The 55499-nt window shown below is 67.2% G+C and carries 62 protein-coding genes and 1 pseudogene (1 of these 63 running past the window's edge); 30 read left to right on the top strand and 33 right to left on the bottom strand.

Annotation, left to right across the window (positions count from 1 at the left end):
• From NBRGI_RS02705 to NBRGI_RS02695, 3 genes are all read left to right on the top strand, one after another.
• Positions 1-307: the 3' portion of a Fur family transcriptional regulator gene (locus NBRGI_RS02705; protein WP_029892652.1), read on the top strand. Its footprint begins 140 nt before the window's first position; only the last 307 of its 447 coding nucleotides appear in the window; its start codon lies off the left edge, out of view; the stop codon is at positions 305-307.
• A gap of 136 nt (positions 308-443) precedes the next feature.
• Positions 444-1409 (top strand): hypothetical protein, encoded by a 966-nt coding sequence (locus NBRGI_RS48600; protein ID WP_029892651.1) that lies wholly within the window; start codon positions 444-446, stop codon positions 1407-1409.
• A 172-nt stretch (positions 1410-1581) separates the two neighbouring features.
• On the top strand, positions 1582-2346 hold the full coding sequence (locus NBRGI_RS02695; protein ID WP_029892650.1) for a hypothetical protein: 765 nt from the start codon (positions 1582-1584) through the stop codon (positions 2344-2346).
• Between the two features lie 57 nt (positions 2347-2403).
• Here NBRGI_RS02695 and NBRGI_RS02690 read toward each other — a convergent pair whose 3' ends face one another.
• On the bottom strand, positions 2404-3378 hold the full coding sequence (locus NBRGI_RS02690; RefSeq protein ID WP_029892649.1) for a hypothetical protein: 975 nt from the start codon (positions 3376-3378) through the stop codon (positions 2404-2406).
• Between the two features lie 102 nt (positions 3379-3480).
• Between NBRGI_RS02690 and NBRGI_RS02685 the strand changes: the two genes are divergently transcribed.
• Positions 3481-4098 (top strand): TetR/AcrR family transcriptional regulator, encoded by a 618-nt coding sequence (locus NBRGI_RS02685; protein WP_029892648.1) that lies wholly within the window; start codon positions 3481-3483, stop codon positions 4096-4098.
• 42 nt (positions 4099-4140) lie between these two features.
• On the opposite strand, the gene NBRGI_RS02680 is transcribed toward NBRGI_RS02685, so the two are convergent.
• Positions 4141-4416: a YggT family protein gene (locus NBRGI_RS02680; protein WP_029892647.1), complete on the bottom strand. Its 276-nt coding sequence runs from the start codon at positions 4414-4416 to the stop codon at positions 4141-4143.
• Positions 4417-4669: 253 nt separating this feature from the next.
• On the opposite strand from NBRGI_RS02680, the gene NBRGI_RS02675 reads away from it, so the two are divergent.
• Positions 4670-5101 carry a hypothetical protein gene (locus tag NBRGI_RS02675; RefSeq protein WP_029892646.1) on the top strand — a complete coding sequence of 144 codons (432 nt, stop codon included), beginning with the start codon at positions 4670-4672 and terminating at the stop codon, positions 5099-5101.
• Between the two features lie 34 nt (positions 5102-5135).
• On the opposite strand, the gene NBRGI_RS02670 is transcribed toward NBRGI_RS02675, so the two are convergent.
• The 7 genes from NBRGI_RS02670 to recO form a co-directional block, all read right to left on the bottom strand.
• Entirely contained in the window at positions 5136-5741 is a 606-nt protein-coding gene (locus tag NBRGI_RS02670) for a response regulator transcription factor (RefSeq protein WP_029892645.1), read from the bottom strand.
• A gap of 72 nt (positions 5742-5813) precedes the next feature.
• Positions 5814-6995 carry a sensor histidine kinase gene (locus NBRGI_RS02665; protein ID WP_051727449.1) on the bottom strand — a complete coding sequence of 394 codons (1182 nt, stop codon included), beginning with the start codon at positions 6993-6995 and terminating at the stop codon, positions 5814-5816.
• Positions 6996-7184: 189 nt separating this feature from the next.
• Positions 7185-7970 carry an ABC transporter permease gene (locus tag NBRGI_RS02660; protein WP_029892643.1) on the bottom strand — a complete coding sequence of 262 codons (786 nt, stop codon included), beginning with the start codon at positions 7968-7970 and terminating at the stop codon, positions 7185-7187.
• A gap of 1 nt (position 7971) precedes the next feature.
• Positions 7972-8937 carry an ABC transporter ATP-binding protein gene (locus tag NBRGI_RS02655; protein WP_235210831.1) on the bottom strand — a complete coding sequence of 322 codons (966 nt, stop codon included), beginning with the start codon at positions 8935-8937 and terminating at the stop codon, positions 7972-7974.
• A gap of 115 nt (positions 8938-9052) precedes the next feature.
• Entirely contained in the window at positions 9053-9463 is a 411-nt protein-coding gene (locus NBRGI_RS02650; RefSeq protein WP_029892641.1) for a hypothetical protein, read from the bottom strand.
• Positions 9464-9477: 14 nt separating this feature from the next.
• Positions 9478-10296, bottom strand: a complete 819-nt coding sequence (locus NBRGI_RS02645; RefSeq protein ID WP_370466237.1) for an isoprenyl transferase — start codon at positions 10294-10296, stop codon at positions 9478-9480.
• Between the two features lie 66 nt (positions 10297-10362).
• Positions 10363-11115 (bottom strand): DNA repair protein RecO, encoded by a 753-nt coding sequence (gene recO, locus NBRGI_RS02640; protein ID WP_014982761.1) that lies wholly within the window; start codon positions 11113-11115, stop codon positions 10363-10365.
• Positions 11116-11282: 167 nt separating this feature from the next.
• Here recO and NBRGI_RS43325 point away from each other — a divergent pair, with 167 nt between their 5' ends.
• A complete protein-coding gene (locus NBRGI_RS43325; protein ID WP_014982760.1) occupies positions 11283-11663 on the top strand; it encodes an Aca2/YdiL-like domain-containing protein in 381 nt (126 codons plus the stop codon).
• A 33-nt stretch (positions 11664-11696) separates the two neighbouring features.
• Here NBRGI_RS43325 and NBRGI_RS02630 read toward each other — a convergent pair whose 3' ends face one another.
• A complete protein-coding gene (locus tag NBRGI_RS02630) occupies positions 11697-12296 on the bottom strand; it encodes a TetR/AcrR family transcriptional regulator (RefSeq protein ID WP_029892638.1) in 600 nt (199 codons plus the stop codon).
• Entirely contained in the window at positions 12283-13146 is an 864-nt protein-coding gene (locus tag NBRGI_RS47145) for an alpha/beta fold hydrolase (RefSeq protein WP_029892637.1), read from the bottom strand. Before NBRGI_RS47145 ends, NBRGI_RS02630 begins: the two co-directional genes overlap by 14 nt.
• Here NBRGI_RS47145 and NBRGI_RS46045 point away from each other — a divergent pair.
• Positions 13108-13619: pseudogene (locus NBRGI_RS46045) on the top strand (amidase family protein); the annotation flags it as partial. The gene NBRGI_RS47145 and the pseudogene NBRGI_RS46045 overlap by 39 nt on opposite strands.
• 250 nt (positions 13620-13869) lie before the next feature.
• Here the strand turns inward: NBRGI_RS46045 and NBRGI_RS44890 are convergent.
• A complete protein-coding gene (locus NBRGI_RS44890; RefSeq protein WP_051727448.1) occupies positions 13870-14355 on the bottom strand; it encodes a phospholipase A2 in 486 nt (161 codons plus the stop codon).
• Positions 14356-14672: 317 nt separating this feature from the next.
• Between NBRGI_RS44890 and NBRGI_RS02605 the strand changes: the two genes are divergently transcribed.
• A complete protein-coding gene (locus NBRGI_RS02605; protein WP_235210829.1) occupies positions 14673-15488 on the top strand; it encodes a lysozyme in 816 nt (271 codons plus the stop codon).
• Positions 15489-15494: 6 nt separating this feature from the next.
• Here the strand turns inward: NBRGI_RS02605 and era are convergent, their stop codons facing one another.
• The 6 genes from era to NBRGI_RS02575 all read right to left on the bottom strand — a co-directional run bounded on the left by era (position 15495) and on the right by NBRGI_RS02575 (position 20925).
• Positions 15495-16412 (bottom strand): GTPase Era, encoded by a 918-nt coding sequence (era, locus tag NBRGI_RS02600; protein ID WP_029892633.1) that lies wholly within the window; start codon positions 16410-16412, stop codon positions 15495-15497.
• The gene (locus NBRGI_RS02595; protein ID WP_029892632.1) at positions 16405-16785 is read right to left on the bottom strand and encodes a hypothetical protein; all 381 of its coding nucleotides are present in this window, start codon (positions 16783-16785) and stop codon (positions 16405-16407) included. Before NBRGI_RS02595 ends, era begins: the two co-directional genes overlap by 8 nt.
• On the bottom strand, positions 16782-18143 hold the full coding sequence (locus NBRGI_RS02590) for a hemolysin family protein (RefSeq protein WP_029892631.1): 1362 nt from the start codon (positions 18141-18143) through the stop codon (positions 16782-16784). Before NBRGI_RS02590 ends, NBRGI_RS02595 begins: the two co-directional genes overlap by 4 nt.
• Entirely contained in the window at positions 18140-18694 is a 555-nt protein-coding gene (ybeY, locus tag NBRGI_RS02585) for an rRNA maturation RNase YbeY (RefSeq protein ID WP_014982750.1), read from the bottom strand. The genes NBRGI_RS02590 and ybeY overlap by 4 nt, the downstream gene beginning before the upstream one ends.
• Before the next feature lie 74 nt (positions 18695-18768).
• Complete coding sequence (locus NBRGI_RS02580; RefSeq protein ID WP_029892630.1) at positions 18769-19830, bottom strand: PhoH family protein; 1062 nt, start codon at positions 19828-19830, stop codon at positions 18769-18771.
• A 159-nt stretch (positions 19831-19989) separates the two neighbouring features.
• On the bottom strand, positions 19990-20925 hold the full coding sequence (locus NBRGI_RS02575) for a LysR family transcriptional regulator (protein WP_029892629.1): 936 nt from the start codon (positions 20923-20925) through the stop codon (positions 19990-19992).
• Between the two features lie 149 nt (positions 20926-21074).
• On the opposite strand from NBRGI_RS02575, the gene NBRGI_RS02570 reads away from it, so the two are divergent.
• A complete protein-coding gene (locus NBRGI_RS02570; protein WP_029892628.1) occupies positions 21075-22316 on the top strand; it encodes an MFS transporter in 1242 nt (413 codons plus the stop codon).
• Between the two features lie 7 nt (positions 22317-22323).
• Here NBRGI_RS02570 and NBRGI_RS02565 read toward each other — a convergent pair whose 3' ends face one another.
• The 3 genes from NBRGI_RS02565 to hrcA form a co-directional block, all read right to left on the bottom strand.
• Positions 22324-23073 (bottom strand): 16S rRNA (uracil(1498)-N(3))-methyltransferase, encoded by a 750-nt coding sequence (locus tag NBRGI_RS02565; RefSeq protein WP_029892627.1) that lies wholly within the window; start codon positions 23071-23073, stop codon positions 22324-22326.
• Positions 23074-24228: a molecular chaperone DnaJ gene (gene dnaJ / locus NBRGI_RS02560; protein ID WP_029892626.1), complete on the bottom strand. Its 1155-nt coding sequence runs from the start codon at positions 24226-24228 to the stop codon at positions 23074-23076.
• 137 nt (positions 24229-24365) lie between these two features.
• Positions 24366-25397 (bottom strand): heat-inducible transcriptional repressor HrcA, encoded by a 1032-nt coding sequence (hrcA, locus tag NBRGI_RS02555; protein WP_029892625.1) that lies wholly within the window; start codon positions 25395-25397, stop codon positions 24366-24368.
• A gap of 356 nt (positions 25398-25753) precedes the next feature.
• Here hrcA and NBRGI_RS02550 point away from each other — a divergent pair, with 356 nt between their 5' ends.
• The 4 genes from NBRGI_RS02550 (at position 25754) to NBRGI_RS02535 (ending at position 28349) form a co-directional block, all read left to right on the top strand.
• Positions 25754-26218, top strand: coding sequence for a YbaB/EbfC family nucleoid-associated protein (locus NBRGI_RS02550; protein ID WP_158439753.1), 465 nt, complete (start codon positions 25754-25756; stop codon positions 26216-26218).
• 2 nt (positions 26219-26220) lie between these two features.
• Positions 26221-26562, top strand: coding sequence for a type VII secretion target (locus NBRGI_RS02545; protein WP_029892623.1), 342 nt, complete (start codon positions 26221-26223; stop codon positions 26560-26562).
• Positions 26562-27458, top strand: coding sequence for a hypothetical protein (locus tag NBRGI_RS44885; protein ID WP_051727445.1), 897 nt, complete (start codon positions 26562-26564; stop codon positions 27456-27458). Before NBRGI_RS02545 ends, NBRGI_RS44885 begins: the two co-directional genes overlap by 1 nt.
• 708 nt (positions 27459-28166) lie before the next feature.
• Complete coding sequence (locus NBRGI_RS02535; RefSeq protein ID WP_029892621.1) at positions 28167-28349, top strand: hypothetical protein; 183 nt, start codon at positions 28167-28169, stop codon at positions 28347-28349.
• 141 nt (positions 28350-28490) lie between these two features.
• Here NBRGI_RS02535 and NBRGI_RS49805 read toward each other — a convergent pair whose 3' ends face one another.
• Entirely contained in the window at positions 28491-28937 is a 447-nt protein-coding gene (locus tag NBRGI_RS49805; protein WP_441918994.1) for a DUF6301 family protein, read from the bottom strand.
• On the opposite strand from NBRGI_RS49805, the gene NBRGI_RS02530 reads away from it, so the two are divergent.
• On the top strand, positions 28928-29458 hold the full coding sequence (locus NBRGI_RS02530) for a DUF6301 family protein (RefSeq protein ID WP_051727444.1): 531 nt from the start codon (positions 28928-28930) through the stop codon (positions 29456-29458). The two genes, NBRGI_RS49805 and NBRGI_RS02530, sit on opposite strands and share 10 nt — an antisense overlap.
• Before the next feature lie 44 nt (positions 29459-29502).
• Complete coding sequence (locus NBRGI_RS02525) at positions 29503-29733, top strand: hypothetical protein (RefSeq protein ID WP_029892619.1); 231 nt, start codon at positions 29503-29505, stop codon at positions 29731-29733.
• Positions 29734-29751: 18 nt separating this feature from the next.
• Here NBRGI_RS02525 and NBRGI_RS02520 read toward each other — a convergent pair whose 3' ends face one another.
• Together NBRGI_RS02520 and NBRGI_RS02515 are read right to left on the bottom strand one after the other, a co-directional pair.
• Complete coding sequence (locus tag NBRGI_RS02520; RefSeq protein ID WP_148310653.1) at positions 29752-30729, bottom strand: hypothetical protein; 978 nt, start codon at positions 30727-30729, stop codon at positions 29752-29754.
• Between the two features lie 329 nt (positions 30730-31058).
• A complete protein-coding gene (locus NBRGI_RS02515) occupies positions 31059-31598 on the bottom strand; it encodes a DUF4254 domain-containing protein (protein WP_235210835.1) in 540 nt (179 codons plus the stop codon).
• Positions 31599-31850: 252 nt separating this feature from the next.
• Here NBRGI_RS02515 and NBRGI_RS02510 point away from each other — a divergent pair, with 252 nt between their 5' ends.
• The 5 genes from NBRGI_RS02510 to NBRGI_RS02495 all read left to right on the top strand — a co-directional run bounded on the left by NBRGI_RS02510 (position 31851) and on the right by NBRGI_RS02495 (position 36134).
• On the top strand, positions 31851-32741 hold the full coding sequence (locus NBRGI_RS02510) for a helix-turn-helix domain-containing protein (protein WP_029892616.1): 891 nt from the start codon (positions 31851-31853) through the stop codon (positions 32739-32741).
• Between the two features lie 230 nt (positions 32742-32971).
• The gene (locus tag NBRGI_RS46040; RefSeq protein ID WP_081877891.1) at positions 32972-33541 is read left to right on the top strand and encodes a DUF3558 domain-containing protein; all 570 of its coding nucleotides are present in this window, start codon (positions 32972-32974) and stop codon (positions 33539-33541) included.
• A gap of 42 nt (positions 33542-33583) precedes the next feature.
• Positions 33584-34063 (top strand): hypothetical protein, encoded by a 480-nt coding sequence (locus tag NBRGI_RS02505; protein ID WP_036557147.1) that lies wholly within the window; start codon positions 33584-33586, stop codon positions 34061-34063.
• Complete coding sequence (locus tag NBRGI_RS02500; RefSeq protein WP_029892614.1) at positions 34060-35277, top strand: WXG100 family type VII secretion target; 1218 nt, start codon at positions 34060-34062, stop codon at positions 35275-35277. Before NBRGI_RS02505 ends, NBRGI_RS02500 begins: the two co-directional genes overlap by 4 nt.
• Before the next feature lie 83 nt (positions 35278-35360).
• On the top strand, positions 35361-36134 hold the full coding sequence (locus NBRGI_RS02495; protein WP_029892613.1) for an ESX secretion-associated protein EspG: 774 nt from the start codon (positions 35361-35363) through the stop codon (positions 36132-36134).
• A 5-nt stretch (positions 36135-36139) separates the two neighbouring features.
• On the opposite strand, the gene NBRGI_RS02490 is transcribed toward NBRGI_RS02495, so the two are convergent.
• Positions 36140-37186, bottom strand: coding sequence for a DMT family transporter (locus NBRGI_RS02490; protein ID WP_029892612.1), 1047 nt, complete (start codon positions 37184-37186; stop codon positions 36140-36142).
• 721 nt (positions 37187-37907) lie between these two features.
• Between NBRGI_RS02490 and NBRGI_RS02485 the strand changes: the two genes are divergently transcribed.
• The gene (locus NBRGI_RS02485) at positions 37908-39077 is read left to right on the top strand and encodes a helix-turn-helix domain-containing protein (RefSeq protein WP_029892611.1); all 1170 of its coding nucleotides are present in this window, start codon (positions 37908-37910) and stop codon (positions 39075-39077) included.
• Between the two features lie 20 nt (positions 39078-39097).
• Here NBRGI_RS02485 and NBRGI_RS02480 read toward each other — a convergent pair whose 3' ends face one another.
• The 4 genes from NBRGI_RS02480 to NBRGI_RS02470 all read right to left on the bottom strand — a co-directional run bounded on the left by NBRGI_RS02480 (position 39098) and on the right by NBRGI_RS02470 (position 42151).
• Positions 39098-39748, bottom strand: coding sequence for a histidine phosphatase family protein (locus tag NBRGI_RS02480; protein ID WP_158439751.1), 651 nt, complete (start codon positions 39746-39748; stop codon positions 39098-39100).
• 421 nt (positions 39749-40169) lie between these two features.
• Entirely contained in the window at positions 40170-40379 is a 210-nt protein-coding gene (locus NBRGI_RS46035) for a hypothetical protein (RefSeq protein ID WP_081868749.1), read from the bottom strand.
• A gap of 109 nt (positions 40380-40488) precedes the next feature.
• Positions 40489-41652 carry a radical SAM family heme chaperone HemW gene (hemW, locus tag NBRGI_RS02475; RefSeq protein WP_029892609.1) on the bottom strand — a complete coding sequence of 388 codons (1164 nt, stop codon included), beginning with the start codon at positions 41650-41652 and terminating at the stop codon, positions 40489-40491.
• Between the two features lie 106 nt (positions 41653-41758).
• Entirely contained in the window at positions 41759-42151 is a 393-nt protein-coding gene (locus NBRGI_RS02470) for an SgcJ/EcaC family oxidoreductase (RefSeq protein WP_029892608.1), read from the bottom strand.
• A gap of 230 nt (positions 42152-42381) precedes the next feature.
• Between NBRGI_RS02470 and NBRGI_RS49800 the strand changes: the two genes are divergently transcribed.
• The 6 genes from NBRGI_RS49800 to NBRGI_RS02445 all read left to right on the top strand — a co-directional run bounded on the left by NBRGI_RS49800 (position 42382) and on the right by NBRGI_RS02445 (position 48246).
• Positions 42382-42474, top strand: coding sequence for an Ms4527A family Cys-rich leader peptide (locus tag NBRGI_RS49800; RefSeq protein ID WP_357874310.1), 93 nt, complete (start codon positions 42382-42384; stop codon positions 42472-42474).
• A 131-nt stretch (positions 42475-42605) separates the two neighbouring features.
• A complete protein-coding gene (locus NBRGI_RS02465) occupies positions 42606-44417 on the top strand; it encodes a nitrite/sulfite reductase (RefSeq protein ID WP_029892607.1) in 1812 nt (603 codons plus the stop codon).
• A gap of 37 nt (positions 44418-44454) precedes the next feature.
• Entirely contained in the window at positions 44455-45174 is a 720-nt protein-coding gene (locus NBRGI_RS02460) for a phosphoadenylyl-sulfate reductase (protein WP_029892606.1), read from the top strand.
• Positions 45175-45247: 73 nt separating this feature from the next.
• Positions 45248-46198, top strand: a complete 951-nt coding sequence (gene cysD, locus NBRGI_RS02455) for a sulfate adenylyltransferase subunit CysD (protein WP_029892605.1) — start codon at positions 45248-45250, stop codon at positions 46196-46198.
• A 1-nt stretch (position 46199) separates the two neighbouring features.
• Positions 46200-47495, top strand: coding sequence for a sulfate adenylyltransferase subunit 1 (locus NBRGI_RS02450; RefSeq protein ID WP_029892604.1), 1296 nt, complete (start codon positions 46200-46202; stop codon positions 47493-47495).
• A 1-nt stretch (position 47496) separates the two neighbouring features.
• A complete protein-coding gene (locus NBRGI_RS02445; protein WP_051727443.1) occupies positions 47497-48246 on the top strand; it encodes a sirohydrochlorin chelatase in 750 nt (249 codons plus the stop codon).
• Positions 48247-48259: 13 nt separating this feature from the next.
• On the opposite strand, the gene NBRGI_RS02440 is transcribed toward NBRGI_RS02445, so the two are convergent.
• The gene (locus NBRGI_RS02440) at positions 48260-48886 is read right to left on the bottom strand and encodes a TetR/AcrR family transcriptional regulator (RefSeq protein WP_029892602.1); all 627 of its coding nucleotides are present in this window, start codon (positions 48884-48886) and stop codon (positions 48260-48262) included.
• A 95-nt stretch (positions 48887-48981) separates the two neighbouring features.
• Entirely contained in the window at positions 48982-49926 is a 945-nt protein-coding gene (locus tag NBRGI_RS02435; RefSeq protein WP_029892601.1) for a helix-turn-helix transcriptional regulator, read from the bottom strand.
• A 97-nt stretch (positions 49927-50023) separates the two neighbouring features.
• On the opposite strand from NBRGI_RS02435, the gene NBRGI_RS02430 reads away from it, so the two are divergent.
• The 3 genes from NBRGI_RS02430 to NBRGI_RS02420 all read left to right on the top strand — a co-directional run bounded on the left by NBRGI_RS02430 (position 50024) and on the right by NBRGI_RS02420 (position 52015).
• On the top strand, positions 50024-50434 hold the full coding sequence (locus NBRGI_RS02430; protein WP_029892600.1) for a VOC family protein: 411 nt from the start codon (positions 50024-50026) through the stop codon (positions 50432-50434).
• Positions 50435-50648: 214 nt separating this feature from the next.
• Positions 50649-51224 (top strand): sigma-70 family RNA polymerase sigma factor, encoded by a 576-nt coding sequence (locus tag NBRGI_RS02425; protein WP_051727442.1) that lies wholly within the window; start codon positions 50649-50651, stop codon positions 51222-51224.
• Positions 51221-52015 (top strand): anti-sigma factor, encoded by a 795-nt coding sequence (locus NBRGI_RS02420; protein WP_051727441.1) that lies wholly within the window; start codon positions 51221-51223, stop codon positions 52013-52015. Before NBRGI_RS02425 ends, NBRGI_RS02420 begins: the two co-directional genes overlap by 4 nt.
• 39 nt (positions 52016-52054) lie before the next feature.
• On the opposite strand, the gene NBRGI_RS02415 is transcribed toward NBRGI_RS02420, so the two are convergent.
• Together NBRGI_RS02415 and NBRGI_RS44880 are read right to left on the bottom strand one after the other, a co-directional pair.
• Positions 52055-52849 (bottom strand): HAD family hydrolase, encoded by a 795-nt coding sequence (locus tag NBRGI_RS02415; RefSeq protein WP_029892597.1) that lies wholly within the window; start codon positions 52847-52849, stop codon positions 52055-52057.
• 676 nt (positions 52850-53525) lie between these two features.
• Positions 53526-55499: Hsp70 family protein (locus tag NBRGI_RS44880; RefSeq protein ID WP_148310652.1), on the bottom strand; the 1974-nt coding region annotated here is incomplete at its 5' end.

Below are 55499 nucleotides of genomic sequence, written 5' to 3'. Positions count from 1 at the left end.
CGAGGGCATCGGCCTGACGACGGTGTACCGCACCCTGCAATCGCTGGCCGACGCGGGCATGGTCGACGTATTGCGTACCGACACCGGCGAATCCGTCTACCGGCAGTGTTCCACCGGCCACCACCATCATCTGGTCTGCCGGCACTGCGGGCGCACCGTCGAGGTGAAGGGCCCGACCGTGGAATCGTGGGCCGACGCGATCGCGAGCGAACACGGCTTCACCGAAGTCAGCCACACCATGGAGGTCTTCGGCACCTGCCGCTCCTGCAAGTCGGCGGGCAACGGCGACGGCTCGGCCACGCACTGATCGGGCCCGCGGTCCGTTGAGCGGACCGGTCTCTGGTTAACACCGCGCTTGCACCGGCAGATTTCAACGCGAACCCAGCAACGCCCGGCCGACCCGGGCATCGCGCTCTGGGTTTCGCCCATCTTCTGGAGGCAGCGTGCGCTCGACCCCGATCTCATCCGTAGTTCCCGCGCGGCTGCGTACCACCGCAGCGGCGGCCGCGTTGCTCAGCGCCGCCGCGCTCGCGCTGACGGCGTGCAACGACAAAAACGGGACGGCCACACCGGCTTCCGGCACGCCGCCCACCAGCGTGGCCGCGACCGGTTCGCCGGGTAGCGCGGCCCAGGCGACGGTGCGCACCGTCGGCAAGACCGGCTGGTTCGAGGGCTTCGACATCACCGTCGACAAGGCCACGGTCGTGCCGGACGAGTTCGGCGGCGCGAAGGTGCTGATCGACATCACCTACAAGAACACCACGCTGGACAACAAGACGATGAGCAACAACACCTCGCTGCTGGTCGGCACCGAGGTCGACGGCGGGGCGAGCTGGGACAACCCGACGGTGCCCGGCAACGGATCGGCCAAGGGCTCGGTGACCACGCCGGTCAAGTCCGCTGAGGACGCCGAGCATCTGCTCGACACGATGACCGTGGTCTACGGCCAGGCCTCGGACAACCAGACCAAGATTCCGCTCAGTGCCGCGGGCAAGGTCGAGAGCGTGCAACCGAAGACGCTGCCCGTCACCGGAACGCTGGTGCAGGACCAGACCACGATCGAGGTGACCGGAGGCAAGCTCGCCCCCAGTTACGCCAAGAACGAGCACGGCAAGAACGAACTCGCGCTGCGCGTCAAAATCAGCGGCGGCCCGGGGATCGCCGCGGGCGGCACGAATATCTTCACCGAGTATTTCTCCTTGCAGACCCCGGACGGCAAAACCGTCGTCGCCGACGACCGTGGGCAGATCAACGAACTACTCGACGCGGGCAAGACCATCGACAACCCGAAGAACTACGTCGTCTTCGTCGTCCCCGCCCCCGCGACCGGCAACTACGTCCTCACCTACAACAACCAGAAGGCCGAAGGCGCGGCCACCGCACCGACTTTACCTTTTACCGTCGACTGAATCGCGCCTGTCGCTGCGCTGTTTCCACCGAGAACTTTCCTAGACTGACACGGATCCGAGTAGCTGGATCGATGAGCTGATAACCCGTTCCATTCCCAGATGACACGGCGAGGCCTCGAGTACGGCTACGGTCGACGGCTCGATGTCCCGCGGACCACCGAGGAGGACATCGATGTCGTTGCTCAGGTTCTGGCAATCCGTCTGCACGATCGGAGTTTCGGCGGCATTGATCATCGGCGGCGGAGTGGGATCAGCCCATGCCTTCACCGACGAACAAGAACTCGAGATCGCGAAGTTCATTCTCGCCTTCGCCTGTCAGGACGACGGCAAGGCCGAGCGCAGCCGGGCGTGGTACGCGGAGTACACGAAGATCCAGGACGAGGCACCCTACACGACCAGCGGCAACATCAAACTGTTCTCGACCGCGGTGCACATGGTCGACGGTGGCCGACTAGACCACCAGGTCTACTTCGGGGTCTACGACAACGATAATTCGGTGTTCAACCCGCGAACCCGGCAGAAGGTGTGCGAGGACCAGGACTACTTCGCCAAGGCGATGAAAAGGGTTGTCGTGGACAACAAAGGCGTAGTCAAATCGTGCTGCGCGACCGAGGACGGCATGGCCGATTTCTTCACCCGGAAACTGCAGAACAATGTGGACCTCAGCCTGCGTGAGTCGCCGGAGGACGTCGAGCGGATCATTGCCGAACTGGCCAAAGCTGCGGCCGAGGAGGACGCTGGGCGAAAGTATGCGGAGATGGACGCCGACGACAGGGCGGACGCCGACGAGTTCGCCAAGGACTATGCCGAAAACTTCCGGAGTTGGGTCGGCTTGACGCCGGAGAAGATCGCGGAGGCGAAGCAGTCGCAGCCGGAGAAGTATCAGGACAAGTGGGCGTGCAACGCCGATTCGAACGGCGAATGCAAATCCTACTAGCACCTGCAAACGGGATATGAGGGCGCATCCTTGCGCCCTCATATCCCGTTTCGGACTTCAGCCCACGGCGGCAGGAACGGGCGCCGGGCCTGCCGGTTCAGCCGCGGAGCGCGGGCGAAGGGCGGCCAGGGCGAGCAGTGCCAGACCGGCGGCGGCCCAGATCAGCAGGACCGCAAGGGGTCCCGTGGCGGCGGCGCCGTCGAAGTAGGCGACCGAGCGGAACAGGGAGGCGGCGGCACCGGGCGGGAGGAGCTGGCCGATCGCGCCCCACGGCTGCGGTAGGAGTTCGGGGGCCGAGGTGGCCGCGGAGAACGGGTTGCCGATGAGCAGCAGGGTGAGGGCGGCGATCCCGATGCCCGCCCGGCCGATGACGGCGGCGAGCCCGACGACAGCGCCCGCCACCGCGAACGAGGCGAGCCCGGCGACCGCGGACAGCACCAGGTAGGAACCGGGGATCACCGACATCCACCCGTGCACGATCTCCATGCTGAGCAGGCCGCCGACCACACCGAAGGTGCCCAGTCCCAACGCTTTTGCGCCGAAGGCGGGGATCAGCAGGCTGAGCAGGACACCCGCCGCGAGGCCGGACATCACCAGCGGCAGCACCATCGCGCCGAACGCGGCGCCGCGCGGATCGTCGGCGTCGGCGGCCACCACATCCTCCACCGGCGCCGCCGTACCGGCGGACATCTGCTGGCCGATCTGCGTGAGCTGTTGCGCCACAGCGGGACTCGCGGCGGAGGCGACCAGCACCCGGGGCGGGCCGTCGCCGGTGACGATCGCGCCGTACACGTCGCGGTTCTCGATCGCGGCACGGGCCGCGGCCGCGTCGTCGGGCCGGGAGATCTCGAACGCGTCCGGACTGTGCGCGGTGAGCTTGCCGATCACAAGGTCGGCCTGGGGGCCGGTGACGGCGATCGGCACGTCACGCGGTGCGATGTTGGCCGCAGGCCAGGCGAAGGCGACCAGCATCAGCGCTTGGAGCAGAGCGGCGCCGACACCGATGGCGAGCGCTCGCTGGTTGATGTTCATGACGTTCTCCCGTAAATCGAATGACCGTTCTTTTTCGATGGATCGAGCGTCGCACGCGCCCCCGGGCTTGTCAAGAACGGATATTCGTTTTACTTTGGACCCATGCCCAAGGTCAGCGAAGAACACCTGGAACGCCGCAGGCAGCAGATCCTGGACGCGGCGCGGCTATGTTTCGCGCGCAAAGGTTTCCACGAGACCTCCATGCAGGACGTCTTCACGGAATCGGGGCTCTCGGCCGGTGCCGTCTACCGCTATTTCAAGAGCAAGGACGAGCTCATCGCGGCGCTGGCCGGGCAGACCTCGGTCGGCCTGCGCGCGGTGATGGGCGAGCTGATCCACGCCGATCCCCTGCCGACGCCGGACCGTCTGGTCGGCGCGATCGCCGAGAACATGATCGCGCAGAGCGGCCCCGACGGACCACTACGTCTGGCCCCGCAGGCGTGGGCGCTGGCCCTCGTGCACCCCGAGGCCGCGGTGTACGTCAGGGAGGCGATCATGGGCATCCGTGACCGCATGTACGAGTACACCGAGTTGATGCGCGACGCGGGCTGGCTGCCCGACGATGCCGACCTGCACGCGGTGGCCGTAGCCATCATGGGGATTCTCCCCGGATTCATGTTGCAGCACTTGATCATCGGCGATGTCGACCCGGAGACGCTGGCGCGCGGCGTGCGTACACTGCTCCCCTACGGCAGCACCACGAGCCCGGCGCGGGCTTGATCACGTTGAGCCACACCAGCATCAGGGTGGCGGCAACGCCGATCAGAGGCTGAACGCGACCGCGCGCAGAATCAGGGCGACGATGAACACCGCGGTGAAGGCCAGGTCGATCGACAAGCCGCCCGCGCGGATCGGCTGCAACACCTTGCGCACCGGAGCGATCACCGGTTCGGTCGCCGCGTGCGTGACGTCGCGCGCCTTGCTCGCCCACGCCGGGCTGTTGCCGAGCACGCCGATCCAGTCCAGTACGAGGCGGGCCAGCATCAGCAGAATGAACACCGTCAAGACGATTCCGAGCAGCGTCCCGATGAAACTCATACCGAACTCCTTCGTGGTGGCCAGGTCGGCCGTCTACCCGTGTCAACGCCGCGAGTCCGGAAAAAGTGTCCGCTTTGCCGGATTCTCAGAGGACTATCAGGCGAGCATAGTTCCGAAGTTCGCTGGTCACCGGTAGCGGCGACGCGTCGCGCCGAGATATCAGCCGCTCGGCCCATTGATCTCGGCCAGCGCCTGTGCAAGTGTCGGGCGTGCCCCAGCCAGGGGAATTCGTTGTCGGAAGGAAGAATTTGTCGTGATCTTCTCGACCAAAACCGCCGCCGCCGTCACGGCGTTCGGTGCGGTGACCGCCGCGCTCGCGCTCGCCGCACCCAGCGCGGGCGCCTCGGTGTCCCGGATCGAGGTCTCGCCCGGGCTGAGCTTCGGTAGCTCGGGCGCATCGCTAGGCGCCGGCTGCTCCTACACGGTCACCGCCACCGCGAAGCCGGGCGCCACGGTCGTGTTCCTCGACGAGGTCGACGGTGCGCGCACCGACACCACGTTCAAGCCGGTCGGTCCGGTCGCGGACGCGTCGGGCAAGGCCAGCACCGTGTGGACGCCGGCCAAGAAGGGCGAGCACAAGATCTGGGCCGCCGAGTACGTGCAGGGCGAGGCCTACACCCTCACCACGGTGACGGTCGCGGGCTCCGGTATCGGCGCGGGCCCCGCCTGCGTCGTGCTGGGATAGTCGACTGCACCCGCGGCGAAGCCGTCCAATTCACTCAGAGCCAGCCGAGACGCTCGGCGGCACGGACGGCTTCGGCGCGGGTGGTGCTGCCGGTCTTGCCGATGGCAGCCGAAAGATGGTTGCGGACAGTGCCTTCGGACAGATGCAGCTTTTTCGCGATGGTCCCCGCGGTGGCCCCGTCGGCCGCGGCGGCGAGGACTTCGCGCTCGCGTTCGGTGAGCGGCGACGTACCCGCGGTGAGCGTTTCGGCCGCGAGAGCCGGATCCACCACCCGCAGCCCCAGCTGCACCCGGCGCACAGCATCGGCGAGTTCCCTTGCCGGAGTGTCCTTCACGACGAAGCCATCGGCGCCGGCATCGATCGCGCGACGCAGGTAACCGGGCCTGCCGAAGGTCGTCACCATGAGAATGCGCACGCCGGGGTGTGCGGCATGGATCTGCGCGGCGACGGCGATCCCGTCCAGGCCCGGCATCTCCACATCCAGCAGCACCACATCGGGATTCGTGCGGCCGATGGCCTCGAGCACCTCGTCGCCGCGTCCCACTTCACCGACCACCTCCAGGTCGGACTCGAGCCCGAGCAGCGCGGCGAGTGCGCCGCGAACCAGCGCCTGGTCGTCGGCCAGTAACAGCCGGATCATCGTTCCCACTTCCTGTTTCGCGCGGGCGCGCGGCGAACCGCACTCGAATCTCTCGTCGGCCGGGGTGCAGCCTCAGCCGGGCACGCTGGCGCAGACACGCAAACCGCCTCCTTCCGGGGTGGTGAGGGTCAGCGTGCCGCCCGCCGCCCGCACCCGTTCACGCAGGCCGGTCAGCCCCGAACCGGAACCCGTGACCGCGTCGAGGCCGCGGCCGTCGTCGACCACCTCGATGCTGGTGGCGCTCACCCGCACCGTGCAGTGCCGGGCGGCGCTGTGCCGGATCACATTGGTCACCGCCTCGCGCAGCACCCAGCCGAACAACTCGCCGTGCGCCGGATCGGGCACCTCGTCGGGGAGTTCCGCGACAATGTCGGCGGCGGCCAATGCCGTTCTCGCATTGGCCAGTTCGCCGCGCAGCGACACCTCACGCAACCCGCCGACGGTCTCGCGCACGCCGGCCAGCGCCTCGCGCGCGAGCCGCTCGATATCGGCCATCTCGGTCCGTGCCCGCCCCAGATCGACATCGAGAAGGCGCTGTGCCAGTTCGGTTTTCACCGTGATCACGGTCAGCGAATGGCCCAGGATGTCGTGCACGTCGCGGGCCACCCGGTTGCGTTCCTCCACCAGTTCGAGTTCGGCACGCTGCCTGCGGTTCAGCTCGGCCAATTGCTCCCCGCGCAGGCCCAGCTGACGGGCCAGCCAGATCCCCACCGGAATGAAGGCCAGGTAGAACGGCACGTCGGCCAGTTGCGACCGGGGCGCGACGACCGGAACGAGCAGCAGCCCGACCATCACCGCGAGCACCACGTAACCGGATTCCCGCAGCGGCAGATGGAAGATCGCGACCACCGCGACGTACAGCGCGGTCGGCAGGGCGGCCCCGCCGAGGGTCGCCACCAAGGCGACGTGCAAGCCGACCAGCAGGGCGAGCACCACCCATATGCGCTGATCGATCGGCTGATCCGCCATGAGGTCGCGCGGACCGGTACGCCGGAACATCAGGAACGAGCCGACGATGAGCGCGGCGAAGCCGAACAGGAACAGCGCCGCCAGCGCTGCGTCCCCCTGCTCGCCGCTCGACCAGCGCCGCACGATCGGCGGCACCAGCCAGACCAGCCAGACCACGGCGAGGAACACCCCGAACCAGCCGCGGCGCCTGCCGCTCACCGAGGACGACCGCTCCTCCAGGGCGCGGTCGATGAGCCCGGACAGGCCCACCGCCCACACAGCGCGCAGCCGGGTGTTCAGTCCCATGCCACGCCTCCGGCCCACGCCGGGGAGCGAAGTGCGCTGCGGAAATGATGGGCGATCACGAGGACTGACGGTACCGAACCCGCACCCGCCCACTGCACACGCCGAATGTCAGGTGGTGTCATCTCGACCTTTCCTTGCGGCCGACTGCGCCGCGGTCGCCCACCCCTCGAACGGGCGACCGCGGGCAGCTCAACGCGCAGTGTCGCGGCGGAACAGGAACGCCGACCCGCCGATGAACAGCGCCGCCCACACCACCACGTTCAGCACGCCCAACGCGATCGAGCCGGCACCGCTGTCGCCGAAGGGAATTCGAGACAGTGTCGCGACGCCATTGGTCGGGAACACCCGGGATACGGTGTCGAACCACCCGTGCAGCGGGATGAACAGCCCGCCTGCGAAGGACAGCACGGCGAGCACCGGGCCGAGCAACTGCATCACGTTCTCAGAAGGCAGCAGATAGCCGACGAACAGCCCGAATGCCGCGAAGACCAGCGAGGTGAGCCAGGCGATCAGGAAACAGCTCACCCAGGCGACCGGGGTGAGGTGCGCGCCGAGCGCGGCGCCGACCACGAAGACCGCGGTCACCGACACCAGCCCGAGCACCATCGCGACCGCGACCTTGGTGGCGATGTAGGCGACGGGACGCAATGGTGTGAGCCGCAATTGGCGACTCCACCCCTGGGCGCGTTCGATCGCCACCATGGCTCCGCCGCTGGTGGTGGCGAGCATCGCGCCGTACACGGCCATCGACACCATCACGTAGCCGGTCACGTTGCCCGAGCCGTAGGACTGCGTCCGGAAGTCGGATTGCAGGCCGAAGATGACGAAGAACAGCGGCGGGATGAGCAGGGTGAAGATCATCGTGCGCCGGTTGCGCAGCATGCGGCGCAGTTCCACCCGCAGGAAGCCGAGGCTGAACCCGCCCAGCGGGGTCGGTCGGCGGTCGGAAACCGGCTCGGCGGCAAGAGTTGTCATCTCAGTTCTCTCCGGTGGTCAGCGCGAGAAAGGCGGATTCGAGGTTGTGCGAGGTGATTTCGAGATCGACGGCCGCGGTCTCGGTGAGCAGGTACCGCGCCACCGCGTCGGAATCGCTGGTGCGCACCACGATTCGGTCACCGCGCTGCTCCACGTCGTCGACACCGGGCAGCGCGAGCAGATCCGGCGGCACGGCACCGGGGAGGGTGGCACGCACCGCGCGACCCGAAGCCAGATTCTTGATCTCGGCCGCGCTGCCGTCGGCGACCACCTTGCCCGCCCGGACGAGCACGATCCGATCGGCGTAGGCGTCGGCCTCGTCCAGGTAGTGGGTGGCGAACACAACGGTGCGGCCGCGCTCGGAATCCGCCCGCATCGCGTTCCAGAAGTCCCGGCGCCCTTCGACATCCATTCCGGTGGTGGGTTCGTCGAGCACGATCAGATCAGGGTTCGGCAGTAGCGCCAGCGCGAACCGCAGCCGCTGCCGTTGCCCGCCCGAGCATTTGCCGACCAGCCGGCCCGCGATCTCGGTGATGCCCGCCCGTGCGAGCACCTCGTCGACCGGTCGCGCGCCCGCGTACAGGGTTGCGACCAGCCGCACCGTCTCGGCGACGGTGAGATCGGGCAGCAATCCCCCGGATTGCAGCACCGCCGAAATCCGGCCCACCGCAAGCGCTTCCGCCGGCATTCCGCCGAACACCGCGACGCTGCCCGCGTCCGGGGACGCCAGGCCGAGCACCATGTCGAGGGTGGTGGTCTTACCCGCCCCGTTCGGCCCGAGGAAGGCGACGATCTCGCCGGGTTCGATCACGAGATCCAGCCCGTCCACGGCCTGCACCGCGCCGCCGCCGGGTAGCGCGAAGCTCTTACGCAGATCACGCAGTTCGAGCGCGGGCGCGGCCGAGCGCGGTTTCGTGGAACCGCCGGCCGTCGGGCGGACGGCCCCGGTCGTCAGTGCTGATGTCATGACTCAACACTCGCGCACCGAGCCGCGCACAGCCCCACATGACTGTCACGTGTCGCGCATGACAGTTGTCATGGGTGCGCCGATTGCTCACATACCGGACGGACCGGGCACGAACTCAGGGCACCAGACCCTGGCGGGCCTTGCCCGCGCCGGAGAGCACGAGTACCAGCATGGTGGCGAGAGCCTGATCTTCCAGGCCCGCGGCCGGGAAGGTGTAGCGCAGGATGACGTCGGCGAGCTTGTCGTGACCGATCACGGTGAGCGAACCGAACTGCAGCGCATTGTTGCGCTCGGCGACCCGCTTGTGCAGCTGCGCGTTCAGCGGCCGATCCCAGGCCAGCACGCAGGTCAAGGTCAGCACATCGAGGCCGGGCGCCAGGTTGACCGCCCGTAACGAGCACAGCGCGCCCTCATATTCGAAACCGATCGAGCCCTCGGGATCGACGCGCACGTCGATGTCGTAGTACGACAGGGAGGCGCCCGCGCGCGCCTGCAGTTCCTGTTCCGGAGTCACCGATGATTCCATGCCTGTGCCGCCGTTCACTTGGTGCCGCCGAAGCGCCGATCACGCGAAGCGTACTCGAGGCAGGCGGCCCACAGGTTGCGCCGGTCGAAATCGGGGAAAAGGGTGTCCTGATAGACGAATTCGGCGTAAGCGGACTGCCAGATGAGGAAGTTCGAACTGCGGAACTCCCCGGAGGGGCGCAGGAACAGGTCGACGTCGGGCATGTCCGGTTCGTCCAGGAACCGCGCCACCGTCGCCTCGGTGACCTTCTCCGGATCGATCTCCCCCGCCGCCACCCGGCGGGCGATTTCCCTTGCCGCGTCGGCGATTTCGGCGCGACCACCGTAGTTGACGCACATCGTGAGGGTCATCACCGTGTTGTGCTTGGTCATCTCTTCGGCGATCTCGAGCTCGTTGATCACGCTGCGCCACAGCCGGGGCCGCCGGCCCGCCCAGCGCACCCGCACGCCCATCTCGTTCATCTCGTCCCGCCGACGCCGGATCACGTCCCGGTTGAAGCCCATCAGAAAGCGCACCTCGTCGGGACTGCGCCGCCAGTTCTCGGTGGAGAAGGCATAGGCCGAAAGCCACTTCACGCCCATTTCGATACAACCCTCGACGGTGTCCATCAGCACCGCCTCGCCGCGCTCGTGCCCCGCGGTGCGCGGCAGCCCGCGCTCCTGGGCCCAGCGACCGTTGCCGTCCATCACCAGCGCGACGTGGTTCGGTACCAGCTCAGCCGGAATAGCAGGCGGACGCGCCCCCGAGGGATGCTGCGAGGGCGGGCGAACGGTACTGGTCGCGACCGACCCCGCGGGGTTCGGCCGGGTCGCGGTGGAGGAGTCTCGGCGCAGGATCACGGACCCTATCCTGCCTGATGGTTGTGGAGACCCTGTGCCGGTCTCCGTCCAGGCCCCTGATCAGGCGGGCGAACCCACCGCCCTGGACCGCTCGATCAGCGGCAACGTGCGCAACTGCCGCTCGAGATGCCATTGCAGATGCGCGGCGACCAAGCCGCTGGCCTGCCTGCGCACGCCCTCGGGCACCGCCTCGACGTACTCCCACTCCCCGCGCAGCAACGCCACCAGCAGGTCGAGCACACCCTGCGCCGGGGTCGCCGCGCCGGGCGGACGGCAGTGCACGCACACCGCGCCGCCGGCCGCGACGTGGAAGGCTCGATGCGGGCCGGGGGTCGCGCATTTGGCGCACTCGTCCAGCGCGGGCGCCCAGCCCGCGAAACCCATGGCGCGCAACAGGTACGCGTCCAGGATCAGCTCGTGCGGTCGCTGTTTGGCCGCGATGGCGCGCAGCGCGCTCGCGGTGAGCGCGTGCAGCCGCGGCGCGGGCGCGCGCTCCTCGCCGGCCAGCCGTTCCGCGGTCTCCAGCACCGCGCAGGCCGTGGTGTAGCGCCCGTAGTCGTCGATGATGTCGGCGGCGAACGCCTCCACGGTGTGGACCTGGGTCACCACGTCCAGCGTGCGGCCGGGATGCAACTGCACGTCGATGTAGGCGAACGGCTCCAGCCTGGCCCCGAACTTCGATTTGGTCCGGCGCACCCCCTTGGCCACGGCACGCACCAAACCGTGCTGGCGCGTCAGCAACGTGACGATGCGGTCCGCCTCGCCCAGCTTGTGCTGGCGTACCACCACCGCCACATCCCGATACAAACGCACGCCTCATCCTCCCATGAACACCCGACAGCCCTCGGCAGGCGCGCACCCCTATACCGGTCCGGCGCCAGTAGGGGTTGATCGACCAGTCCCGGCGAATCCGCCATTGCCGCTCGTTGCGCTGACCTATTCTTTTCCTCTACCGCACTGTTGGGGAGGGGTTTTCACAGTTGGACGACCTACTTGGCACCGGAACCGCCGCTGGTTTCCGGGCCACTCGAGAATTACTCGGCCTGCCGGTGCCATGGTGCGCCCGGCTCTTCGCCGTGGCCGAGCGCACCGTGGAGCGCTGGGAGAAGGGCGCGTTCCAGATCCCGGACACGGTGGCGCGTGAGCTCGCCGAAATCGCCGACGAGACCGAGCAGGTCGTCGACGCGATGGTCGACGCCATCGGGGCGGGCGAGATCTCGCCGCGCCTGCACACCTACCGGACCAACGACGACTACTGCAGGCACGAGCCGGGCACCCGCTACCCCGCCACCTGGCATCGCGCCGTCTGCGCCCGGGTGATGGCGGAGTTGCCGCAGGTCGAGCTGCAGTTCGTGGAGTAGCTCAGCGATAGCGCGTTGCGCTCGGCCGATTCGTCAATTCCGCAGCAGACCGGAGATCAGCAGCAGCACCGACTGCTGCGCTTCGATGCGGGCGGTGTCCGGGTCTTCCGCGTGCGCGACGATCAACGCCGCCTCGCTCAGCGCGCTGAGCACGAGTTGGCTCAGCACCTGCACGGGCGCGTCCGCGATCAACCCGGCGGCACGGGCGCGCTCCAACTGCGTGGTGATCAGGCCGAGGCCGTGCCTGCTCTCGAATTCGCGCCAGGCCTGCCAGCCCAGCACCGCGGGTGCGTCGGTGAGCGCGATCCGCAGCATCGGCGGGCGTTGGCAGATCTCCAGGAAAAGACCGAGGCCGACCGCCATCGCGGCCATCACATCGCCGGAATCGACTGCGCCGATAGCGGATTCGATCTCCGCGGTGCTCTCGATCTCGATCTGCTCCAGCACCGCAAGGAACAGACCGCGTTTGTCGCCGTAGTGGTGATGCAGCGCACCGCGGGTGACTCCGGCCTCGGTGACGAGCTCTTCCGCCGAGGTCGCCGCGAAGCCGCGCTCGGTGAACAGGCGACGTCCGGCCTGTTCGAGCGCGGCCCTGGTGGTGCGGGAGCGATCCTCCTGGCTACGGCGTGGCATGCAGCCGAGTGAACTCCAGGATCGCTGCGGTGAGCAACTCGGGCTGGTCCTCCGGCAGGAGCGTGTAGGAGTCGTCGACCACCTGCAGCGTCGCGTGCGGCAGATCGCGGGCCAGGCGTTCGGCGAACGAGAGCGGAAAGACCCGGTCCTCGCGCGCCCACACCAGCAGCACCGGAACCTCGACGCCCGCGAAATGTTTCGCGGCTTCCAGCGTGTACTTCCGGCGCGCGGTCTTCAGGAATCGCCGGAGGTCTCGCCGCACCCCGCCGGACCGGCGGCTCGGCAGCACGTACGAATCGACGATCTCCCGCGGCGGCAGCCGCTTGACCACCAGGCCGAAGGCCAGCGGCGTGCGATGCAGTGCCCGGATCCGCAGCGCCTCCAGCAGCGGCCGCAGCGAACCCGGCACCCACCCCAGCCAGCCCAGCGCGGTGAACGGCGCGGGTAGGAAGCCCTCGTAGCTGTCGACCGCGGCCAGCACCACCCGTCCGATCCGAGCTGGATGCCGGGTCATCAGCACCTGGGTGATCGCCCCGCCGGTGTCGTTGGCGACGATCGTGACGTCGGTCAGGTCGAGCCGTTCCAGGAAGGCGGCGATGAGGTCGGCCACCCCGGTGGGCGTCAGATCCGCGTCGGGCACCGGAATCGAGTGCGCGCCGAGCGGCCAATCGGGGGCCAGGCAGCGGTAGCCGGCCGCGGCGATGCCCGGCACCACGTTGCGCCACAGATCCGCGTTGACGAGCAGGCCGTGCACGAACACGACGGGTGGCCCCTCCCCCGTCTCGTGGTACCGGATGCGGCCGCCGGGCAGATCGACCTCGTGCGTCCGGCCGAGTGTGGTGGTTGCCATCGTCTTCCTCCATCGAGTCGCGGTGCCAACACCTTTACATACATACTGTATGTATGTCTAGAGCGGGCAGGTTACGACACCCGAGCGCCGGCCGAGGCCGCCACGGCCGACGCCCGGCTCGCGGCAGATGAGCGACTGCCGCTGCTGGGTGTGCCGGTCGCGGCGAGGAACGACACCGATATCGCAGGCGAGCCTACCGTTTTCGGTCGCGGCGGCACTTTTCCGCCGAAAACCGAAGACGCCGAATCGGTTCGGCGGCTGCGCGCGGCGGGTGCGGTGATCGTCGGCAAGACCGACACCTGCGGACTCGGCCAACTGCCGTTCACCAGCGCCGCCGCCTTCAGCCACACCCACAACCCGTGGGCCGTCGATCGCACGCCCGGCGGTTCCCTGGTGGTTCGGCGGCCGCCGTCGCGGCCGGATTGGTGCCCGCCGCACTGGGTTCCGACGGCGCGGGCTCCATCCGCATCCCCCTGCCGCGTTCCATGGCAGGTATCCGCGCCCCTACACCTGGCCGTGGAACGTCCTCGGCTGGCCGAGCGTGAACGTCTCCGCCGCTTCACTGGCGCGGGCCTCCCCGTCGGCGCACAACTGATGGGCACCGCCGACACCGAGCCCCTCCTGATTTCTGTTGCCACACAACTGGAATCAGAATTGCACTGGGACGCCACCGTCCCGGGCCATGGCGGACGGCCGCCGGAGCATCGGCTCGATGCGTCGCACTCAGTCCAGGTGAGTGACGGTTACTGCGGCCCAGTAGATTTCGGCGGTGGCTTTGCAGGTTTGCAGGGCGGTGCCGGAGGTGCCGTAGGCGTAGCTGCAGTTGGTGATCATGTCGGTGCGCAGGGCGGAGTTGCAGGCGGTGTAGTCGGTGCCTGCGGCGTCGGCGCGGTCGTAGCACATGTCGTGGCGGGCGCAGGGACCGCGGAAGTCGGCGGCGAAGTAGCTGTCGGGGGCGGAGGTGCAGTAGTCGTGCCGGGCGACGGGTTTCAGCTTCGTGTTGTACACGTAGTCGCTGGGCACGCCGACGAACGCCGTGGCCATCGAACGTGACTGCGGGACAGGTTCGCCCGGGTACACCTTGGAGGCGGCTTCGGCGGCGGGGTCGAGCGGGTACTCCGGGGTCGGGGTCGCGGCCGCGTAGCCGGAGGTCAGGAGCAGCGCGGCGGGAAAGGTCAGACAGACGAGAGCCACATCACGGATCCTCATGCCGAGTACCTGACACCGCGCGCATTGCCGGAGCCGACCGATTCGACCAATAGCGTGTTAACCGCGCCTTAAATACCTTTCACGCGACGGTACATTTCGCGGAGTCGCCGATATCCGAAACCGGGCCCCGCGCACGACAATTCACCGATTACGGGCAATTCGGAGAAATTTCGCTCCGCCCCAGATTCGTTCCAGTGGCTCTCTATCGGCCCGGCTTAGCGTCACGACCGCCTCCGCGATTGCGGCCCACCGCAAACATATTCGGGCGAGGCCGCGCCACCTCCATGTCGAATCGGTGAACTACAGAGGGGATATCGGTGAATCTCAACAGAAGACGCACACTGTCGGCAGCCTTGTTCGCGGGTTTGGCCACCCTGCTCGTGACCGTCCCGGCCACCGCGGACCCGGCGCCCACCGAACAGGGCGACGACCACACGCTGGGCTCGCAGATCGTGGTGCACGAAGGCGCGGGCGCCGGGGATCCCAGCCAGGAGCGTTCCCTGTCCGCCGGATCGGTGGAGGGCATCGACGTGTCCCGCTACCAAGGCGACGTGGACTGGAAGAGCTATTGGGACAACGGGATTCGCTTCGCTTATATCAAGGCGAGCGAATCCACCAACGTCACCAACCCGTACTTCGCCTCCCAGTACAACGGATCGTACAAGCAGGGTTTGATCCGCGGCGCATACCATTTCGCCATCCCGAGCAGCTCGAGCGGAGCGAGCCAGGCGGACTACTTCATCGCGCACGGCGGCGGCTGGTCGCGCGACGGCAAGACGCTGCCGGGCGCGCTCGACCTCGAATACAACCCGTACGACAAGAACAACCAGTGCTACAGCAAGTCGCAGAGCGCCATGGCGTCCTGGATCCACGACTTCAGCAACCGCTATCACGGCAGCACCGGACGCTGGCCGGTGATCTACACCTCCACCAGTTGGTGGAGCCTTTGTGTCGGCACCGCAGGCGATTTCAGCGCGGACAGCCCGCTGTGGGTTGCCCGCTACAACTCGACCGTGGGCGCCCTGCCGTTCAATTGGCGGGTGTACAGCTTCTGGCAGTACACCTCGACCCCGCTGGACAAGAACCGATTCAACGGCGATCTGTCCCAGTTACAGGCGATCGCCAACGGCTGATCAGGCCTAGAATCCCAGCCGGCCCAGCTGTTTCGGGTCGCGCTGCCAGTCCTTGGCGACCTTGACATGCAGGTTGAGATAGATCCGGGTGCCGAGGATGTGCTCGATCTGCTTGCGCGCGTTGGTGCCGACTTCCTTGAGCCGAGCCCCGCCCTTACCGATGATGATCGACTTCTGGCTGGGGCGTTCGACATAGAGGATCGCGTGCACGTCGAGCATGTCCTCGCGCTCCTCGTACGGCAGGACCTCCTCGATCACCACGGCGAGCGAGTGCGGCAGCTCGTCGCGGACGCCCTCGAGCGCCGCCTCGCGGATGAGCTCGGCCATCAGGGTTTCCTCCGGCTCGTCGGTGAGCTCACCGTCGGGGTAGAACGCCGGCCCCTCCGGCATTTTCGCGGCGATGACGTCGACGAGCACCTCTATCTGCTCGTTCTTCACCGCCGACACGGGCACCACATCGGCGTCCGGGCCGAGCAGCTGCGAGAGCGCGAGCAGTTGCTCGGCGATCTGGTCCCGGCTCACCTTGTCGATCTTGGTGACGACGCCGAGCACGGTCGTCTTCGGTGCCATCTGCTTGATCTGCTGCACGATCCAGCGGTCGCCCGGGCCGATCTTCTCGTCCGCGGGCACACAGAGCGCGATCACGTCGACTTCCGAATACGTATCGCGCACAAGGTCGTTCAACCGCTGACCGAGCAGGGTGCGGGGCCGGTGCAAGCCCGGCGTGTCGACCAGGATCAGTTGCGTGTGCTCCCGGTGCACGATGCCGCGAATGGTGTGCCGGGTGGTCTGCGGGCGCGACGAGGTGATCGCGATCTTCTGCCCGACCAGCGCATTGGTCAGGGTCGACTTGCCGGTATTCGGCCTGCCGACGAAACACACGAATCCGGAACGGAATTCGCCCGCGCCCTTGGCGTCAGCCACCGCGCACCTCGCCGGCGGGCTGGCCGTCGACCGCGAGTTCCGCGTCGTCGACGATCTCGAAGACGGCGCCGTCCCGGTCGGTGAAGATGATCTTGGCGTCCGGCGACACCTCACGCACCGCGGTGACGCCGTAGTCGGACAGCCGCCCGCTGACCACCACGGCCGCCTCGAAACCCTCTGCGCCGCTGGAGATCGCGGCCGCCACCGCGGCCTGGAGCGCGGTCAGGCGCAACGCGGCCAGGCCCACCTCGCCCGCCGCGTAGGTGCGGCCGTCGGTGTCCCGGATCGCCGCGCCGCTGGCGCCGCCGGTGCGTCCCATCGCACCGCGCGCCAGGACGAGCAGCTTGTTGTCCTCGGGATCCAGTTCGGTCATTCGGAATCTCCGTCCTCATGTCGACCGGCCGGGGTGTCCCGATCCGATCCGTTGCCCTTGCGTTTGCCGTTCGACTTCTCGTCGCCGTCCGCGTTCTGCGATTTGTCCGTCGCCTTGCGCACCACCACGGTGTGCACCCGCACCCGCCCGCGGGTGTCGGCGCCGCCCTCGCCGCGCAGCACCAATCCGTGCACCACGACCTCGGAGCCGGGCAACGGCACGCGGCCCAGCTCGTGTGCCAGCAAGCCGCCGACGGTGTCGACGTCCTCGTCCTCGATATCGAGCCCGTACAGCTCGCCGAGGTCCTCGACGGGCAGCCGCGCGGACACGCGATAGCGGCCGTCCCCCAGGTCTTCGATGGGCGGCGTCTCGTCGGTGTCGTATTCGTCGGCGATCTCGCCGACGATCTCCTCGAGCACGTCCTCGATCGTCACCAAACCGGCGATGCCGCCGTATTCGTCCACCAGCAGCGCCATATGGTTACGCCTGCGCTGCATTTCGTCGAGCAGGCTGTCCAGCGGCTTGGAGTCCGGCATGAACACCGCGGGCCGCATCACCTCGCGCACCAGCACCTTGCGGCCCCGTTCCGCGTACGGCACAAGGTCTTTCAAGTAGACGACGCCGAGAATGTCATCGACGTTCTCGCCGATCACCGGGATCCGGGAGTGGCCCGAGCGCACCGCGAGCGACATCGCCTGCGCCGCAGTCTTGTCCGCCTCGATCCAGACCATCTCGGTGCGCGGCACCATCACCGCGCGGGCCGCGGTGTCGCCGAGCTCGAAGACCGACTGGATCATTCGGCGTTCGTCGTCGGCCACCACACCGCGCTCGCCGGCCATCTCGACCACTTCGCGCAGTTCGATCTCGGAGGCGAAGGGGCCGTTGCGGAATCCCTTACCGGGGGTGATCGCGTTACCGAGCAGGATGAGCAGCCGGCTGAGCGGGCCGAGCAACGCGCCGATGAACTGCAGCGGCAGCGCCGCGGCCAACGCGATCGAATAGGCGTGCTGGCGGCCGAGGGTACGCGGGCCCACCCCGATCACCACGTACGACACCAGCACCATGACGATCGCGGTGACGAGCAGCGCCCAGTCGTCGGCCCAGACGACGAGCAGCCCGGCGGCGAGCAGCACGGTGGCGCCGATTTCGCACAGAATGCGCAGCAGCACCATGAGATTCACGTAGCGGGCGCGGTCGGCGACGATCCGGCTGAGCCGCACCGCGCCGGGCCGATCCGCCCGCACCATATCGTCGACCCGCGCCGGCGAGATGGTATTCAATGCCGAATCGACGCCCGCGAACACGCCGCCCACCGGGACGAGCAGGACGGCGAGCAGGATCAGGGTCAGCGAATTCACGCGGGTCCCAGTGCGTCACCCGGTGTGGTGAAGCCCGCCTTCCCCAGCAACCTGGCGTCCCGGGCGGCGAGTTCGGCACGCCGCTGCGCTTCACGCAGGCTCTCGTACCACTCCTCGAGCAGCCGGGCCTGCAGGGCGAACATTTCCTTCTCCTCTTCCGGCTCGGCGTGGTCATAGCCGAGCAGATGGAGTACGCCGTGCACCGTGAGCAATGCGAGTTCGTGGTCCAGCGAGTGTCCGGCCTTGCGGGCCTGGCCCGCCGCGAACTCGGGGCACAGCACGATGTCGCCGAGCATGGACGGACCGGGCTCGGGGCTGTCCGGGCGCCCGCCCGGCTCGAGCTCGTCCATCGGGAAGGACATCACGTCGGTGGGACCGGGCAGGTCCATCCAGCGCATGTGCAGGTCGGCCATGGTGTCGAGATCGACGAGCACCATGGACAGTTCCGCGGCCGGGTGCACGTCCATCCGGGTGATCACGAAGCGCGCGACACTGACCAGATCTTCTTCGGGTACGTCGATACCCGACTCGTTGGCGATCTCGATGCTCACCCGGTCAGCCTAATGCCGCAGGTCGACACCCGATGCCGTCGGGTGTCGACCGAACGACCGACATGCGGCGCATATCAGCGCCGATCGCCTCGACTCGCCGCTCTGCGCTGTGCCCGGTTGCCCGGATAGTGCGGGCCGACCTGCGGCCTGGCCTCCGCCTCGGCCCGGTCGTAGGCATCGACGATATCCGCGACCAGCCGGTGCCGGACCACGTCGCTGCTGGTGAGTTGCGCGAAGTGGATATCCTCGATATCGGTCAGGATCTCGCTGGCCGCCCGCAGCCCGGAGCGGGCGCCGGTGGGCAGGTCGACCTGGCTGACGTCACCGGTCACCACGATCTTCGAGCCGAACCCGAGCCGGGTGAGGAACATCTTCATCTGCTCGGCCGTGGTGTTCTGCGCCTCGTCGAGCACGATGAACGAGTCGTTCAACGTGCGACCACGCATGTACGCCAGCGGCGCGACCTCGATCACCCCGGCCGCCATCAGCTTCGGAATGGCCTCGGGATCCATCATGTCGTGCAGCGCGTCGTAGAGCGGGCGCAGGTACGGATCGATCTTCTCGTTCAGCGTGCCCGGCAGGAAGCCGAGCCGCTCCCCCGCTTCCACCGCGGGGCGGGTGAGGATGATCCGGGTGACCTGCTTGGTCTGCAGCGCCTGCACGGCCTTGGCCATCGCCAGATACGTCTTGCCGGTACCGGCCGGACCGATGCCGAACACGATGGTGTTGGCGTCGATCGCGTCGACGTAGCGCTTCTGGTTCAGGGTCTTGGGCCGGACGGTCTTGCCGCGCCGGGACAGGATGTCCAAGCTGAGCACCTCGGCCGGGGACTCCGAAGAGCCTTCCGTGAGCATCGAAACGGTGTGTCGCACCGCCTCCGGGGTCACCACTCGGTTCCGACCCGTGAGCGCGACGAGCTGTTCGATCACTCGCTCGGCGAGCGCGACATCGGCCGCTTTGCCGGTCAGGGTGACGGAATTGCCACGGACATGGATGTCCGCGTCGAGCAACTCTTCGAGTTCACGCAGATTCTGGTCGGCCGAACCGAGGAACGGGAACACGGATTCGGGAGCGAGTTCGATACTGGAACGCACGGTACGTGCTGCGGGCCCCGAGCCGCTGTCTTCGGCACCGATTCCGGCTGCGGAGGTTGTCGGGTCGCCGATCTCGCCTTGTGTTCTCAAAAGTGGCTATAGCCTGCTTTCCGGTCTCGACGTGCTGCTGTGTTGAAGAAAGTTTAACGCGCCCCACCGACACCGCCCAGTGAATAAGCCGCTAACGGAAGGACCAGGTGATCACGGGATTCCCCGCCGCCGCTGCGCCCAATCCTCGGTGAAATCACGAAACCGTCGCGCCGCCCCCGAGGCCGGTGTCGCGGCCGACCACACCAACCCGACCTCCCTGGTCGCGCCGGCGTCCGCGAGCGGGATCAGCACCGGCCCGGCCAGGCGCGCGTCCGCCTTCGCACCGGCCACCCGCGGCGAGGTCGCCGGACCCGGGTCCTCCTCGGGCAGCACCCCGACCCCGAGACCTGCGGCGACCAGACCCGCGACGGTGACCAGGTCGCTGGCCTCGAACGAGATCCGCGGACGCAGGTCGGCGGCGGCGCTCAACTGATCGACGATGCGGCGCATGCCGAAACCGGGATGCATGGTGATGAAGTCCTCGTCCGAGACCTCGTCGAGGCGCACCTGCCTGCGGCCGACGAGCCGGTGGTCGGCGGGCACGGCCAGCGCGAGCCGCTGACGCAGCAGCCCGCGCCAGCCGATGCCGGACATGGTCGGGCGGGGCGAGACGATGCCGAGATCCGAAGTCCCGCTGAGGACATCGTCGTTCACCATTTCCGCAGGGCCCTGTCGCAGCGCGAAAGTGATGCGGGCCGAGCCGCGCCGGAATTCGCCGACCAGTTGCGGCACCAGCCAGCCGCCGAAGGAATGCAGAAAAGACAGGCGCACAACACCATTGGCGGGACTGTTCAAATCGGCGATGGACTTGGCCGCGGTGTCGAGTTCGGATTGCGCGCGCCGGGCCTGCTCGTAATAGATGCGGCCGAACTCGTTGAGCACGATGCGTTTGCCCCGGCGATCGAAGAGTTCGACGCCGAGCCGGCGTTCCAGCCGGCCGAGCATGCGAGACAGGGTCGGTTGTGTGAGGTGCAGGCGTTCGGCCGCCGCCCCGACCCGTTCCAGTTCGGCGAGCGTGATGAACCACTCCAGATCCTCGCCCAGCATCTGCCACACCTTTCCCGGGTGACGAGTGTCACATCCCGTCGCAGGACCGCTACCTGCACAAAGAGCCCTCGCTATATGCACTGAGCGCATGAACCCCATCATTATTATTCATTTCCCTTCGGAAAGGTCGAGGGGCGATCCTGAAACCCATGACCCTGACGAAGACCCGGCCCGCCGCCGGGGGCCGCACCACGCATGAACGCCGGATCGCCGCCGCGCTGTTCGCGGCGGGGCTGGCCACCTTCGCGACCATGTACAGCGCGCAGGCCCTGCTGCCCAGCCTCTCCGAGGCGTTCGACGCCACGCCCGCCCATGCGGCGCTTGCGGTTTCGCTCACCACCGGGATGCTCGCGCTGGCCATCATCCCGGTGAGCGCGCTGTCCTCCCGGATCGGCCGCACCAGGGTGATGACCGTCTCCGCGGTGACCTCGGCGGTGATCGGGCTGCTGCTGCCGTTCAGTCCGTCGCTGGAGGTGCTGCTGACCGGGCGGGCGCTGCAAGGCCTGACCCTGGCCGGGGTGCCTGCCGTGGCGATGGCCTACCTGGCCGAGGAGATCGGTGCCGCGGGGCTCGGTGCGGCGATGGGCGTCTATATCGCGGGCACCAGCATGGGCGGGCTGGCCGGTCGGGTGATTCCGGCGTTCACACTGGGCCTGGGTTCGTGGCGCTGGGCCGAGGCCACCATCTCGGTCGCGGCAGCGCTGTGCACCGTGTGGTTCGTCCGCAGTCTGCCGCCCTCCCGCGGTTTCGTCGCCCGACCGGCCGGAATCCGCACGGTGCTGGGCGATCTCGCCGTCCAGCTGCGCCACCGCGGACTACTCGCGCTGTTCGGGCTGGCCCTGGTGCTCGTCGGCACCTTCGTCTCGCTCTACAACTTCCTCGGCTATCGGCTGACCCAGCCGCCCTTCGAATTGCCCGACGCGGTAGCGGGTTTGGTGTTTCTGCTCTATCTGGCGGGCACCGCGGTCGCGACCGTCGCCGGGCGGCTCGCCGATCGCGTCGGCCGGCACCGCGTGCTCGCGGGCACGGTGATGCTCATGGGACTCGGATTGGCGCTGACCATTCCGGACAACCTCATTGTGCTCATTCTCGGGATGTCCCTGTGCACCGCAGGATTTTTCGGGGCGCACACTGTCGCCAGCGCCTGGGTGGGCGCCATGGCATCGGGTAATCGCGGTGCCGCGTCGTCGCTGTACCTGTTCTCGTTCTACGTGGGCAGCGCCGTCGTCGGCGGCGCGGGCGGGGTCGCCTACACCCACTACGGCTGGGCCGGTCTCACCGTGGGCGTCGCCGTGCTGCTGCTCATCGCGTTGATCCTGGTGGGCGCCTTGGCGATCCACAGTTCGGCGCGAGTGCCCGCACGGCCGGCCGAAGCCGAACCGGCCGCATGACATCTCCCTAGCTCGCGTCCCAGCGAGGGGTCAACGCGCCGAGCGCGCCGAGCGCAACCGCAGCGGCGGTCGACGTACGCAGCACCGTGGGGCCGAGCAGCACGATATCCGCACCCGCCGCGGTGCAGGCGGTGAGTTCGACCTCGTCGAGACCGCCTTCGGGCCCGACGATCAGCACCACTTCGGGGACACCGTCGAACGGCAGCGCGGTGAAACGGGCGGTGCCCGATTCGTGCAGCGCCGCGACGATCGCGCCGTCCGCCTTGGCCTTCCGGATCAGCTCGAGCACATCGCGGGTGCGATGCAGATCGGCGACCTCGGGGATGTAGGCGCGGCGGGACTGTCGCGCGGCCGAGCGCGCGGCGGCCCGCCACTTCTCGACAGCCTTGCCCGCCTTGCCTTCCCAGTTCGCGATGCAGCGCGCGGCCTGCCACGGCACGATCGCGTCGGCACCGGCCTCGGTCATCAATTCGACCGCCAGTTCCGACCGATCGGACTTCGGCAACGCCTGCACCACCGTCACCCGCGGCGTCACCGGCGCCGCCAGCGCACGGTTCAGCACCCGCAGTTCCAGCCGGTCACGTTGGGCCGCAACCACTTCCGATTCGGCGAGCACACCGCGCCCGTCCGACAGCGTGATCGGCTCGCCGACCCGGATGCGGCGCACCGTCGCGGCGTGCCTGCCCTCCGGGCCGTCGAGCACGGCGAGGGCGCCCGGCTCGGGCACCTCGTCGAGGTAGAAGACCGTCGCAGCCAATCAGCGCCCGCTGAACGAAGCCCGCAGCCGGGCGAACAACCCGCTGTTGTGCTCGGACTGCGTCGACATGACCTCGGCGCGTTCGTTCGGGCGGGTGCCCTTGTACTTGCGCAGCAGGTCGGTCTGCTTGCTGTCCAGCTTGCTCGGGATGACGATGTCCAGGTGCGCGAGCAGGTCGCCGCGCGCACCGGAACGCAGCCGCGGCATGCCGTGGCCGCGCAGCACCGAGACCTCGCCGGGCTGAGTGCCGGGCGCGATGGTGAGTTCGGTCGGGCCGTCGAGGATGGTGTCGATCACCACGGTGGTGCCCAGCGTGGCGTCGACCATCGGCACGCGGATCGTGCAGTGCAGGTCGTCACCGTCACGGACGAACACATCGTGCGGCTGCTCGACGATCTCCACGTACAGGTCGCCCGCGTGCCCGCCGCCGGGACCGACCTCGCCCTGCGCGGCCAAGCGCACCCGCATACCGTTCGCGACACCCGCGGGGATCGGCGCCGCGATCTCCCGCCGCGCGCGCACCCTGCCGTCGCCGCCGCACTTGTGGCACGGATCAGGAATGGTCTCGCCGGCGCCACGGCAGGTCGGGCACGGGCGCGAGGTGAGCACCTGCCCCAGGAACGAGCGCTGCACGGACTGCACCTCGCCTGCGCCACCGCAGGTTTCGCAGCGCACCGGCTTCGACTTGCCGTGGGTGCCCGCGCCGGTACACACGTCGCAGAGGATCGCGGTGTCGACGGTCAGGTGCTTGGTCACGCCCACCGCGCACTCGGCCAGGCTCAACCGGGTCCGCAGCAGCGAATCCGCGCCCGGCTGCACCCGCCCGCGCGGCTTGCGGGTGCCACCCGAGGCGCCGCTCATGCCACCGAAGAACGCCTCGAACACGTCGCCGAGCCCGCCGAAACCGGCGCCCGAGAAGCCCGCGCCGCCACCACCGGATTCCAGCGGGTCGCCGCCCATGTCGACGACGCGCCGCTTCTCCGGATCCGACAGCACCTCGTAGGCGGCCGACACTTCCTTGAACCTGGCCTGCGCCACCTCGTCGGGGTTGACGTCGGGGTGGAGCTCGCGAGCCAGCTTGCGATAGGCGCGCTTGATCTCCTGGTCGGTCGCGTTCTTCGCGACGCCGAGCAGTCCGTAGTAGTCCCGTGCCACTTGAGTTCTCTAGTCCTTGGTCGTTCTCGACAGTGCCCGACGGTGCCTTCACCGTTCCAACCGCATGCCCAGCATTAGTCGGATGCACTCAACTTTATCCGGCCGGAGGTTCGAGGGTAGCAGCGGCATCGGAGCCGTCAGCGTTCGGCGAGGACCTCGCCGATATAGCGGGCCACGGCCGCGACCGAAGCGATGGTGCCCGGGTAGTCCATCCGCGTGGGACCGAGCACACCCATGCCGCCCAGGATGGTGCTCGCCGTGCCGTAGCCGGTCGACACCACCGAGGTACCGCGCATCTGCTCGACCTGCGTCTCCTCGCCGATCCGCACGGTCACGGTGCCGGGCTGCTGCGCGGCCGCGAGCAGTTTGAGCACGATGACCTGCTCCTCGAGCGCCTCGAGCACGTCACGCAGCGAACCCGGGAACCCGAAGTCCGCCGCGTTGCGGGTCAGGTTCGCCGTGCCGCCGAGCACCAGACGCTCTTCGGGATGCTCCACCAGCGTCTCCACCAGCACCGTCGACACCCGGATCAGCACGTCCCGCAGGCGCGGCGGCGCCCCCTCGGGCAGCTCCGCCACCGCGGCCGACGCCGCGGCCAGCCGCTTGCCGTCCATCGCCCCACCGAGCATGCCGCGCAACGCCGCCAAATCCTCGTCATCGATCAGCGCGCCCAACTCCACCAGACGCTGATCGACCCGCCCCGTATCGGTGATCACCACGAGCAACAGCCGCGCCGGATTCAACGCGACCACCTCGATGTGCCGCACCGTCGACACCGACACCGACGGATACTGCACCACCGCGACCTGCCTGGTCAGCTGTGCCAGCAGCCGCACCCCGCGGCGCAGCACATCGTCCAGATCGACGCCCGACTCCAGGAACTCCATGATCGCCCGGCGCTCCGCCCCCGAAAGCGGCTTCACCTCCGCGATCCGGTCCACGAACTGCCGATAGCCCTTGTCCGTCGGGATCCGGCCCGAGCTGGTGTGCGGTTGCGTGATGTAGCCCTCCGCCTCCAGCACCGCCATATCGTTGCGCACCGTCGCACTGGAAACGCCCAGATTGTGCCGCTCCACCAGGCTCTTCGACCCGATCGGCTCCTTCGTCGCCACATAGTCCGCGACGATCGCGCGCAGGACCTCGAAGCGCCTGTCCTCGGTGCTCGACATGGCCCCACCTCCTCGCTTCGTCCTCGGGCACGCCACCGACAACCCGATCCCATCGCACAACACCCTGTGCATCCCGGTCCGTCTGGTTAACCAGTCTAAATGCCTATACCCGATTCGCCCCGCTCGCACACCGGGGGGGTGCGAACGCCCGCCGCCGTGGTCTCAGCACCGGTCGCCGAGGACGCGGCCGGGAACCTGAAACTCGATGGAACCGATCGCCGCCGCCCTGCGTCAGAGTGAGTATCAGATCGAATCCGGATGCGGTGCGCACCACCGAACCCGCGATCGACGTACGCCGCCTTGGATACGGTGCTCGATGACTGCACGCGAAAACTGTTATGTACGAAGGGGGATGGATGCCCGACGCTCTGGACAACGCCATCAGCGGCCTCGCCCAATGGTCCGAAGATCTGGAACGCAAGGCGCAGCGGTTTCGAAGTCTGCAAAGCAGGATGGATGCAACCAGGGTGACCGAGACATCCGACGGTAACCGCATCAGCGTGACCGTCGACAGCAACGGCGTCCCTACCGATATCCAGCTGTCCTCTGCCACAAAGGGTATGGATCCATCGGCAGTCTCGACGGAGCTGATGGCGACGTTGGGTCGAGCTCAGGCGAAGCTGCGCCACGTGGTGACTGAACTGGTACACGACATGGTCGGCGCGGACGCGATCGGTGCCAGCGTCTTGTCGCGGTACGCCGAGCGCTTTCCTGATCACGACTCTTTCCCTGCCACATCCGAACCCGAGCCAGAACCTGCAGCAGCTATGGACCCCGCCGACGAGGACGAGTACTACCGCAACAAGCGTTGGATGGAGTAGCAATGGGAAACGAGCAGCTTCAGGTCGTCACCGACCAACTACGCACGCACGCATCCACCGTCCAGGGATACCTGGGCACCCTGACAGACGCCGTAGAAGCCGCTGATTACCTCGGGAATGCCGATGACGGCTACGGGTGGATGATCCGCTCCCTGGTCAATTCACTGCTGGAGGACAACAACCGCGGCGCGGTCGAAGCTATCGCCAAAGCCGCTGGCGAGACCGCTGAGCTTCCCGGCAAACTCGGCACCGTCTCCGACAAATTCGACGAGTGGGACAAGACGTGGGCACGCGCACTCGATGAGCTACGCAACGCTATCGACCGCACGCGGCAAGGGCGCTGATGAGCACACAAATCGGCAAGTACATCAACGAGAATGTGCTCACCGTCGGCCTGAACGACGCGCCCAAACCGGAAAACAACCCACTCATCGTCGGCAACAGCGACTTCCGCGACGAGTACTTCCAGGAGACGCTGTTCCCCTACCACAATGTTGGGTTATCGAAGGACGAGAACGGCGTTCTGGAGATCCTGAAGGGTACGACTGCCGGTGACGCGTGGCAGGCGTACTCGGACCTCAAGGGCGCCAAGACACTCGATGCCGCCTTGGGTGGTGTAAAACTCGGCCTGGACGCCCACGAAGTGTTCACCGATCCCTTCGGCTACGTCGGTGGCCAGATCGCGGGCTGGATGTTCGAGCACATCGAGCCCTACCGCAAGGTGCTCGACGGCTTGGCCGGTAACCCAGACATGGTCGAGGCATACGCCGACTCCTGGGGCGAAATCTCAAAAGCCTTGACGGGATTGACTGGTGATTGGCAGAAAGCACTGCAGACGGAGACCGCGGACTGGACCGGTGCCGCTGCAGATGCCTATCGTCGGCGTGCCACCGAGATGACCGACCACATCAATGCCGCAGGCGGTGTCGCTGCGAGCATGTCGGAGCTTCTCTCGAAAGCGAAAGAGATCGTCGGCGCGATCCGTGGTTTGATCGGCGATATCTGCGCAAGCCTCGCGGGCGCCCTGGTCGCCTACACACTCGAACTCGTGCTGAGCGCCGGCGCAGCCGGTCCGTACGTTGCAGCCGCTGTACTGCAGCGCATCGGCCGCGACGGGGTCAAAATCACCGCGCTACTGATCAAACTCCGCAAAGCTCTGGCGGATCTGATGCCGTATGTGCAGCAGATCGGCGGTGTGATCCTGAAACTACTCGAGCCGAAAGAGGAGGCGCCAGCGTAGTGCGCAAGCTTATCGGCCCTATCCACATTGAGATCCAGGCGAGGTCGTGAGCATGCTTCGGTCGGCACATGCGAGATCGTCGGCGAGCTTCCACACAACTTTGCCAAGTATCAGCGAGGTGAAGTCATGAGCAATCCGTTCGGGGGACAACAGCAATGGACGAACGGTCCCGGCGAATACCCGCCAAGGCCGAGCGGCCCACCGCAGCACGGGTTTCCACCACCCCACGTTGGCCAACAACCGCCGACGGTGAGCCAACCACCCCGCGGACACTTTCCCTCGGAGGGCCCCTCGCATACGGGCTCACAGACCGATCCTCGATACCTGCCACCCCCGGCTCCGCCTACGCCGCAGGGCAATCCACCTCAGTCCGCGTGGCAACAGTTCATCAACGCCGACCCCATGCCCGCCGGGTACACACCGCCGCCGATGCCTGACCCCAATGCGTTCGTGCCAGAGGCAGGTCCGACCGGGATAGCCGTCAACACCTCCTGTAAGCCGAGGCTGGGGGTACAGATCCTGACACGACCCATGATTCACGTGAATGGACAGCTGGTACCAGAGACCGGTTGGGGGACAACGCATATACCGGTCGGACCTGGTCGGCATCACATCAAGATCGAAACCGGTCCTTTCCCGAAATGGTGGCCCTTCAGCGGATTTCTGGGCAGCAGCGGAACCCCCACGATCGGAGAAGCGGAAGCCGTCGTGCCCGTGGCCGACGGTTACCGCACCCCCGTCTTCTACCGCACCCCAATAATCAACATGTTCATCGGCACGATCGGGCCTGTCCCGCAGAAGGCCCGCGGCATGCTCTGGGCCTACTTCGTCTGGGCACTGTGCGCAGTACTCGTGTTCTTCATGCTGTACGCCTTCCTCTCTCCCAAGTGACCACTGAACACGGCGGTATCGTGCCAGTATCGTTGCGCTACAAATAGTTTCGTAAACGTCCAGCTGAGACGGAATACAGACTCGGGGTTGCCCGGAAATCTTCGGCCGCGCTCCCATACCCCTGGGTCGTCACCCGCCAGATCATCGTTCGATCTGTAGACCTCGCGCACGAAGTTCATCGATCACTCCCCAGCTGTCCCACCTAAACACCGAAGCAACGAGCCCGATGTCTAGTAGCAGCAGTACCCCGATGAATTGTGGCGCATGCCAGAAAACTTTCGAATCAGGCTCGGTTGCTCGAAGAAGGGGGCGACCCAAGAGCACATCAAGGGATACGGCAGCATCAGCAAATGCCCCCGCTAGATATTGCCGTGACGGCGTCGCGGCAACGTCCGAGAGATGCACCGCAACCTGGTCAATCTTTCCGTCCATGATCTGTCGAACTACCGTGGCCGGCCGGCTCGGGTGACTACGAGCGCCTCGCGGCCAGGATCGCGACCGGGCTGCGCGACGGGTTCGGGATACCGGAACCGCGACGGCTGATCTACCGGGCGTGGAACGAGCGGGACGGCAATCGCATGGTCGAATTGCCGCTCCTCGGCATCGCTTACGGGGAACCGAGCGTGTCCGACTTGGATACGCCCCGCGAGCAGCGCGTGATGGGTGATGAGGACATCATCGAGTTGGCGAACAAACTGTATACGTTGCGATGGCCATGGCGGATGGACTACCTCGTCATGCTGGACGTATTCCGTTGGCGGGATCCGATGATCAGATCGCCAGACTGGGTTCGGTTCGATGCCGGGCTGGGTTCCGGTACCTGTGACGTGATCGGCCGGGCTGGGGACGCAGAGCGCATCGAGGTTGCGGTGACCACGCTCTTCCCCGACGACGCGGAGGGCTGGGCGGGTATCGACGACGCGTTCACCCGGATGAGTTCCACGCTGATTGCGGCTATCGGCGAGCCCACTGCCCGGATAGCTGGCAAGTTTCCTGAAATCCGTTGGGGTGGAGTTGAAAACACCTTGCGGCTGACCAACCTGGGGGTGATGGTCCACCTGGACCTGGTGACCAATGAATGGTTGGCGGAATTCGACGTGGCACACTGAGCAGACGGCGAGTAACGAGCCGGCGGTCGAAATCACTTGGGGGAATGATGGCTTTGTATGCGGAAATCCGGAAGGTCAACGAAGACAACCAGTTTGTACGTTACGCGTATACAGATGCGGGTGGCGCGGAGCAGACGGTGTTGTTGAACAAGACGGCGGAGACGATTTCGCTGGAGAGTGGTGTCGAGAACATGCTCTATCGCGCGGTGGCGCGGAAGATCGCTTCGGCTTGGTTGAGCGGATCGGTGCCGGAGCGCATGACCGTGCAGTCCTGACCGGTACTGCTGCGGCGCCTATGGCACCGAGAGGAGGACCGCGGGGACGAGCTGGGCGGTTTGGGCGCAGGCGTCGAAGGGGAAGGGCGGGCTGGCGGGGGCGATGTTCATCGATACGTGGATGAGGTGGGCGTTGTTGGCGGTGGGCGGGTCGGCGCGGCGGTAGTTGAGGGTGATTGCGCAGCTGGTGTTTTGGCGGGTGGGGTCGGTGGATTGGACGGTGCGCAGCTCGGTGCCGGTGAGACCCTCGAGGGTGAGGTGGCGGCCGTACTGGATGGATTGGCCGCCGTCGACGCCGGACGGAAGCCGCAGGACCTCCCCGGTTTTCACCATCTGCTCGTTGTTACGTTCGAACGAGACCTCGACGGTCACGCGGTGCGAACCACCGGGCTGGACGATGGTGATCGCGCACTTATAGGCCTTGCTCCAGCCGACCGAGGTCATCTTCCAGCCGAGGAACTGCGCGCTGATCTGGGGTTCGGCGGCGCACGGATCACGTTGCGCCAGTGACCTTCCGGTCGGTTCGGCGATGGGATGAGGCGGGAGGGCGAGGAGGCTGTCGAGGGTTGCGGCGAGATAACCCTTGGTGAACTGGCAGGGTTGCGACCACGGGACGGGCGACTTTTTCGGGCCGGTGACCTTGGCGACGGTGACCGTGTGCGCGAAACCGGTGTCGTCGGCCGGGATTCGATAGTCGCAGCGGTACGCCTCGGGCCTGCTGTCGTCGCTGACCGCGCTGCGGTAGACGGTGCGGCCGTTGATCAGCTCGGGCTTGTCCAGCGCCTGCTTGTCGGCGGTGTACAACTTGTCGAGCTCTACGTTGAAGTAGTAGATCGCGTCCGGATCGTCGGCCGCCGTGATCGACATGCCACAGCCGGTCCAACTGCCACCGCGCTCCCAGCCGGGGGCACGGTCGAAATTCTGGAATGTGCCGAGGCGTTGAGCGATATCGCGATTCAACAGCGTGCACGCATCGGTGGCCCGTATTCGCGCCATGAGATCGCCGGTACCTGGTGCGATAGCGGCTAATTCGGCCGAACCGGGAATACCCGACGAGGCCTTCGCGGCTTTCGGAGCGCTGACTTCCACGCTGGTTTGTACGGTGTCTCCCGTGGTGATGGTGCCGCAGCCGCACAGCGCGGTGACAACCACGCCTATCACCGCCACGGTCGACCATTGCCGTCTGCCGCCCACGATCACCGGCAACTCCCTCGGCTTATCGAACGATCTCCGGCAGGTTAACCGACCGGAAGTCGCCGCTCTATCGGTTCACGAATACCCGACACTGCCAACCCGAATCGTTACCGTGCGAATACAATTCATGATCAAGATCCGCTCGGCAGACGACGCCGGCCGATCGCGAGTTCGGCGACGAGATCTTCGTAGCCGACCGCCAACTCGGCCAACCGCTCCCACGCGAACCAGATGTCCCAGTCGGATTCGGCGGCCAGCGCGGCTTCGGCGCAGGCGGTGAGCCGGGCCAGCCGGTCGAGCACGGCGCCGATCGTCTCGGTGTGCAGGTAGGCGCCGCCGTGCGCGATCGGTAACCGCGGTGCGACCCACCGGTCGATGGCGTGGACCTGCTGAGCACGGTATTCATCGATCTCCCCGGTGATTCGGCGTGCCAAGATCAATCTACGCCGATGCAGCGCGGTCAACTCGCCGGCGGCACGCAGCAACGGGTGGCCGGCGCCCGCGGAATCCCGACAAGCTTGCAGCACTTCACTTCTCGTGGGCAGCGGGCCATTCCCCAGTTGGGTCCCCAGTTGCGCGCCCGAGCCATCGGTCGCCGCGGTGGCGTCCCGCGCACCGCTCATCGCACTGTCCTCGCCGCTACGGAGACCGGCCCGCGCCTGGTCGTACATGGTCAACGTCAACTCCCCCGATCGGTCGCTTGGTGCGCCCGGTCGGTGTGGACCTGGACCCGTTGTCGCCGATAAGGTTTCAGGACTTCGATGACACGGACCGGGGCGCGCGTTCAGTAGAGCACCGGGGATTGATCGGCGGGAACGTCTCGACAGCGAGGCGAAGAGAAAATTCACAGAGTTCCAGGATTCCCGTCCTAGAGGTTCCAGTTGCAACCTGGCCAATAGTGAGCCTTACGAAAGGGAACTGCCGTGACCCCCACCGGATCCACCCTGTCCCGCCGCATTCTGGCACGTCAATTACGCGAGCTTCGCGAAAAAGCAGGCGTCACCGCCGAATACGCCCGGACGTCGATCGGTGTCGCGAAACAAACACTCTGGCGGATGGAGACCGGGCAGCCGGTGCGGTTGAATCCCTTGTTCATCGAGCGACTGTGTCAGGTGTACGGGGCGGACGAAGACATCACCGGGATGCTGCTCGAACTCACCGGCGAAACCCGGCGCAGCGAATGGTGGCATGCCTACGGCGACGCCGTACCGAAGCATTTCGGCACATTCCTCGGCCTGGAAGAGGCTGCGGCGCGGACCATTTCCTACCACGCGACATTGATCCCCGGACTGCTGCAAACCGCGGACTACCACCGTGCGCTGCTCGAGGCGAGTTCGCCCGGCCTGACCGAAGAGGCGGTCGAGCAGCAGATCGAACTGCTCGGCCGCCGGAAGTTCCGGTTGAGCAACCCCGCCGACCCACTGCGCGTCGAGGTGATCGTCGACGAATGCAGCTTGCGGCGCCCGATCGGCGGCCGCACCGTGATGTCGGCTCAGCTGCGGCACCTCGCCCGGGTCGGCCACCTACGCAACGTGTCGATCCGGGTGATCCCGCTCGACACCGCCTACGGCGGACTGGCCGTCGGCCCGTTCGTGATCCTCGAATTCCCCAGCCACCCAACGGCGCAGCTCACCGAACCGCCGATCGTTTACCTGCAAGGGCACCTCGACGCGCAGTACCTCGAAGAAGCCGACGATGTGCGGGCATATCAGCAGACCTACGAGGGCCTGCGGCGCGCTGCGCTCGACGAAACGCGCAGCCGGGCACTCATCAAATCGATCGTGAAATCGACCGTGGCGGAGTATGCGACCTGAAAGTTGCCCCGGCTGCGAGCTGAGCAGGAGTACCGGAGCCGCACGACCGTACGAATCCGGACTCCTGCTGCTCAACGCCTCGGGAGCGGGTGCCAAAAGGCTGCCGACCTGCGCTGGGACGCTTGCACGCAGGTAGACGCAGTGGGTAGCGTCAGGGAGAGCTGACAGGGGGCGGAGAAGCCGGTCCGACCCCGCGCGATCCGAATCGGCACCGGCGGGCGAAGGATCTGATGACGCGCAGGTCGAAGTCTTGGAGGGTGGGGGTCCTCGTGCTGGGTGCGGTGTTCGTGGTGGGGGGATGTGGGCCTTCGGAGGATGGGGACGGGAAGACGACGGGGACGTCGACGGGAGGAACGTCTCTCGCGCCGGATGTTCCGTCTGGATTCGATCCGTGCAAGGACATCCCGCAAAGCGTGCTGGATTCGGAGAAGTTGCGACAGAAGATCACCGACGACTCAAATGCGTCCGGCGGCATCCAATGGCGCGGCTGTCTCTGGGTACAGCCGGACGGCTATGCGAGCAGCATCAGGACGACCAATATAACCGTTGATATGGTGCGCGCTAAGAACTTTGCCGACACCCGTGAATTTACAATCAATGGTCGTCGGGCCATCTCATCACGCCAGTCCGATGACCACGCTGAAGCCGAGTGCACGGTAGATGTGGAGATGAAAAGCGGCAGTCTAGAGTTCGGCCTGACCAATCCAGCATCGAACCGAAATACCGGCCATCTCAACACGTGCGACCTGGCCCGCACTTTGGCCGAGAAGGTTGTTCCGTCAATACCCGCCACTGCATGACTGCGCTACCAGCGTGCGGACGCACCGGGAGGGATAAATTGAATGGGTGACGACAAGGAAAATTCACCGCGACCAATGGCAAACATCATCAATGCCGCGAGCGAGGGAAATCTGGCGGTCACCATGACCCCGGAGGACTTCGTCTATATCGACCGTGATTGTGAGTACTTCAAGGGCGTCATGCGCCAAATCCAGCGCATCATGGCTGAGGTTTCAGACCAGAAGCATTGGGGACTAGGCGAGGATAACGCTCCGATGGTGTCCGCGCGCACCCTAGTCGACCGGTTCAAGACAAAGGCTAGGGGTGCCAACGATGGCAACTCCGTCTGGGAACTAATGGAACAACATTATCGCATCGTGGAAGATATCCAGACGGTTCATCGAACCATTCGGGAAAGAATGATGCAGGCAGACAGCGATTGGGCCGCCGACTTCAATTACAAGAACGAGACGCTCCCGGATCGTCCACCTGCACAGCTTCCTGCCGGACCGTATCTCCTCCCAGATGGGACAGGTCGATGAGTGGTTATGAGCCTATGCAGATTCCCGGCGGCGGTGAACACACCGACAGCTGGGAACACCCAGACATCAAGGATGCCTTCGACCCCCTGAACACCACCGACGCGATCAATCAGGCCGAGAAGTACTGGAAAGTGCACCAACTGTGGGAGCAAGGCGTCGAGACGTTCGCGCGGTCGATCCAGACCTCCATCGCGCAAGCGTGGTCCGGCCCGGCGGCGGAGAAGTCGAAGGAATCGATCGCGAACTACACCAGTGAGGCGCAGACTCTGACGCCTGCTTTGGCTGAACTGCACACCAGGGTTCGCGACGCTGCGACGGCGATCGTGAACACCAAGAAGGCGATTCCGGATCCGGTCATCATCACCTGGACTTCGTGGGGTTGGCCTCCGCGCCGGCGGGATCTGCAGCGGGAGCAGTCCGAAGTAACCCAAAAGGCCCGGGAAGCAATGGATCAGCACTATGTGAAGCCGTTCAGTCAAATGGACGGCAAGATCCCTGTGCTGCCGACCCCAACCAGCCCCACAAAAGCTGTCGACATCCCAGCCCCTCCCCCAGGCGGCTACAACGCCGAGAACACGAGCAGCGGGCAACCTTCGCAGTCCATATCTCCTGGTGCTGATCCTGGTTCGACGAACTCCGCGGTTCCGGGCGATACGAACGGTGACGGGAAACCTGACGGACCGGGAACGGCCGAGCAGCAGACGGATCCGGCGAAGACCGGGGAGCAGACGAACCCGGCTTCGACCACTTCTCCGAGCAGCACGCAGACGCCGTCCAGCACCGCCCCGACGACGCAAAGCCCGAGCACCACGGACCCGGCTAAGACCGTCCCGACAAGTACCGGCACGCCGTACACACCGGGCACGCCAGGCACCCCGGGCACACCCGGCAGCCCGCGCACCTCGGGCAGCCCCGGCTCCCCTGGTTCACCGAGCACCACACCCCAACCAGGCCGCAGCATCCCCGGCACCGGCATCCCCACCACCACCGGTACCTCGCCCACCCCGGCCGCAGCGGCAGCAGCCGCAGCGCGCGGAGCGGCAGGCACGGCCGGCATGGGTGTGCCAGGGGCGGGTGCTCGCGGCAAGTCGGAGGACGACGAGGAGCACAAGATCCCCGACTACCTGATCACGCAGGAGAACACCGACGAACTACTCGGCGAGTTCCCGAAGACGGTGCCCGGCGGCGTGATCGGCGGCGATATCCCTACCTGAGGTACGTCGCACGAGGGTGGTAGCGGCCCGCGCGGGCTTTCCCGCGGGCGAGATCGAGCTAGGTGAAGGAGACCGGAGCAGGCATGGCTGAGTGGAGTTGGGAGCCGGACGATTTCGCGTCGCTCTGGTACTCCGAGGCGCATGACCGGTTGCCCAGTCCGCTGCGCTACACCAGCCGGTTCGCCCTGCGGGACGAGTTCGCGGCGCACCGGCGCGCGGTCCGCGCGCGCTATTCGGCCGACGAGCTGGAGGAGATCCAGCTGGCCTTGCACACGTTGAGCAGTTCGCAGCTGCGGATCGAAATCCTCGGTGGCACAAGCAGACACAAGAACAGCACCGGGCCGGGAGATTTCCGGGAGTATCGGATCATCGGTGCGCGCAATCCGTATCGCGCGGTCACCTTGATGCAGGCGGGGACGGAAACCGAGCACGGTCCGATCCGTGTGCGCATGTTCCGTCCGGAGAGTTTGCCCGCCCGGGTGGTTCAGGCGGTCCCGTCGTGCGCGCCGGGCAGCGCCGCACCGGCCACGTTCCATCCGGACGATATCGGCCGGCGCCGCAACGGTTACTTCGAGGATGTCGCCCGCCAAACGCCGCGGGAGCAGTACCAGCGTCTGCTCGGGCGTCCGGCCGACGGTGGCGGTACCGCCGTCCTCGTCGCCGCGCCCTGGCACACCAGCGCCGAGCCGTGGCAGGTCTTGCAGTGGCATGACATCACCGACGACGGCCGCTACACCGAGACCCGCGGCTCGCACGTCGCGGTCCGACCGGCAACCCCGGCGGACCTCACCGCACAGTTCACCACCTGGATCGAGCGGTCCCTCAAACGTTTAGCCGACGCTCAGGACACCTGGTAGGAACCTCAGCGCTGTTCAGATTCCGAACCCGATCCAGGCGACATGGGCCCGACGGCACCGGCATACTGCCGCAACTCGTCGTCTCGCAGCGGTTCCGGACTGGTCGGTAAAGGCGTCCACTGCACCGGATCCGGCGGTTCGAGTTCCCGCTGTTCCACTTGGACCGGAACCGACTCGCCGCGTTGCGCGTCGGTGGGTGCGCGCCCGTCGGCGATGTTCAACCCCACCGCGCACAGGACGATCAGCACCCCGCCCGCGATCCCGGCCCAGGTCGGCACCTGACCGAAGAAGATCAATCCGAACAGCAGACCCCATACGCATTCCAGGGTCAGCAGATTGCCGCCCTGCACCGGATCCACGCGCTCGAAGGCGTAGTTCATCAGGAAGACGTTCAGCACGCTGAGCCCGCCCGCTATCCCGATCGCGGTCCACAGCATCGCCGGGGAAACCTCCGACGGCAGCCGCGGCAGACCTTCCCATTGGCACAATGAGGTCAGTGCGACACCCAGTGCACCGACACCGACGGTCAACGCGGTGATCTCGTAATTGTTCAGGATTCCGCCGTGCCAATCACGGCCCAGATAGCTCAGCGAAATCGCGACCATCGCGACCAGGGCGATCACGTCGCCTTGTTTGCCGGAGCCCCAGCTCATGCCGAAGCCGGACAGGATCGCGACCCCGATCGCGGACCCGCTGACGAAAAACACCCGGACCGCGGTCACGGGCACTCGGCGCAACACCAATCCGAGTGCCGCGACCAGCGGTAGCGCGGCGATGAACGAGATGTTGCCGACGGTCGTCATCGTCGCCGCCTTCGCGAACAGCGTCGTCCCGAAGACATAGAGCAGGACGGTGCGCACCACGATCACCGACCATTCCCGGGCACCTGCGTGGAGGATCACCCGCCATCGGATCCAGCGGCCGAAAACGACCGCCGCGATCACGAATGCGACACCGGCGCGTAGGTAAACTTGTTGGGCGACAGTGAAACCGGTGTCGAGATACCGCGAGAACACGGTGAGCATGGCGAACGACGCGGTCAGCAAGATCAACGCACCGATACCACGCAGGTCGATAAGTGTTCTGCGTTGTGCGAGCGCGGTGCCGTTGATGCGCTGAGCCTACCCAGCGCGACGCACCGCCAGTTCCGTACTGACGGGTATTTTTCACGTGCCGCTCACGTCTGAGCAGGCACCTCAGGTTGTCAGGGGGCTAGACAGATCCCTCCATGACATGGTGGCTACGGGCATGCTTTCGATCGGCGGCACAGTGGCACCGACGACCCCGCGCCAGCCAACCTGCCACCACCCACGCCGCGGCCAATACCGTGACGCTCAATGTATCGAGTGCCGCCGCACAGGCGACAAAGGCCGCCAACGCGGTCACAACGGTCCCAACAGCGGTCAGCACGTGCGCGATCTGCGTGACGAATGACGAGTGCTCATCCTCACCGGCTTGGCACGGGCTCGCCGGGACCCCACCGACGATTCTGATTCTTTTCATGCGCAACAGCGTGCCGCCGCCGCATCGACCAGGCCAGAGACACCGCCCCGCTTGCACGTATCGCGCGCAGAACTGCCGGAAAGTGGACGTTGGACCAGCTCAGGGATACGGTCGAAAGCGCGGATGTTGCCGAGGCCAGCGCACGTCCGCTCAGTGCATAGCCAGTCATCTGGAGCAGGGGTGAGCAGTCAGCACAGCATTGCGTGCGGGCGCCGTGTCGTACGCGAATTCGAAGCCGCTGGGTCTTCGACCTGGGAGACGGTCCATGCCGTGCGCGCGCATTGCGGGGTGTCGTTGCTGCGCGCGCATCGCATCGCCTACGGATTCACGCTCGTCGATGTCGCACAGCAGTTGCAGGAACTCGTCAAAACCGAATCACCGTGTCGCGGGTTGTCCCACCAGAGCGTGTCCCGCTGGGAGACCGGGTTGGACATGCCGTCGTATCAGTTCCTCGACGCGCTCTGCCGGCTGTACCGAACCCGACCCGATCGGCTCGGGTTCGGCCACGACTACACCGACGACGAACCCGAGCGCCGAATCGTGTTGCCCGCGGTGGTGCGCGGCGGGCCGACGGCGTGGGAGATCCTGCGCGCCTTGGAATCCAGTCTCGAGCTCTGCGGGTATCTGGTCTATGTGCTGCCGCCCTCGGAGTACATTCCGGCGCGCATGCGGGATCTGGCGCAGGTCCAGCAGTTGCAGCTGACCGACCACTCGGCCGATATGCACCGCCGGTTGCATCGGATCGAGGCAATTCTGGCCGGGCTCATCGCCTTTCGGATGAACGACGTCGCCGATCTGCACGACACGTTCATGTGGTTCTATAAGGCTCGCCGCGCCGCCCGCTTGGCCGGCGACCGGGAAGTGGAGGCGTGGCTGCACGGACATATGGCGCACACGCACGAGTGTTACCGCCACGCACTGGATCAGGGTTTGGCCATGGCGCGCGCCGCGCAGGCGTCCGGCGGTGCCGGCCCGGATTCGGCCATGGTTTTCGGGTTGCTCGCGGAGGCGGGAATCCAGGCCCGGATCGGCCGGCGCCGGGAGGCGATCGAGGGAGTGCAGGCCGCCGAGCGAATGTTCGCGAGCCTGCCTTCCGACGTGAAATCCGATGACAATCTGGGCATTTCGGAATACATCCTGCGTTGGCACCAGTCGCACGCGTTGAGTTCGATCGGCGACTGGCGCGCGGCGGAGGAACTGCGTCAGCGGATGCTCAGCCTGCCGATGGCCGACAAGGATCAGGTCGGGCGCTCGCTGCTCGACCTGGACATGGCGGCGATGCGCACCCGGCAGGGCGATCCGGAGCACGCCCGCGCACTGATCCGGCAGGTATGGCAGACACTGCCCGCGGAACTGCGGGTCGGCCAGGTCCGCCGCCACATCTCGCAGCAGATCGTCGCGTTACCCGCACCGATGCGAAACAATTTGCTGGAGCCATGATTTCGGCCTTTCCGCGAAATTCATTCCGGCGGTAGGTGCCCGCGCTCATCGTAGGATTCCAGACGATAGCCGTCCGATTTGCGCCGCCAGCTCGTGAGCGACCCATTGCCCGCGAGCCCGTCGGCGGTTATTGCCAAAATTGCTGTGTCGTCGAGGTTTTCGAGTAATTGCCGCAGGTACAGCACTACCGCGTCGTGCGCCACGATCAGCACTCGGCGGTGCTGCCGATCAGCCTCGAGGTCGGCCACCACGCCGCGCAGCCGCGCCGCGACATCGCGGAACGATTCCCCTTCGGGTGGCCGATATCCGAGCGGATCGCACGCTTCTTTCGTCGCCTCTTCGGGGAACTGCTCCCGCACCGCGGCAGACGGTAGGTGTGCGAGCCGGCCACGATACCGGTCGTAGAGGCTGGGGTGGACCGCGTAGCACGGCAAAGGTATTGCCGCAGAACGCAATTCCGCCTCGGCCAGCTGCCAGGTCCGGACCGCGCGCAGGTATGGGGAACACAGCACCAGTTCGGGTCGCTCGCCGGGTGCCATGGCCGCCAGCCGCCGCCCGACGGCCGCGGCCTGCCGATGCCCGAGTTCGGTCAGGTCGATCGCCATATCGTCGGTCTCGCGGTAGGCCCCGGCCACAGCGGCGACATTCGCCGTGCTCTGCCCGTGCCGCACCGCGTACAGCAAATCGACCCGCCCACTGTCTTTTCGGTGCCCACAGTCCACCGCACTCCCCCACTCTGTAGGTTTCCCACGCTACTGTGCGGCCGCCGCGCGCACGCCGACCTCCCCTCCGGTCGCGACACACCGAGGCGTGCGAGGCACGATCCCGCTGAGCCGCGCTGCGCCGTGAAGCGTTGCGGCGCAGGCGGAATGGCGCGATCGGCGGCCGAGGCCAGCTGGGCGTGTCCGACCACGACGGCGTGCCGGACGACTCGAGGTCGGCCGCGCTCGCAGGGCAACTGGTACGCAATCATGTCGGCCGCGATGACGGGGCAGACATCAATGAAGCGACCGGGTGCGACGACGGCCCCGCAGCTCGAGTCGATGGCACGCTGCGTGCGCCGGCTCGGCCGACCCGACCGGGTCCGAACTTTTAGTCGCAGACCCTGGCTTGTTTGCCCGCTAGGGCGTCCAAGCCGAGCATCGCCAATAGGGATTGGCAATCATCGGCATTCTGTGAATAACTGGCGACCGTGCGGGCGGCCACTGCGCTCTGTCGCGCATTTTCGGCCTTTTCCGCTGCCCGCGCCTCGGCGAATTCGCCCGGTTCATGGATGAGGGTGATGTGTCGTGCCGGGGACATGAATCTCCTTGGGGTTGGTCCGAAGCCTACAAGGGTCATCGGCTCCGCGATAGCCGAACCAACCCAGGAGTCCGCGGAAATCCCTAACGGCACGATAGGGGCGGCGTGGTCAGGGGACGAGCAGGCGCCGGACCACGCCGTCGGCGAGGAGTCGGCCGCGGTCGGTGAGCACCAGGTTGTCCGCGTGTCGAACCGCCAGACCGTCGGCGACGATCTGGCCGGCGGCGGTCGCGCCGAACTCGTCGAGTTCGGCCAGCGGCAGACCGGTGCGGAGCCGGACGGCGAGCATGAGGCGCTCGGTGTAGCGCTCGTCGGCGGTGAGGGCCTCCCAGCCGGCGGCGGGCAGGCCGCCCGCGGCCACCCGGTCCGCGTAGCGCGCGGGATGCTTCACGTTCCACCAGCGGACGCCGCCGACATGGCTGTGCGCGCCGGGTCCGGCGCCGAGCCAGTCGCCGCCGTCCCAGTAGCCGAGGTTGTGCCGGCAGGCCGCCGCCGGACCGGCGGCCCAGTTGGAGACCTCGTACCAGGTGAGACCGGCGGCGGTGAGGCGGGCGTCGATGCGTTCGTAGCGGGCGGCGAGGACGTCGTCGTCGGGGGCGGGCAGTTCGCCGCGGCGCACTCGACGGGCCAGCGCGGTGCCGTCCTCGACGATCAGCGAGTAGGCGGAGACGTGGTCGACGCCCGCGCTGAGCACGGCGTCGAGACTGGCGTCCAGGTCGCTGTCGCGCTCACCGGGCGTTCCGTAGATGAGATCGAGATTGACGTGCGCGAATCCGGCGGCGCGGGCTTCCTGCGCGGCCGCGACCGCCCGGCCCGGGGTATGTGTGCGGTCGAGGACCTTCAGCACGTGCGCGGCGGCGGACTGCATGCCGAGCGAGATCCGGGTGAACCCCGCGCCGCGCAGCCGTTCGAAGAACGCCGGATCGGTGGATTCCGGATTGGATTCGGTGGTCACCTCGGCGTCGGCGGCGAGGGTGAAGTTCGCGCGGACCGCCTCGAGCACGTCGGCCAGCCCGTCGCCGCCGAGCAGCGAGGGGGTGCCGCCCCCCACGAAGATCGTCGCCACCTCGGGTGTCGCCGTCGGCAGTGCCGCGAAACGTTCTGCCGCCGTGAACAACTCACCACGCAACGCGTCGAGCCAGGATTGCGGCGACGCCGACGTGCCGAGTTCGCCCGCCGTGTAGGTGTTGAAATCGCAGTATCCGCAGCGGGTGGCACAGAACGGCACATGGACGTAGACCCCGAACGCACCCCCGCCGAAGTCGCCGAGCACGGGCTCGGACGTTTCGGTTTCGACAGGGACAGCCGCAGGGGAACTCACCCCTCCAGTCTGCCGGTTCCCCGCTGCCCGGCCGCACGCGGGCAACGGGGGCGACGCATCAGTCGGTGACGGGCGTGTTCTGGTTGGCGGTGAGCAACCAGCGGCCGTCTTCCTTCGCCATCACATACATCGGTGAGCCCTGACCGGTGAGTTCGCCGTCGTGGTTCAGATAGCGTTGGACGACTTTCACCGCGGCCACATCAGGCCGGATGAACAGAACGTGCTCGACCTCGTAGGTGGCTGTGCCGTCGCGCATGGCGCCGGGCAGGGCGGCGGCGGTGAACTCGGCGATCGCGGCCCGGCCGAACAGCCGCTGACCGTGGCCGGTGGTCCAGATGGCGTCTTCGCGGAAGAGACCGACGAACTCGTCGACGAGTTCGTTCTGCTGCGCATGCTGGACGGTGGCGACGACTGCGCGGATGGCGTCGAGTTCGGTGGTAGTAGTGCTCATGCCGACAACGGTTACACCTCAACATTAGTTGAGGTCAACTGCCGGATCGCGCGTGACCCCCTGTGAGACAGCTCACTTCGGCGAGATTTCCGCATCACGAGCCGTGATCGCCAGTTGATCTATGACAGCCGTCACATCTGAGGGGAACGGTCCAGGGGATTTCCCGGCAAAGTGCGGAAAATACGGGCGAGGGGTCGGAACGCCAGCGCTGACATGGCACAATAGCCCGTATGCGCGCATCGGGAGTACGACTTGTGGCACGTCGCCACGTCGACTACAAGCGCGTCTGTAGCGCCTGCTGTCTGACCGACTCTTCTCGGTAGTTCAGCGCGCCCATTCCCGGGCTCCACCGGCGACCCTCAAAGTTCCGCATCGCCTCCGCTGCACACCGCAGGTGCGAGATCAGCCCCTCGCGCCTTCTGCACGGCAATCACCAACCCGCAGGAGCGACCCCATGACGTCGAGCACCGACGCCGGTCCGATCGATCAGTCCGGCCCCGAGTCCCGGCCCAGCCCGCAAGCGCGACCCGAACGCCCAGCCTCCGAACGCCGCGTCCGCCCAGACCGCCCGCGCCCGGAAGCCTCGGCGGCGCCGCGCGCCCGCACGGGTAAGCCGGTGCGACGCAGGGCCGAAGGCCAGTGGGCGCTCGGCTACCGCGAGCCGCTGAACCCGAACGAGCAGTCCAAAAAGGACGACAACCCGCTCAACGTGCGCGCCCGGATCGAGAACATCTACTCGAAGGCCGGCTTCGACAGCATCGACAAGGGCGACCTGCGCGGACGCTTCCGCTGGTGGGGTCTCTACACCCAGCGCGAGCAGGGCTACGACGGCACCTGGACCGGCGACGAGAACATCGATCTGCTCGAGGCCAAGTACTTCATGATGCGCATCCGCTGCGATGCGGGCGCGTTGAACGTCGAGCAGCTGCGCACGCTCGGCCAGATCTCCACCGAGTTCGGCCGCGATACCGCGGATCTGTCCGACCGCGAGAACGTCCAGTACCACTGGATCGAGGTGGAGAACGTCCCGGAGATCTGGAAACGGATCGAAGCGGTCGGGCTGAAGACCACCGAGGCGTGCGGCGACTGCCCGCGTGTGGTGCTCGGCTCCCCGCTGGCGGGTGAGTCGCTGCAGGAGATCATCGACCCGACGCCGGCCATCGACGAGATCGTGCGCCGCTACATCGGCAAGAAGGAGTACTCCAACCTGCCGCGCAAGTTCAAGACCGCGATCTCGGGCCAGCAGGACGTGGTGCACGAGATCAACGACGTCGCGTTCGTCGGCGTGGAGCACCCCGAGCACGGCCCCGGCCTCGACCTGTGGGTGGGGGGTGGCCTGTCCACCAATCCGATGCTGGCGCAGCGCGTCGGCGCGTGGGTGCCGCTGGACGAGGTGCCCGACGTGTGGGAGGCCGTGGTGTCGCTGTACCGCGACTACGGTTACCGGCGGCTGCGCACCAAGGCGCGGCTGAAGTTCCTGGTCAAGGACTGGGGCATCGAGAAGTTCCGGCAGGTGCTCGAGGACGAATACCTGAAGCGCAAGCTGATCGACGGTCCCGCGCCGGAGCAGCCGACCAAGCCGATCGACCACGTCGGGGTGCAGAAGCTGAAGAACGGGCTCAACGCGGTGGGCTTCTCCCCCATCGCGGGCCGCGTCTCGGGCACCATCCTGACCAAGGTCGCCGACGCGGTGGAGCGGATCGGGGCCGACCGCATCCGGTTCACGCCGTACCAGAAGCTGATCGTGCTCGACGTCGCCGACGACAAGGTCGACGAGCTGATCGACGAGCTGGCGCCTCTGGGGCTGCAAGCGCGTCCATCGCTGTGGCGGCGAAACCTGATGGCCTGCTCGGGCATCGAGTTCTGCAAGCTCTCCTTCGCCGAGACGCGCAAGCGGTCCCAGGCGCTGGTGCCCGAACTCGAGGACCGGCTCGCGGATCTCAATGCGCTGCTGGACGTTCCGGTGACCATCAACATCAACGGCTGCCCGAACTCCTGCGCGCGCTCCCAGATCGCCGACATCGGATTCAAGGGTCAGCTGGTCGACGACGGCGACGGGAACCAGGTCGAGGGCTTCCAGGTGCACCTGGGCGGCAGCCTCGGCTTCGACAGCGCTTTCGGACGCAAGCTGCGTCAGCACAAGGTGACCAGCAGCGATCTCGGTGACTACATCGAGCGGGTGGTGCGCAACTTCATCAAGCACCGCGAGGACGGCGAACGGTTCGCCCAGTGGGCCGTTCGTGCCGACGAGGCGGATCTCAAATGAGCCTCGATTGCGCCGGGCACGTGATGGGAGATCAACTGTGACAACGGAACTGGTGGCGAAGCTGGCCGAGGACGAGCTCCGCGCGCTCGCCGCGCAGGGCGCCGCCGACCTCGGGCCGGACGCGTCCGCCGTCGACCTGCTGCAATGGACCGAAGACACGTTCGGGTCGGGCTATATCGTCGCCTCGAACATGCAGGACGGCGTGCTGGTCCACCTGGCCGCACAGGTGCACGCCGGCGTGGACGTGCTGTTCCTGGACACCGGCTACCACTTCGCCGAGACCATCGGCACCCGCGACGCCGTCGAGGCGGTGTACGGGGTGAACGTGGTCAACGTGCGGCCGGAACACACTGTGGACGAACAGGATCGGCTGCTCGGCAAGGACCTCTTCGCACGCGACGCCGGGGAATGCTGCCGGCTGCGCAAGGTCGTCCCGCTGCGCAAGTCGCTGTCCGGCTACAACGCCTGGGTCACCGGCATTCGCCGGGTGGAGGCGCCGACCCGGGCCAACGCCCCGCTCATCTCGTTCGACGAGGCGTTCGGTCTGGTGAAGGTCAATCCGATCGCCGCCTGGTCCGACGACGAGATGCAGGCCTACATCGAACAGCACGGCATCCTCGTCAATCCCCTTGTCGAAGAGGGATATCCGTCCATCGGCTGCGCTCCGTGCACGCGGAAGCCGGAGCCGGGATCCGATCCGCGAAGCGGCCGCTGGGCCGGCCTCGCCAAGACCGAATGCGGGTTGCACACCACATGACCGAGTCAGGACCCGGAGGCGGCAGCCTGCGTAACCACGTAGGGCCCCTCGGGCATGTGAAAGGGGATACAGCATGACGGAGACGATTGTGAACGAAGCTTCGAACGTTACCCAGCGCGCCCTGGGGATCAGTGATTTCGATACCCTCGCCGCGCTGGAATCCGAGTCGATTCACGTATTCCGGGAAGTAGCAGGCGAATTCGAGCGGCCGGTGATCCTGTTCTCCGGCGGCAAGGACTCGACCGTACTGCTGCACCTGGCGCTCAAGGCCTTCTGGCCCGCGCCGCTGCCGTTCGCGCTGCTGCACGTGGACACCGGGCACAATCTGCCCGAGGTGCTGGAGTTCCGGGACCGGATCGTCGAGCGCTACGGGCTGCGGCTGCACGTCGCCAAGGTGGAGGACTACCTGGCCGACGGCAGGCTCGCCGAACGCCCCGACGGCATCCGCAATCCACTGCAGACCGTCCCGCTGCTGGACGCGATCAGCGAGCACCGCTTCGACGCGGTGTTCGGCGGCGGCCGCCGCGACGAGGAGCGTTCGCGCGCCAAGGAGCGGATCTTCTCGCTGCGCAACGCCTTCGGACAGTGGGATCCGAAGCGGCAGCGCCCCGAGCTGTGGAACCTGTACAACGGGCGGCACGCACCGGGCGAGCACGTCCGGGTCTTCCCGCTCAGCAACTGGACCGAGCTCGATATCTGGCGCTACATCGCCCGCGAGGACATCGATCTGGCCAGCATCTACTACGCGCACCAGCGTCCGGTGTACCAGCGCGACGGCATGTGGATGACCCCCGGCGTCTGGGGCGGACCGCGCGAAGGCGAAGCGCTGCAGACACTCTCGGTGCGGTACCGCACCGTGGGCGACGGATCATCCACCGGCGCCGTGCTTTCCGACGCGGCCGACAACGAGGCGATCCTCGCCGAGGTGGCCGCGTCCCGACTGACCGAACGCGGTGCGACCCGCGGCGACGACCGGGTGTCCGAGGCCGCGATGGAAGACCGCAAGCGAGAGGGTTATTTCTGACATGTCCGACCTACTGAGGCTGGCCACCGCCGGTTCTGTCGACGACGGCAAGTCCACTCTGGTCGGACGGTTGCTCTACGACACGAAATCCGTGCTCGCCGACCAGATCGACGCCGTCACCCGCGCGTCGGTGGACAAAGGCCTGGCGACGCCGGACCTTTCGCTGCTCGTCGACGGCCTGCGCGCGGAACGGGAGCAGGGCATCACCATCGATGTCGCCTACCGCTACTTCGCCACGCCCCGACGCTCTTTCGTGCTCGCGGACACCCCCGGGCACGTGCAGTACACCCGGAACACCGTCTCCGGCGCGTCCACGGCGCAGCTGGTAATCCTGCTGGTAGACGCGCGCAAGGGGGTCATCGAGCAGACCCGTAGGCACGCCGCGGTATTGGCGCTGCTCGGCGTGCCGAAGCTGGTGCTCGCGGTGAACAAGATCGACCTGGTGGACGACGCGGCGACCGTCTTCGCCGAGATCTCCGCCGAATTCAACCGGCTCACCAGCACGCTCGGCTGGTCCGACGAGGATGTGCTGGAGATCCCGGTCTCCGCGCTGCACGGCGACAACATCGCGACCCGCTCGTCGAACACCCCGTACTACACCGGCCCGTCGCTGATCGAGCACCTCGAGTCGGTGCCGGTCGACGCCGACAGCACCGGCGATCACACACTGGGACTGCGTTTTCCGGTGCAATACGTGATCCGGCCGCGCACCGCCGAATACCCGGACTACCGCGGCTACGCGGGCCAGATCGCGGCGGGCTCGGTCGCGCCGGGCGACGAGGTGGTGGTGTTGCCCTCCGGCATTCGCAGCACCGTGGAGCGGATCGATACGCCCGACGGCGAGCTCGCGGTGGCCCAGACCGGGCGCAGCGTCACCCTGATCCTGGCCGACGACGTCGATATCTCCCGCGGCGACATCATCGCCTCGGTGGCCGACGCGCCGGAACCGATCGACACCTTCGACGCCACCGTCTGCTGGCTGGGCGACAAGCCGCTGCACCCGGGCGCGCGCCTGCTGCTCAAGCACGGCACCCGCACGACCCAGGTCATCGTCGGCGGACTGCTGGAGCGCTTCGACGAGCAGCGGCTCGCGGCCGAACCGAACCCGGAATCGTTGGCGCTCAACGACATCGGTCGTGTATCGCTGCGGGTCGCCGAGCCGCTCGCGGTCGACGACTATCGGGTGAACCGGCACACCGGCAGCTTCCTGCTCATCGATCCCGCGGGCGGCAACACCCTGGCCGCAGGCCTCGTCGGCGACGTGCTGTCGACCGTCGAGGTCGGCACCGGAGCCTGAGATGCGCGGGCTCGCCGCCCACCGGGGCAGGCCCGCGCTGATCGCGGTGGCGCACGGCAGCCGGGATCCCCGCTCGGCCGCGACGATGGCGGCAGTGGTCGCCGATCTCGCCGCGGCACGACCGGAATACGATGTGCGACTGGCGTTTCTGGATCTCAGCGCGCCGTCGGTCGAGCATGTGGTGGCCGCGGTCGCGGCGGCGGGACATACCCACGCGGTGGTCACGCCGCTGCTGCTCGGCAGCGCTTTCCATGCCAGGGTGGATCTGCCCGGGCTGCTGGCCGCGGCCCGCACCCGGCATCCGCAGTTGCGGTTGACGCAGGCGGATGTGCTCGGGCGTGACGCCCGATTGATCGGGGCGCTGCGGGATCGGGTACTCGAGCGCCGCACTGCGTCGTCGCGCCTCGGCATCGCGGTCGCCGCCGTCGGCTCCTCGTCGGCGGCGGCGAACGCGCTGACCGCCGAGGTGGCGCGACGACTGGCGGCGCGCACCGGCCAGCTCACCGATATCTGCTTCGCCACGACGGAACCCACTGTGGGCCAAGCTATTTCACGGTTACGTGCGCGCGGCGCCGAAGAGATCCTGGTCGCGCCTTGGTTCCTGGCCCCAGGGTTGTTGACCGATCGGCTCGTGGCGGCCGCCCCGCACGTGGTGCACGCCGACGTCATCGGGGCGCATCCGGCGCTGTCCGAGATCGTGTGGGAACGCTACGACACGGCGCTCGCGAACACGCTCACCCTGTCCGCCTGAATCGTTCGCCGAATCAGTCGCTGAGCAGGTTGTCGACGATCGAGCGGGCGGTCGCGACGCCCCATTCGTCACCCATCTGCTGGGCGCTGTGCGCCGCCCCGATCACCGCGCCCAACTCGAAAGCGATCACGTCGGCATTGCGCCCGGTGAGATGGCCCTGCTCCTGCGCGAGGCGAATCTCGTTGGACAGAAAGGTGGCGAAGTCACGGCTGTCCGCCGCGATGGCGTCGCGCAACGGCCCGGGACGGCTGTCGAACTCCGCGATGGTGGCCACCCGGAAGCAACCACCGGGAAACGCGGGCGCGGCGACCTGGCCGAACCACCGCTCGACCACGGCCCGCAGCCGTGGCATCCCGGCCGGCTCGCTCATGCTCGGCGTGACGACCGCGTCGATGAAGACCTCGCGGGCGACCTTGATCGCGGCGAGTTGCAGGCTTTCCTTACTGCCGAACAAGGTCGCGATACCGCTCTTGCTGACACCGAGATCGGTCGCGAGCCTGCCGATGCTCACACCCGTCAATCCCTCGACCGACGCCACATCGGCGGCATGCCGGGCGATCGAAGCCCGGGACCTCGCGCCTTTCGCCAGGCGCTGGTCGGCACCGGGCTGCTGGTCACCGGCGGTTTTCGGCTCGGTCATACTGACATTGTTCCACGAACACGAACGGTCGGTCGTACGCGGAGGTAGGAGTTGTAGGCGCTACCGAAGACGGACGAGGCGGCTGAGGCCCGGCCCTACCCGCCGGCGTAGCGGTCGAGAAGTTCGGCGCCGATGCGGGCCAGTTCGGCACGCACGTCCTGCGGGTCGAGCACCTCGATGGACGCGCCCCATCCGGCGAGCTGCTGGGCCAGCATCCACGACGTGGGTGCGGTGACCTGGACGCGAATGCGACCATCGGGGATCGGGCCGTCGACCACGCAGTTCCTGCCCTGCTGGTTCCGCAGGATAGGCAACAGACGTTCTGGAATGAGGACCGTCGCAGCTGTGCTCGCGCGACGCTGTTCCATCTCGTCCACGACTTCGTGCCAGGCCGCAGAAAGATCGAAATCGGCTGGGCGATAAGCCGTTTCCGTGGTTACCACGGCCTCGGCGATCCGGTCGACGCGAAAGGTGCGCTGACCGCGGTCCGTCCCGGCGACGAGGTACCAGACGGCGTCCTTGTCGACCAGGCCCCACGGGTCAACCAGGCGCTCAGTATGTTCCCGGTTCCTGCCGGTGTATTTCAGGCGAACCTTGTTGCGCTGCACTACCGCTCGCTGCAGCTGCGAGACCACCTGCGGGAGTTCGCGGTCCGTCTGCCCCCAGCGGGACGGATCGATCACCACCGCGTCGGCCGCCGCCGCGTCTGAACGGAATGTCTGCGGCAGGGCCCGAACCAGTTTGCGCAGTGCCGATTTCGCCTCGGGTACCGATCCCGCCGAGGGCCCCGCCAGTAGGAACAGCGCCCGCGCCTCCCCCGCCGTCAATCCGGTGAGGTCGGTGCGCGCGCCGCCGACCAGCGACCATCCACCGCCCCGGCCCGGCTGCGGATACACCGGGACACCCGCCGTAGACAACGCTTCGAGGTCGCGGCGCGCAGTGGCGACCGAGGTTTCCAACTCCGCGGCGACCTCGGCCGCGGTCACCCGCCCGCGCGTCTGCATCATCAGCAGGATCGCCACCAGTCTGTCCGCTCGCATGCGCACAATTCTGCCGGAAAAAGTGCTCATTCCGTGCGCACTTTATCTCGGATCATTGATTTCACCAGCAAGAACGAACCGACGAAGGAGATCACAGATGCTGCGCGGAATGGCGACGAGCACCTTTTACGCCGACGATCTGGAGGCCGCCAGGGACTGGTACACAGAGTTCCTCGGCATCGAGCCGTACTTCCACGTCCCCAACGGGTACTACGAGTTCCGGATCGGCGACTACCTGCACGAATTCGGCATCGTCAATCGTGCCTACGCCCCGGCGGGAGCCCAGAACGCTCCCGGCGGCGCGATCGTCAACTGGCATGTCGACGACCTCGCGGCCACCTTCACCCGCCTGCTCGAACTCGGCGCGAAGGAATACGAGCCGATCATCGAGCGCGGCACGGGCAGCGGCTTCGTCACCGCGGCCGTCGTCGACCCGTTCGGCAATGTCCTCGGCCTCATGTCCAACCCGCACTACCTCGAGGTCCTCGCCAAGACGGGTCCCGCATAGGGACTGGTCAGATGATCACCAGGTAACAGTGGCGGCATCGGCCGAGCGCCGAACACCACCATTACCTGGTGATCATCCGTCCAGCCGACCACGTGGGACGAGGCTTCCGGGTAGCCGGGGTGTCGCGCCGACCGGCGCGGCATATGATCTGGGCCACATTCGCCGTGATCATCGTGCACGGCTTCCGGCTCGTTCAGGCTTGGAAGGACACCGCATGGTCATCTCCGCCCGAGCAGTACCCGGTGCCATCGGCGCTCAGCAGGCTCCGGAACTGCTGATCCGGCAGGCCGGCCGCGGCGACGAACAGGCCTTCGCCGAGCTCTACGACATTGTCGCGGGGCCGGTCCTCGGCCTCGTCACCCGGGTGATCCGGGACCACGCCGAGTCCGAAACGGTCGCACGGGAGGTGCTGCTGGAGCTCTGGCAGGAAGCGCCGCTGTTCGACCAGCAGAACGAGTCCGTCCTGGCTTGGGCGCTGAAGATCGCGCATCGCCGCGCAGTGGACCGGGTCCGCGCCGCGGCCGGCGCCGAACGCGACGGACAGCCGGAACTGCGGTGGTGTTTCGACGAGGTCGTGCAGACCACCTTGGACCGGATCGAGGACGATGCGGTCCGCCGGTCGCTGACCGAACTCACCGACTCGCAACGACGGTCACTGATCCTCGCCTATTACGGCGGCTACTCCTATCGCGAAGTCTCCGCGGTACTCGACAAGCCGGTCGGCACGATCGAAGCCAGAATGCGCGACGGACTGCTCCGCCTGCGCGAGAGCATCGGCGACCCCGCGTGACGGCCGAGATCCACCACCGCACCGGCGCTTACGTTCTCGACGCGCTGTCCGGCGAGGAACGCGCTGCGTTCGAGCGCCACCTCATCGAATGTCCGTCCTGTCACGTCGAGGTCGACGCGCTGCGGCCCGTCGCGGTGCGGCTCGCGTCCGCGGTGCCATCGGTGTCGGCCAGCGCGCTGAAAGAGCAGGTACTCGCCGAGATCGGCACGCGCACAAAGGCTTTCGCCACGAGCTCGCTCGACCGGACCCAGATCATCCCCGCCGTCGCCGACCTGGAACGCACCGCGATCCTGCCGCCGCTGGAACAGCTGTCGGACAACGACTCTCCCGCCGATACCGATCGGCGCGGATGGTTGGCGCGGGTCTGGATCGGCGTCGCGCTGGCGGCAGCCGCCGTCGCCGTCGGGCTCGCACTCGTCGATCGGACAGCGGTGCCGGAATCGGCGGTGGCGGCCGAGCAGGTCCGCAACGCCCGCGACGCCGTCACCCGCACCGGTGTCGTTTTCGCGGGCGACGGCTCGGCGACGGCCGTGCTGTCCCGCAGCGTCGGCAAGGTGGTGGTGGCGGCGACCGGGCTGCCCGCACCGAACCCCGGCCACGGCTACCAACTCTGGCTGATCCACGCCGACGGCACCGCCCGCTCCGCCGGCATGATGCACACCTCCGCCAACACCACCGAACTCACCGCCGACCTGCTCCCCACCACCGCCGCCCTCGCCATCACCACCGAGCCCACGTCCAGCTCCGATACCCCGACCACGCCACCGAGTGTCCGCATCGATCTGCACTGAGCTACAGTTGATTCCTGGGCGCGCACCGCGGCGCAGGACTCAGGGGCGGAACCAGCGTTCGAGGACGGTGGCGACGCCGTCTTCGTGGACGGTGCCGGTTATCTCGGTGGCGAAGGACTTCACTTCGTCCGGCGCGTTGTCCATGGCAACGGAATGTGCTGCCCAGCGCAGCATTTCGCGGTCGTTGTAGCCGTCGCCGATGGCCAGGGTCGCCGTGTGCGGAACGCCGAGGGCGCCGCGGAGACGTTCCAGCGCCCAACCTTTCGAGACGCCTTGGCGGGAAACGGTGAGCCAGGGCCCGAATTCGCCGTGCACCCAACTCGCGCCGGGCACTTCCAGCTCGTGCAGCAGGGCTCGCATCTGCGTCAGCGTGCCCTGCGGCCACCAGCCGTTCAGTCGCGGCGTCGGCTCGCTGCTCAGTGCACCGTGATCGACCAGAAGGTATTCGCCGATGGAGAATTCGCCGGGACTGACACCGGTCGCCCAGTGCCCGACGCCTACCTTCTCCACCGCGAAGATCATCTCTGGGATCAATGCGCGCAGCGCGAGCACGGCGGGCGCCGGATCGAACGCCTCGATGGCGACTGGCTGACCATTCGCGACGTCGACCTGCACCGCCCCGTTGGAGCACAGCGCGTGCCCCTCGACGAGGCCGAGCTCCGCGAGCACCGGCCGAGTGGTCAGCACGGTCCGCCCCGTGGTCACCACCACGTGCGCGCCCGCCCCGATGGCCGCGCGCACCGCCGCCGCCACCCGCTCGGTCACCGGGCTACCGGTATCGAGCAACGTGCCGTCCACGTCCAGCGCGATGAGCCGCGGACCCCCTACTGTCATCACCTCATTGTGCCAACGGGGTACGACACCCGTCCGCCGTTCACGACGCCACACCAGCGGCTCCCGCGCAGTTCCCGTCCGCCGTTCACGACGCCACACCAGCGGCTCCCGCGCAGTTCCCGTCCGCCGTTCACGACGCCACACCAGCCACTCCCGCGCAGTTCCCGTCACCCCGCGCGCGTGTCATTCGAACGACACCCGCGCGGGACACCAAAGCGCGCGCAGGTCGACTCGCAGTGGGTACGACGGGCAGTCGACAACCCGACGAAGAACCGCCAGCGCAGAAACCACGTCACCGCGCCAGCCAACAGAGCACCGCACGAACGCAACGACCCCTCGGCCTCGCTCGAGCGGGGCGACCGCCGCGATGCCTGCACCGCAACGAAGCCCAGTACATGCTGCCACCCGATACGAAACCCCCAGCACAGGAACCACCTCACGAACCCCAGCCAACAAGGTGCCGCACGAACGCAACAACACCTCGGACCCGCCCGAACGGAGCGACCGCCGCGACGCCTGCACGCAACGAAGCCCAGTACTTGCTGCCACCCGATACGAAACCGCCAGCGCGGGAACCACTTCACGAACCCAGCCAACAGAGCACCCGCACGAACGCAACAACACCTCGGACCGGCCCGAACGGGGCGACCGCGGCGACGGCTGTCCGCGACGTGGGCTAGTTCTTGCTGCCACCTGAGGAGGAACCGCCGGAGGAGGAACTGTCGGAGGTGGAACCGCTGGTAGTAGAGCCGCCGGAAGTCGAGCTGCTCGACGTGGAATCGCTTGATGTGGAACCACCGGAGGTGGAACCACCCGAGGTCGAGCCACCGGAGGTGGAACCGCCGGAAGTCGAACCACCGGAGGTAGATCCACCAGAAGTGGAACCGCCGGAATCGGAACCACCGGAGGTGGAACCACCGGACGTGGAACCGGAATCGGAACCGCCCGAAGTCGAACCACCGGACGTGGCACCACCCGAGGTGGAACCGCTGGTCGATTCTCCCGACGTGCTTCCGCCGGTCGTGGCACCACCGGTGTCGGTGGAACCTCCGGCGGCGGGTGTGGAGGTACCGCCGGAGGTTGTGCCACCGGCACTGGTGCCGGGAGCAGAAGGGGTTGTGCCGGTGGTGGTTCCGGAGGTGGGCAGCTCGGTGATCGGGCCGGCGGCGGGTACACCGGGGATCGTGCCCAGGTCCAGCACCGCCGGGGTGGCCCCTGGCTGCGGAGCGGGCGGGGTGGCACCGGGAGCCGGCGGTGTCGCGGGGGTGCCTGCGATCGGCGCGGCAGGTTGGCCAGGGGTCCCGGGAGTCGCGACGGGCGACTGGCCGAAGGGCAGGGGGTTGATGAAGTAGGCCGGGTTCGCGTAGGGCGAGCCGTGGTATCGGTCTGTGGTGTCGTAGGTTCGGGGCTCGTTGTGGTCGCCGCGACGGGATTCGGCGAGGGTCGGGCCGAGGGGCGTCGAGTGCGCGACAGGCGTGATGAACTTGCTGTACGCGGACGGGCGCGCAAGACCGGTGGAGGCGGCGAGCGAGCGCGGCGGCGTCCAGCCCGCCGGGGAGGCGATCCACGCTTCGTGATTGCCCGCGATCCGGTCGAAGCCGGTGTCGTACAGCGCGCTGTCGTTGGCAGGCAGGTCGCCGCCCGGGAAGTGCTCGAGGATCGGCGACGCGTCGGGCCCGGCGGGACTGCCGAACACCGTCACCGCCGACATCGCCACCGCGGAGACGACAGCGGCACTGGAGAACACCGCAACGCGCGGGGCGTTCTGCTTACCGCCGGACGCGGCGAGCGCCATCGTCCGCGCGGCCCGCAGGGCGGCCCCAGCGGCCACGGTGTGCCCGGGATCGGCCGAAACCACCAGGGGGCGGCCGAGTTCGGCGAGGGTACGGGCGACCTCGGCGGGACGGGACGCACCGCCGATCACCAGGATGCGGCTGATATCGGAGAGGGTGAGGTCGGCCGAGCGCACGACGTCGCGCACGATCTCGAGGGTGTCGTGCACATGTGCGGCGCGCAGCCCATCGATGTCCACCATGGACAGTATCGAGGTCGCGGTGGCGGCACCCGGCCCGGCTTCGTGGGCATAGCGCGCGATCATCGCACCGAGTGGCCGCCCGCCGAAGTCGAAGGAGCGCATCGGCTTTCCGACCATCGGGTGGTCGTCCCAGTCGGGCCCGACCCGCACGACGGTGACGTCCAGGCTGGTTCCGCCCAGGTCGTAGACCAGCACGAAACCGGGCTCCAGCGGACCGTGCTCGGCCGCCAGCCATTCCGCGGCGGCGACCGGCTCGGGCACCAGCTCGACATCGCCCGCCCCGGACAGATCCAGCGCCTGCCGCAGCAACGCCACGTCCCTGCCGGAATACGTTGCGGGATAGGTGGCTACCGCACCGGACTCGGCCGCGGTCGGTTCGGCCGCGCGCAACCCGTTCACCACCGCCGCGACCAGGTTGGCGGGCGACCAGATGCGCCCACCGACGACCATCGGCTCGGGGTCTCGGCTCAGGTCGGCGAAATCCGTTACGGCCATGGTGAATTGCGGGATGCCGCCGACGCGCAGTCCGCCTGCGCTGTCAAAGGTCACCGCGGTGCGCCTGCTGCGCACGACGGGCCGGGTTCGCGCACCGGTAACCGAAGCCGTCATAGAGTT

Source organism: Nocardia brasiliensis IFM 10847, from assembly GCF_000710915.1.
Taxonomy (GTDB): domain Bacteria; phylum Actinomycetota; class Actinomycetes; order Mycobacteriales; family Mycobacteriaceae; genus Nocardia; species Nocardia brasiliensis_A.
This window is presented reverse-complemented; position numbering and strand designations above follow the sequence as displayed.

Bases quoted from the DNA above. Each gene is read 5' to 3' on its own strand.
- NBRGI_RS02530 (WP_051727444.1), top strand. From the start codon at position 28,928: ATGGTCGAATTGCCGCTCCTCGGCATCGCTTACGGGGAACCGAGCGTG.
- NBRGI_RS02545 (WP_029892623.1), top strand. From the start codon at position 26,221: ATGGGAAACGAGCAGCTTCAGGTCGTCACCGACCAACTACGCACGCAC.
- NBRGI_RS02695 (WP_029892650.1), top strand. From the start codon at position 1,582: ATGTCGTTGCTCAGGTTCTGGCAATCCGTCTGCACGATCGGAGTTTCG.
- NBRGI_RS02495 (WP_029892613.1), top strand. From the start codon at position 35,361: ATGGCTGAGTGGAGTTGGGAGCCGGACGATTTCGCGTCGCTCTGGTAC.
- NBRGI_RS02500 (WP_029892614.1), top strand. From the start codon at position 34,060: ATGAGTGGTTATGAGCCTATGCAGATTCCCGGCGGCGGTGAACACACC.
- NBRGI_RS02440 (WP_029892602.1), bottom strand. From the start codon at position 48,886: ATGACCGAGCCGAAAACCGCCGGTGACCAGCAGCCCGGTGCCGACCAG.
- NBRGI_RS02655 (WP_235210831.1), bottom strand. From the start codon at position 8,937: ATGACATCAGCACTGACGACCGGGGCCGTCCGCCCGACGGCCGGCGGT.
- NBRGI_RS02465 (WP_029892607.1), top strand. From the start codon at position 42,606: ATGACGTCGAGCACCGACGCCGGTCCGATCGATCAGTCCGGCCCCGAG.
- NBRGI_RS02550 (WP_158439753.1), top strand. From the start codon at position 25,754: ATGCCCGACGCTCTGGACAACGCCATCAGCGGCCTCGCCCAATGGTCC.
- NBRGI_RS02435 (WP_029892601.1), bottom strand. From the start codon at position 49,926: ATGCGAGCGGACAGACTGGTGGCGATCCTGCTGATGATGCAGACGCGC.
- NBRGI_RS02445 (WP_051727443.1), top strand. From the start codon at position 47,497: ATGCGCGGGCTCGCCGCCCACCGGGGCAGGCCCGCGCTGATCGCGGTG.
- NBRGI_RS02470 (WP_029892608.1), bottom strand. From the start codon at position 42,151: ATGAGCACTACTACCACCGAACTCGACGCCATCCGCGCAGTCGTCGCC.
- NBRGI_RS02660 (WP_029892643.1), bottom strand. From the start codon at position 7,970: ATGACAACTCTTGCCGCCGAGCCGGTTTCCGACCGCCGACCGACCCCG.
- NBRGI_RS02680 (WP_029892647.1), bottom strand. From the start codon at position 4,416: ATGAGTTTCATCGGGACGCTGCTCGGAATCGTCTTGACGGTGTTCATT.
- NBRGI_RS02685 (WP_029892648.1), top strand. From the start codon at position 3,481: ATGCCCAAGGTCAGCGAAGAACACCTGGAACGCCGCAGGCAGCAGATC.
- hrcA (WP_029892625.1), bottom strand. From the start codon at position 25,397: ATGTCGAGCACCGAGGACAGGCGCTTCGAGGTCCTGCGCGCGATCGTC.
- NBRGI_RS02415 (WP_029892597.1), bottom strand. From the start codon at position 52,849: ATGACAGTAGGGGGTCCGCGGCTCATCGCGCTGGACGTGGACGGCACG.
- NBRGI_RS46035 (WP_081868749.1), bottom strand. From the start codon at position 40,379: ATGTCCCCGGCACGACACATCACCCTCATCCATGAACCGGGCGAATTC.
- NBRGI_RS02525 (WP_029892619.1), top strand. From the start codon at position 29,503: ATGATGGCTTTGTATGCGGAAATCCGGAAGGTCAACGAAGACAACCAG.
- NBRGI_RS02515 (WP_235210835.1), bottom strand. From the start codon at position 31,598: ATGTACGACCAGGCGCGGGCCGGTCTCCGTAGCGGCGAGGACAGTGCG.
- NBRGI_RS02425 (WP_051727442.1), top strand. From the start codon at position 50,649: ATGGTCATCTCCGCCCGAGCAGTACCCGGTGCCATCGGCGCTCAGCAG.
- NBRGI_RS44890 (WP_051727448.1), bottom strand. From the start codon at position 14,355: ATGAGGATCCGTGATGTGGCTCTCGTCTGTCTGACCTTTCCCGCCGCG.
- NBRGI_RS02665 (WP_051727449.1), bottom strand. From the start codon at position 6,995: ATGGGACTGAACACCCGGCTGCGCGCTGTGTGGGCGGTGGGCCTGTCC.
- NBRGI_RS47145 (WP_029892637.1), bottom strand. From the start codon at position 13,146: ATGGCAACCACCACACTCGGCCGGACGCACGAGGTCGATCTGCCCGGC.
- NBRGI_RS49800 (WP_357874310.1), top strand. From the start codon at position 42,382: ATGCGCGCATCGGGAGTACGACTTGTGGCACGTCGCCACGTCGACTAC.
- cysD (WP_029892605.1), top strand. From the start codon at position 45,248: ATGACGGAGACGATTGTGAACGAAGCTTCGAACGTTACCCAGCGCGCC.
- NBRGI_RS02570 (WP_029892628.1), top strand. From the start codon at position 21,075: ATGACCCTGACGAAGACCCGGCCCGCCGCCGGGGGCCGCACCACGCAT.
- NBRGI_RS02650 (WP_029892641.1), bottom strand. From the start codon at position 9,463: ATGGAATCATCGGTGACTCCGGAACAGGAACTGCAGGCGCGCGCGGGC.
- NBRGI_RS02670 (WP_029892645.1), bottom strand. From the start codon at position 5,741: ATGATCCGGCTGTTACTGGCCGACGACCAGGCGCTGGTTCGCGGCGCA.
- NBRGI_RS44885 (WP_051727445.1), top strand. From the start codon at position 26,562: ATGAGCACACAAATCGGCAAGTACATCAACGAGAATGTGCTCACCGTC.
- NBRGI_RS02430 (WP_029892600.1), top strand. From the start codon at position 50,024: ATGCTGCGCGGAATGGCGACGAGCACCTTTTACGCCGACGATCTGGAG.
- NBRGI_RS02690 (WP_029892649.1), bottom strand. From the start codon at position 3,378: ATGAACATCAACCAGCGAGCGCTCGCCATCGGTGTCGGCGCCGCTCTG.
- NBRGI_RS02505 (WP_036557147.1), top strand. From the start codon at position 33,584: ATGGGTGACGACAAGGAAAATTCACCGCGACCAATGGCAAACATCATC.
- NBRGI_RS02575 (WP_029892629.1), bottom strand. From the start codon at position 20,925: ATGCTGGGCGAGGATCTGGAGTGGTTCATCACGCTCGCCGAACTGGAA.
- NBRGI_RS02520 (WP_148310653.1), bottom strand. From the start codon at position 30,729: ATGGCGCGAATACGGGCCACCGATGCGTGCACGCTGTTGAATCGCGAT.
- NBRGI_RS02595 (WP_029892632.1), bottom strand. From the start codon at position 16,785: ATGACCGAACTGGATCCCGAGGACAACAAGCTGCTCGTCCTGGCGCGC.
- NBRGI_RS46040 (WP_081877891.1), top strand. From the start codon at position 32,972: ATGACGCGCAGGTCGAAGTCTTGGAGGGTGGGGGTCCTCGTGCTGGGT.
- NBRGI_RS02450 (WP_029892604.1), top strand. From the start codon at position 46,200: ATGTCCGACCTACTGAGGCTGGCCACCGCCGGTTCTGTCGACGACGGC.
- NBRGI_RS02630 (WP_029892638.1), bottom strand. From the start codon at position 12,296: ATGCCACGCCGTAGCCAGGAGGATCGCTCCCGCACCACCAGGGCCGCG.